This is a genomic window from Polyangiaceae bacterium, assembly GCA_015075635.1.
Lineage (GTDB): Bacteria > Myxococcota_A > Polyangia > Polyangiales > Polyangiaceae > JADJKB01.
In genome coordinates this window covers 3,193,971-3,250,869 of record JABTUA010000001.1, presented here as the reverse complement: position 1 = coordinate 3,250,869, position 56,899 = coordinate 3,193,971, and the positions used below count along the sequence as shown (strand labels likewise).

The following is a 56,899-nucleotide window of genomic DNA, read 5'->3' as shown; positions in this document are numbered from 1 at the left end:
CGATCTTCGTGACCCGAGTCATCACGTCGCGAATGGCCTGCGAGCGGCCGATGATGTTCTCGAAGTGGTAGCGCTCCTTGAACTCCTGCGCGAACAGCTGGACCTGTCCGTGTAGGCGCCGGCTCTCGAGCGCCTTCGAGACCTTTACGATCAGCTCCTGCTCGCCGAACGGCTTCTGGATGTAGTCGAAGGCGCCGAGGCGCATGGCTTCGACGGCGCTCTCGATGGTGCCGTACGCCGTCATCACGATGACCTCGGTCATCGGCTGGGCTTCCTTGATGGCCCGGAGCACCTCGATGCCGTCCAGCTCACCCATGCGCAGGTCGGTGATCACCACGTCGTACGCGCCCGTCGAGCCGAGCTCGCGCCCTTGCCCACCGTCACTGGCCTCGTCGACCTCGTACCCGCCACCGCGCAGCATCATCGCCAGCGTGGTGCGCATGTTGCGCTGGTCGTCGACGACCAAGATCTTGCCCGGGCGCTCTTCGAGCTGGCCGCCAGCGCGTTCGCGGCTGCTCTTTCCGGCACCGGTGCTGGTCGCCTCGCGTGATGTCCCTGTTGCCACTGCCTCAGACCCTGCCCCGCGCGGTTGCCCCCGACGCGGCGCTCGTCCCGAGCTCGCTCGGTCCGACCGACAGGCTAGCCGCCTCGCCGGGGGGTGGCCAGGAATTCAGGTCTTAGTGTTCGGCAGCGATTGGTGGCATAAAATGCCGGGTCGCGGATGAGCCAGGGCAAGAAGCAGATCGGGCGGATCCTGCTGCAGCAGCGGGCGCTGACGGCCGAGCAGCTGGAAAAGGCCCTGCACGAGGGCGGGGGACGGCTGGCGTCGCGTCTGATCGAGTCGGGCACCATCAGCGACGTCGCCGCGCTCAAGGCGCTGAGCGAGCAGCATGGCATCCCCGGGATCGACCTCGGGCAGATCTGCATGCGCCTCGAGGACCTGGAGCTCTTGCCCCGCGAGATCGCCGAGAAGCACCTGATCCTGCCCGTGCTCGTGCGCGAGGATCGGCTGTTCATCGCGATGGCCAACCCGCGGGAGCGGACCGTGCTCGACGAGCTCGAGTTCGTGACCGGCAAGAAGGCCTACCCCTACGTCGCGCTCGAGACTGCGCTCGGCAAGGCGATTCAGGAAGCCTACACGCGCAAGGCGCGCGGCGAGGCGTACTACATCGGCCCCCGCTGCCCGGCGGAGGTGCTGAAGAAGTACGGCATCGAGAGCGCCGAGCAGGCGGGGAGCATTCCGCCCGATGCTGCCAGCATACCGCCGCCCGACGAGACCTTCTCTCCGCTCACCGCGCCCGGCGTGGTGGTGGACGATCAGGTGGGCCGTATCTCGCGCGGCGACGAGATCGAGGACACGGACTTCGGTGAGACCAACCCGGATCTCAGCGTGATGGCCATGCTGCCACAGGAGGTTCCGGACTCTTCGCCGGCGCAGGCGTCGCCCGGGGCCAAGACGGTGCTGGTCATCGACGACGAGGCGGACATCCGCAAGATGCTCAAGCGCCTGCTCTCGAGCCACGGCTACCGCGTGCTCGAGGCCGACCGCGGCCTATTGGCGCTGCGTCTGGTCAAGGAGCAGTCGCCGGATCTGATCATCTTGGACGCGATGCTGCCCGAGGTGCACGGCTTCGACATCGCTCGCCGCATCAAGGGCAGCGCGCGCTACGGGCACATCCCCATCATCATGATCAGCGCCGTCTACCGGGGCTGGCGATATGCCGAAGACCTGAAGCAGAGCTGCGGCGTCGATTTCTACCTGGAGAAGCCCTTCCGCATCGCCGACGTGCTGCGCGGCGTGGAGGTCGCGCTGGCGCAGCACGCTCCGGCGCGGGAGGAGCGCCGGGAGGCAACCTCGGAGGACGCCGAGCGCTGCCTGGAGGCCGGGGTCCGCGCCTACCAGGCGGGCCAGGTCGAGGCCGCGATCGAGCACCTCCGCCAGGGGCTGGGCATCGACCCGCTGGCCTATCGCCTGCATTTCCACCTGGGCTTGCTCTACGGCAAGCAAGGCCAGGTCTACGAGGCGATTGGCGAGCTCGAGACGGCGGTGGACATCAACGCCCGGCATTTTCCCGCGGTGAAGAACCTGGCCATCCTCTACCAGAAGGCCGGGTTCCGGAACAAAGCCGCGGAAATGTGGGAGCGGGCCTTGAAGCTGGCGCCGGACGAGCCCACCCGGATGACCATCAAGCAACACCTGCTGAATCTCTTGTGAAAGAGCTTTCGCGCCCCAAGGAGGCCCGCGCTATCCTGTCCACCACCTGAGGCCGGTCGGCGGCCCCCCATGAAGTTCCTCTGTCCGTCCTGCAAGGCGAAGTACCAGATCGCCGATGACAAAGTCGCCGGCCGGTCGGTGCGGATGAAGTGCCGCAAGTGCGGGTACCTCATCAGCATCGGGAAGGCCGTCACCGACGGTTCGGTGTCACGCAAGCTGTCGAGCATGCCGCCGCCCCCCGACTCCGGACAGAGCGCCGAGCATGTGGCTCCCCGCGCTGGACCGGGCTGGCGCGAGCCCGGAGCACGCACCTCGCAGCCGGGGCCACCACCGCGGCCGCCACCCCGTGCACGACCCGGCGCCGCGCCGGTCACGCCGCCGGGTCGCTTCTCCGCGCAGGGCACGGCGGGCGTCGAGCCAGCGGTCCCTCGGCCGCCGCAGCCGCACTCTCCGAAGAACGGCAACGGCTCGTCGTCGCACCACCACGCCTTCAAGGTCGAGGCGCCGCCCGTGCATCGAGACGACGACGAGCGCACCGTGATCGCGGGGGTCGGGGCGCTCTCGTCGGCGTTCGCGGAGAGCGTGGCCGGGCCGGAGTCGAGCGCGCTCGCCGCGTCGCTGGCGGCCACCGACGAGTGGTACGTGGGCATCAACGGGGTGCCGGTGGGTCCAATCCGGCTGAGCGAGCTGCGCTCGAAGGCGGCTTCGGGTGCCATCTCCGGCGAATCGCTGGTCTGGCGCGAGGGCTTCGAGCAATGGCTACCGCTCGCCAATTTCCCGGAGCTGGTGGCGATCGTCGAGGAGGGCTTCTCGAGCGCGCGCGCCTCGCTGACCCCGCTCAGCTCTCCGCCGGCGGCTCAGGTGGTGCCACCCGCCGCACCGCGGCCCGAGGTCTACGACCCCTTCGCGCTGCCGGGCGGAACCCCGGTCGTCGCGCAGGATCCATTCCAGGAGATGCTGCGCCCGTCGCAGCCCGTGCCGGAGGCGTTCGGTTCGGCTGGCGCTCCGGCGATGAACCAGCTGCCGCTCGGGCTGGTTGGCGCACCGGTGAGCCAGCGGCCTCCGGTGGAGTCCGAGAGCGTCATCTTCGCGCCGCCGAAGCGTAGCTCGGCGGCGTTCGCGTGGGTCGCGGTGGGCGTGGCGCTGATGCTCGGGCTGACCATCGGCTTCGTGATGTTCAGCAAGAAGCCGCCGGAGCCGGTGGTGAAATACGTCGAGGTGCCCGCGAAGCCAGGGGAGACACCAGGAGCGAGCACCGGCGCCGCCGCGACGCCGGTCGGCGAGGTCGAAGTCGAGATCGACGCTGGCGGCGGCAAGACGGTGCGCACGGGCGGGACGGCGGCCGCGGGCACCGGCAAGACCGCGGGCGAGAAACCCGAGGAGAAGCCGCTCACCGGCCTGGCCGGCCTACAGGGGCTCCAAGGTGGCGGCCCCACCGGCGGCCCCGGCTCGACCGGCAGCACGGGCGGCGGCGGCGGGCAGCCCCTCGACTCGGGCGAGATCCAGAAGACCGTGAGCAAGTACACCAGCAGCGTGAAGCGTAGCTGCTGGCAGCCTGCGCTCGACGCGCGCTCCAAGGACGCCCCGACCTCGGCGCGCGTCAACGTCGCCATAGTGGTGAGCCCGAGCGGCAGCGTGCAGAGCGTGTCCACGAGCGGCGATCCCAAGGGCTACCCGGGCCTCGCGAGCTGCATCGCCGCGCGGGTGAAGGCCTGGCAGTTCCCGGCCTCGAGCGGCACGACGACGGTGAACGTGCCGTTCGTGTTCGCGGCTCAATGACTTCTCTGCCGATGATCTCCGCCGCGCCTGGCGTCAGTGCCCACGGGTGAAACGGCCGGCGCCGGTTCCGGGGCTTGTTCTCCTCGTCGATGACCACCGCACCGCCTCGCGACGCTTCCCACGGGCCGAACAGCCGGCGCCGGTCCCGGCCGGTGTTCTCACTCCGCTCATTTTGGCGGATCGTGATCTGATCTTGCCAAGCCCCGAGGCGTGGTGGCGGGGCTCGGCCTCCGGCCGAGGAGAGAATCTCGTTCTTCGTGGCGTCGTGGCGTCGTTGCGCAATTCCGCCGGTGAGCGGGTGCGAGCTACCGCTGGGGGCCGCGTGTGTTATGTTCCGCCCCGTCAGAGTGGAACAGACGATCGCTCGGGCTTCGGCTCGGGAGGAAAGTCCGGGCTCCGCAGGGCAGGATGCCGGGTAACGCCCGGTGAGGGTGACCTCGAGGAAAGTGCCACAGAGAAGCAAACCGCCCGGCATGGTCCGGGTAAGGGTGAAACGGTGGGGTAAGAGCCCACCGCGCGGCCGGTAACGGACGCGGCACGGCAAACCCCATCCGGAGCAAGGCCACGTACAGGGGCGTTCGAGGGCTGCCCGCCCGAGCCCCGGGGTAGGCCGCACGAGGCCCGCGGCGACGCGGGTCCCAGAGGAATGATCGTCGGGCTGCGCGAAGGCGACTTCGCCGGCACACAGAACCCGGCTTACGAGCCACTCGGACCACGCCGGCGGGAAACCGCCGGCGTGCGCTTTTTCACGCGGCGCTATCCAGGTCCAAGCGCGAGCCGGCCTCGCGCGAGATCTCGGCGATCCGGTGCCGCAGCTTCTTCTTCGCCCGCTCCTCGAGCTGGCGGGCGCGCTCGCGGGACACGCCCAGGCGCCGGCCGATCTCCGCCAGCGAGAGCTCGTCCTCGGCGTCCGCCATCATGCGCTTCTCGACGATGAAGCGCTCCCGAGCGTCGAGGTCCTGCACGGCTCGCCGCACCGCGACCTTGACTTCGTCGCGGCTCTCGTCCGCAGAGAGCGAGTCTTCCTGATCCGTGTCCACGGCGACCAGCGTGTCCATCAGCGTGGTGGCCGAGTCGTCGAAGACCTTGCCGTCCAGCGACACGTCGCGCGTCTCCAGCCGGCGCACCATGGCGCCGATCTGGGTGGGGGTCACGCCGAACTTCTCCGCCAGGATCACGTCGGCGCGCTCCTCGTCGCCGATCAGGTTCATGATGCGCGTGCGCTCGCGGCGCAGCTTGAAGAACAGCTTGCTGCGGAGCGCGCCGGAGCCGACGCCGACCAAGCTCCAGGAGCGGATGACGTAGCCGAGCACGTAGGCGCGGATCCAATAGGCCGCGTAGGTGACGAAGCGGTTTCCTCGCTTGGCCTCGAACTTCTTCAGCGCGTGGACCAGGCCGAAGTTGCCCTCCGCGATCAGCTCCGAGAGCGGTACGCCATAGCGGCGATACTTGAGGGCAATGGCGACCACGTAGCGCAGGTGGGCCCGGATCAGCGCGTCGGCCGCCTGGGGGTCCGCCCGCTTCGCCCAGCGCTCCGCCAGCACCAGCTCTTCTTCGCGGGTGAGCTTGGGGTAGTGGTGGACCAGGGTGATGTAGCGGGAGAGGGAAGAGTCGATTTCGCGGGCCATGAGTCCTCGATCGTTCAGGTCTTGCCTAGGGTCCGTCGAAAGTTCGTCCAGGGTGTGCATCCCCGGCGGCCCAAGACAACATCACGTAACGTAACTTTCTGTCAACACGCACCGGGGGCGAGAATTCCCAGTGCTCGCGAGGTACTACGGGCCGATTTCGGCGGGGGTTACCCGGCTGGATTCAGGAGCACAAAAGGCAGACGCCCGACCACGGGGGCCGGGCGTCGCTCGTTGGACGACGGGTGGACAGGCTAGGCGCTGAACGACGAGCCGCAGCCGCAAGACCCGGTCACGTTCGGATTTCCGAACTTGAAGCCTGCGCCGTGGACGCCATCGACGTAGTCGATCTCCGTACCGTCCAGGTACTGGTAGCTCAGAGGGTCGACGTAAAGGAGCACCCCGTTGGACTCGAATTGCTCATCCATGTCGGTGGGCTTGTCCTCGAAGTACAGGTCGTACTGGAAGCCGGCGCAGCCTCCGCCGATGACCCGGAGCCGGAGGCCCTGACCGTTCAGGCCCTCTGCCACCGCGATTTCTTTGACCTTTTCTGCAGCCAGGTTGGTGATCGAGATCATGTTGCTCCGCTACCTCGGGTGGGCGGGACTCGAGCCCGCGCTCAGCCAGTATAAGCGACCAAGCCCGCCATCGCTAGCCGGTCCGATGCCACCCGAGCCCCAAGTGCCGATGCTGCTCCGCGGCCCCCCCCGCTTCGCCGACCTGGTCTTCCACGTCCTGGCGCACGTGCGCCGCTCGGCGGGCGAGGCGGCTTCGGTTTACGACCCTGAGTGGGTGCGCTTCGCGGCCAGCCATCTCGGCCCCGCGGAGTCCCGGACGTTGGCGGAAGACGCCGACGCCCTCGGCCAGCTGGCTCCGGGCCACGAGGCGCTCAGCCGGCTCCAGCTCGTGGCCTGGCTGTTCGCGGACGTCGAGCGAGCGCGCGTCGTGGCGGCGCGGGAGCTCGCAGATCTTGGTCCTGACGAGGTCGATGCGCCCGAGCTCCTCGCGACCTTGCGCCAGCTGGGCCCGGCCCCTGAGCTCCTGCGAGTCGCGGCGGAGCTCGAGCGGCCGTTCTTCGAGCGGCTGCCTGCGCCCGAGCACGACTGGGCGCGGAGCGCTGCCTCGTTCGAGGCGATGCTCGGTGTTGCCCCTGAGCTCGGGCAGTGCACGGTCGAGCTGGTGCGCTCGCTCCGCCTGCGCGGGCGGGTGAGAGGCTCACGGATCTGGGTCGGAGTGCCGGACCCGGCACTCGGTCCAACGCTCGAGCACGTGAGCTGGCAGGCCGCTCACGAGGCGACCGTGCGGGAGGTCGGGAGGCACGCGCGAGCGGCGGAGCGCCGGGTCGAGCAAATGGCCGTGGTCCTGCTCGCCGCTCGCGCGAGGCGCCAGGGGAGGGACGCGGACCACGGGAGGTGGCTGGCCCACTTCGGCGCGAACGCTCCGGAGACCAACCCGAGCTCGCTCGACGAAGCAGAGCAGCGTCTGGTGAGCGAGCTACTCGGCTGAAGCCGCCAACGCGCCGCTCCGATCCGGCACGTAGCGCACCGGGCCGAGCTCCTGTCGGACGACGCCATCGCCCCGCCGCTCGAAGCGCATCAGCCGCTGATCGGAGCCGCTACCGACCGGCGCAACCAACACGCCCCCCTCGCCGAGAGCGTCGAGCCAAACGCTCGGCATCTCTCGCAGCGCAAAGCCGGCGTACACGCGGCGGGCTCCTCGCCAGGTGTTCAGGGCGTGGGCGTCCGCGGCGAGCACCCGGGCCTGCGGGTAGTCGGCGAGGTTCTCGCGCGCTTGCTCCGCCAGCGCCGGATCGAGCTCGAGGCTGAGCACGCTGCCGGTCCGGCCCACCACCTCCGCCGCGAGCGCGGCTCCGTAGCCGCTGCCTCCGCCGAGATCGACGAAGTCGTCGCCGCTGGCGAGCCCGAGCGCGCGGAACGCGATGGCGTAGGCGTGGAGCGCGGAGATGGTCGAGCCACCGTCCTCGCCGAGCGACAGCGCACGATCGTCGGCGGACTCCCCTACGTTCTCCGGGAGCACGAAGCGCTCCCGCGGCACGCGGAGCAGCGCGAGCGTGACGGCGTCGTCGCGGGCGATGCCCTTGTTGTCGAGCGTCTCGCGGCGCGCGCTCAGCGCGAGGTTCGCGAGCTCCGCGTCATTTGCGAGCTCGGTGCGTCGAGCCTCAGCCGGTACCTCACCGTTCAGTCCGCGCCACAGCTGGTAGAGACCGAGCGTGCGCAGGCGCGGGCGTGGGGCACAGAGATCGATTTGCTCGCGCACGGCACGTAGGTAGTAGTCACGGGCCGGGCCCGTGTAGGCGAAGCGCTTGCCGATGCTCTCCAGGATGGGAGAAAAAAGCTCGAAGCGCAGCCGGTTCGCCGTGCGGAAGTCGAGCTCGGCACTGGGATCGACCCACTCGGCCAGAAAGTCCTGATCGCCGTCCTGCCACCACGGGTAGCGATGGACGCGCATGCCGGTCTGGCGTTCCCAGACGTCGCGTTCTTCGTCGATGGGCGAGCCCGGATACAGGCGGAACGGGTCGACCGACAAGAAGCCGTGGGTGCCGCGCGGGTGGTCCGCGAACAGCTTCTTCATGTACTTTGCGCTGGTCCGCAGGCTGGCCTCGGTCTCGCCGGGATGGCCCACGATGATGTTGGCGCCGAACGCCACCTCGTGGTCTCGCGCCCACTCGGCCACGGTCAGCATCTTCTCCAGGTAGCCCTCGAGCTTACCCGCCTTGCGGATGCGTTTGAGCTGACCGGGGTCGCCAGACTCCAGGCCGAAGCCGGGCCCCACGTTGGCTCGGGCCATCAGCTGGATGTCCTCTTTCTCGATCAGGTCCAGGCGGATCAGGAGCCAGACCTTGCGCGCGCGCAGCGGGCGTCGCGCGAGCTCGCTCAGGAACTCACGGCGCCAGCCGCGCTTCATTCCGAACAGCGCGTCGGCCACGAACAACGTCCAGCGGGACAGATCGAGGAAGCGATCGAGGCGGTGCAGCTCTTCCACCGCCTGCAGGGGCTCGAGCGCGCGCCAGCTCACGTCGCGCTTGGCGCGCTCCATGCAAAAGGAGCAGTCGTACGGGCAGCCGCGAGACAGGTAGATCTCGGCTTGCGAGGCCATCTTTCGCGCGATGGGCCGGTAGCGCTCGAGCAGCGACCAGTCGTAGGGCACGAGCTCCTTTGGCTCCTGCACCGAGTCCGGTCCCAGGACCCGCGTCAGCGGGCGCTTGCCCTGCGCCAGCGCCTCGACCAGGCGCGCGATGGGGCGCTCGCCGTCGCCCACCACCACGAAGTCGAACGGCGAGTCAGCGCCCGTGAACTCTTCGGGGCGCGCGCTCGGGTGGTAGCCGCCGGTGACCAGCCACGCTCGCGGCAAGAGCTCCCTCAGCCGGGCCGCGATGGCCATCACCTTCAGGTAGTCGTAGGACGAGTAGCAGGAGACGCCGACCAGGTCGTAGCCGCCCGAGACGACGCGCGCGAGGTCCACCGCGCCGAACGCGCGCTCCATGTCCAGGTCGACGACGTCGACCACGGCGTCGGTCTTCTGGCGGATGGCGGCCGCGAGGAGCAGCATCTGCGGCACGCCGAAGTTGGCGCCGCCAGAGAACAAGCCCCCGGGCCAGAGCAAGAGCACGCGGGGTCGGTCGGGGCGTGCCATCCGGGGCGCCTCACAAGATGACTTCGAGGTGCGTCTTGCCGTCGCGGCGCTGGGTCTCCAGGCGTGAGGCCAGATCGTCGTCAACGTGCTGGAACACGAACGGATCGGGGTAGCGGCGCGCGTGCCCCATCACCCACTCCGCGGCGGCGCCGCAGCCGCCGGCGCAGCTCTTCTCGTGCAAGCAGCCGTGGCAGAACTCCGGCGTCTCGCGCTTGTACTCGGTGAGCTCCGGCGCGGAGAGCAGGCTCGCGACGTCCACGCCCTCCGCCAAGATGTCCTCGACCCCGCCCAGCGCGGTCTTGTGCAGCGTACAGTTCTTGAGCCGTCCGTCCGGGCCCAGGGCGATCTCCTGCATCGAGGTGCCGATGGCGCAGCTGCCGAACTGGATTGGCGCGAACTGCTCGACCTCGATCGCACACGGCGGCACGGGCATGGTGCAGATCAGGGTCATGCCGCGCTCCTTGGCCCAGGGCAGGGCCTGGCCGAAGGCCGTCAGGAAGTCGCTGCGGCTCGGCAAGAGCTGCGCGGCGTGTCGAGCGGCGTAGCCCGCCGGGCTGAAGCGCGAAAGCGAGATCTGGCGCACGCCGAGCGAGCTCCAGAGCTCGAGGATCTCGCCGAGCCGGCTGGCGTTCTTCTTGGTCACCACCGTGCAGCCGACCACGGGCACGCCGGCGGCCCGGAGCGCGCGGATGCCGCCGAGCGTGCGCTCGAAGTGTCCGGCCCCGACGTGTGCCGCGTGCAGCGCTTCGTCCGGGCCGTTCAGCGTGATCTGCACGTAGCGGACTCGGTACGGCGCCAGGCGCGCGGCGATGGTCTCGTTGACCATCCCGCCATTGGAGATGATCTGCACGGACACGCCGCGCTCGCGCAGCAGGTCGAATAGCTCGAAGATGCGCGGGTGAGAGAAGGGCTCACCGCCCGTCACCGTGGCGTGGTCGAGGTCCACGGCGTCGAGCAGCTTCTCGACGCGCGCGAAGAGCTTGTCGCGGTCGCCCTTGTCGAGCGAGGCACCGCCGTCGTCGCGCCACTCGTTGTAGCAGTAGTCGCACTTCTGGTTGCAGTACGCGGTCGTCTCGATGGCGACGCTGTAGAGCTTGGGTCGCGCTGCCCCGGCCGTGGTCATGTCGTCCGAGGTATATCACCGAGCCTGGTCCCCGGCGGTACGCCGTGATACGAACCGGCTCCCTTGCGCGCGCCCCAGGTCTCCTTCGTGCTCGCGTTGCTCGCCGCTGCGAGGGCAGCTCCGGCGCTCGGCGCGAGCTTCGACCCCGACGGCAGCCTGGTCTTCGACCCCGCGGCGCTCCACATCGAGAGCTTCGAGAGCGTGACGGACGCCGGGCCGGGCGGGGAGGAGGATCCCGGGGCGCTCGACGGGGCACGAGTCTTGAAGCTGACGCAGTACCAGGGCGTTGACGTCCCGGTCCCACTGCCGTCGAAGACGCAGGCGGTGCGCGTCCGGCTCTGGGCGAAGGGCGAGGTGGTGGCCTCGCTCGAGACGCGGTTCGGCGGCCGGGTCGAGGACTTCGGGGCCTTCTACCCGACCGGGCGCGTGACCAGCGACGGTTGGTACGAGCTCGAGCTCCACGCGATGAGCGTGGACGTGAGCCGAGTCGAGTCTCTCGCCGTCGGTCTGTTCTCGCCCAGCGGCGCGGACGTCGATGCCGTCGAGCTCGCGCCCGCCGGAGCGGCGGTGCCGAGCGCGGAGTGCGCCGGGGCGGGGGACAAGAGCGCGTGCGCGCCCGGCCAGATCTGCATGTGGAACCGTTGCCGCGACTTCGCGGCGCGGGTGCCGGCGCTGCCTCCGCCGGCGTACCGCGACGATCTGGTGGACTACCTGGACCAGCGCTTCGCCCTGCTCTACGGCCCGTTCGAGAACCGCAAGCTCGACCTGCCCAACGCGCGCCTGGAAATCTCGTCGATGCGCACCGCGCCCGACGCCTGGAGCTTCTGGCGCGCGTTCCGCGTGGCCATCCATCGCCTGCACGACTGGCACACCCGCGGCAGCGACAGCGCCGGCTTCAGCATCCAGAGCCCGCGCCCCATCGGCATCTGCTTCATCGAGGGCAAAGCGGACGTGCCGGGCGCCGTCGTCTCGACGCCGGGTTACCTCGACGTGCTGGTGTCCCACGTCGGTCAGACCAACAGCTTCGGCTTGAAGCCCGGCGATCGCCTGGTCTCCGTGGACGGGCAGCACCCCATCCTCTGGGCGCGCTCGCTGATCAGCGTGGACTTCGGCTACGAGACCGCGTCCAACCACACCACCCACGCGGAGGCGGTGCAGCGCATGAACCGCCTGATCTCCGCGTACGCGGATCGCATCGAGGTGCTGCGCTGCGACGCCGCGACCAAGACCTGCGCGAGCGCGCCGGAGGAGATCTCGATCTCGTCGCTGCCCTACTCCACGGGAGGCGGGGGCGGCGGTGCGAGCTGCGACAACCGCCCCGTCAATCACGTGCCGGGGGGCGAAGGCCATCCGCTGGGCGGCGTCTTCAGCGGCATCGTCAAGGAGAGCGACGCCACCGAGCGCATCTACGGCCTGCAGTGGAGCAGCCTGAACGTGGGTGGCGGCGGCAACCTGGGCCCGGTTCTGGAGCAGGCGATCGCGGACTTTCGCGCCAACGCTCGCGGTCTGATCCTGGACCACCGCACGGGCTTCGGCGGTACCACCTCCGGCCCCGAGCTGTTCTGGAACCTGATCCGCACGCCCACGCCGCTCGACGTGTTCGAGCTCCGCCAGCGCGCGGATCAGGAGCCCCCGAAGAGCTTGGCCGACGGTAAAGCGCTGTTCGAGCAGCTGGCCGCCGCTGGGGCCGTGGAGATGGCCGGCGGGATCGCGCCCGATCTCGCCTTGCCGGTGGCGCTCTTGATCCACCTGGACGGCTCGGCCAGCGACTGGTTGCCCCTGGGCTTCAAGGGGGCGCCCAAGGCCAAGGTGTTCGGCCCCTACCAGACCGCGGGCGCGTTCTCGACCCTGCTGACGTTCGGCTACTGGTTCGGGATGGGCTACTCCATCGCCGTCGGGGACACGCTGCATTCGAGCGGGCAGATGCTCAACGGGCACGGCGTGGAGCCGGACTTCGTCGTGCTGCCGCTGCAGTCGGATCTGATGGACGGCAAGGACACCGTGTACGACGCTGCCCTCGCCTGGGTACGTCAGGGGCTCAAGCCATGAAGCGCGTCTTCTTCATCGCGCTCGCTTGCGTCGTCCCGGCCGCCTGCGGGAGCGACGAGAGCTTCGAGCCCGTCGTGGCGGAGGCGCCGGACGCGAGCCCGACCGCTCCGCCGCCAGCGCCGGCGCCGGACGCCTCCCCGGTCACGCCGAAGCGAACGGTCACGACGAAGAACCCGTTCGGCAACGTGGCGGCGAGCGACAACCTGCTCTGGGACGGCGACTTCGAGTGGTCCACCGCGTTCGCGCAGCAAGCGGGCTGGGTCAACGCGGGGATCGTGGTGTCGTACAGCGCGTTCTCGCAGGTGCGCCCCGACCCCGCGTGCAAGAGCGGGCTCAAGTGCGGCTACCTCACGCAGAACCAGCGCGTGGCCGCCATCGGCGTCGCGCCAGCGGGCGGCAAGAAGGTCGAGGCCAGCGTCTGGGTGAAGGTCCCGGGCACGGCCTGCTCGGAGGTGGGCGCCGCGCTCATCGCCTGCGACTACCAGACCGATCCGGACGTGGAGCTCGCGGACGCAGACGGGGTCCCGGACGCGAGCGGTTGGTGCCAGCTCACGGTGGTGGCCGAGCCCCGGCAGCGGGCGACCTGCCTGCTCGTCGAGAGCCAATTCGACGAGGGCGAGGCGCTGATCGACGACGCGGTGCTGCGCGCCGCGCCGGAGGGCGCCGTGTCGAGCGCCGGCGCGGCGGCGCCGAGCGAGCGCTTCGACCAGGCCCGCAGCCGCATCCGCCAGGCCCTGCGTCCGGCGCCGCGCGAGCCGAGCCAGGCCGAGCGCGCCTTCGAGAGCTGGCAGCGGAGGGCGAGATGAAGCTCGGCGCTTGGCGTGCGGGCGCCCTCGCGGCCCTGAGCGCGCAGTCGGTGCTCGCCGGGAGCTTCGACGCCGAGGGGCGGCACCACTTCGACGCCGACGCGAGCGCCACCGAGTCGTTCGAGAGCGAGGTCCCGAAAGGTATCGGCTGCGAGGGCTCGTGCAGCTGGGAGTCGGTGGGCGACGGCAGCGAGCTGGCCCTCGAGGGCGCACGCTTCGTGCGCGTGAGCGCGCAGCAGGATCCGTTCGAGATCGACGTGAGCCTGCCGCCCGTGAACGCCGCCTACGTGTTCCGGCTCTGGGTGCGGCACTCGCGCGCCTGGGTGCGGGTGGTGCTCGAGCACGATGACGCCGCCCGCGGCACCGAGGCTGCCTGGCTCTTCCCGACTGGGAGGGTGACCAGCGACGGCTGGGTCGAGCTCGCGTCGAACTCGGCCAGCGTCACTGGCCGCGATCTGACCCGCGCCTTCCTGCGCGCGGAGGGCTCGGGGGTGGACCTCGACGGGTTCGAGGCCGTGCCCGCCGGCGAGTACCACGCGGGGGGCGCGTGCCTGGGCGCGTCCGATCCGGTGTGCGGCCCGGAGGCGCAGTGCATCGCCGAACGCTGCCGGCAAGGCGCGCGCTTCGTCCCGCCGCTGCCGCACGCAGGCCAGCGCGACCAGGTGGCTCGTTACCTGGCCTCGCGCGTCGAGCACTTCTACGGCGGACGCTTCAGCCGGCAGGCATATTTGCCCGCGGCCCTCGCCGAGATGGCCAAGATGCTGAAGGCCCAGACGGCTTGGCAGTACTGGGGTGCGTTCTCGCGGGGCGTGCGACTGCTCCACGACTGGCACACCTCCGCGAGCTCGGCCCTCTCCGGCCAGGGCAGCGCGCGCCGCCTGGGGTTGTGCTTCATCGAAGGGCAGGCCGATCTCACGCAGTCGGTCTGGCCGAGCCAGGCGGGACGCAGCGACATCCTGGTGTCCCACGTCGGGCCGGCGGGCGCGCTCGGGCTCGTGCCGGGAGACCGCCTGGTGGCGGTGGACGGCAAGCACCCGGTGGACTGGGCGGCCGCGCTGATCGGCTTCAACCCCGGCCACCACGTCGCGACGGATCCGGACGTGGACGCGGAGCTGGTCGAGGCGCTCCGCGATCTGCTCCCGCGCTTCGCCAAGAGCTTCAGCGTGATCCGCTGTAGCCCAACCGGACCGAGCTGCAACGACGTCGTCGAGACGCTGAGCGTGACCGCCATCGAGAGCGACGTGCAGCCGCCGGCCTGCGACAACCGCCCGGCGTACCACCTGGCGAACCCGCCAGAGCAATTCCCGGGGATGATCGGCACCTACCACTACGTGCCGTTCGTGCCTTGGCGCGACGTGGTGCTGGGCACCGACCCCGCCGACAAGATCTTCGGCATGACGTTCGACACTCTGTACGGCGGGCCCGGGGGGCTCACTCAGTCCTTCCTCGACGCCAACGAGTTCTTCAAGCAGAACGCGCGGGGCGTGATCCTGGATCACCGGGCGGGTAACGGCGGCACCATGGACGCGCCCGAGGCCATCACCGAGCTCGTGCGAAAGCCCGCCCAGCTGGGGGTGGGTCCGGTGTTTCCCCTCGCGGCGGGCGACGTCGGACCGGCAGGCGGCGCGGCGGCAGTGGCTTGGGTCCAGAAGCTCAAGGACATGGGCCAGCCGAGCTTCGAGGTCGGCAGCGAGCAGGCGGATCTAGCTCTGCCGGTGGCGCTGATCATCCACCGCGACGGCTCCGCCAGCGACTGGCTGCCGCACGGCATGAAAGGCGCGCCGAAGGTGAAGATCTTCGGCCCGCACGAGACCGCCGGGGCGTTCTCGTCATTCTACCAGTTCAGCTATTGGTCGCGCTTCGACTTCCAGCTCGCGAGCGGCGACATGTACCTGGACGACGGCAGCGCGCTGATCGGTCACGGCATCGCGCCCGACGTCGTCGTGCAGCACACGCAGACCTCGCTGCTCTCCGGCAAGGACGCGCCCTTCGAAGCCGCGCTCGCCTGGGTGAAGGGGAACCTGAAGCCATGAGCGCGCGTTTCGGCCTCGCGCTCTCGGCCTTCATCGCGGGCTGCGGCGCCGACGAGCGTGTCGGGGCCTCCGGTGGCCCGCTCGACGCCGGTGCGGACGCCCACGAGGACGCGCCGGTGGGCGAAGCCGGGCCGCCGATCCGCTCTGTCGAGCTCCGCAACCCGTTTGGCGGCGCCGATCCGGACAATCTCCTGGTGGACGGCGACTTCGAGCTCACCAGCGGCTCGGGGCAGTTCGGCTGGCGCGCCATCAGCTCTGGCGGCGAGGCGCTCTTGCGCCGGGAGACGGGGGGACTGTGCCGGTCTGGAGTGTCGTGTGGCGTGCTCACGCCGGAGACGGATCTGCTCGCGTTCGCCGCGCGGCCGGGTGACTCCGACCTGTTGGTCGTGCTCTGGGCGAAGCCGCCGTCGAGCGACTGCACGCTCACGGTGGTGTCGCTGATCCAGTGCACGAGTCCGTTCGTCGTGACGCTGGCCGACGTCTCGGCCACGAACCCCGCGCCGGACGCCTCCGGCTGGTGCGAGTTCCGCGGCGTCGCGCCGGCCACGGAGCAGCGGCCTTGCCTCCTGGTGAGCTCGTTCGAGGACGCCGAGCAGCGCACGCTGATCGACGCCGCGTCGCTCGGCGCGGCGCCGCCGTCCGCAGCTCGCTCCATCGGAGCCGGCGCCCCCCGGGCCGAGGTGGCGGCTCGAGCCCGGCGCGCACTCCGGGTGGTGCACGAGAGCACGCGCTTCGGTCGGCCCCCGCCGGCGGAGCCTTGACGCCGCGCCCCGAGGCGCGCTCTCGTCAGGGCATGCGGCGTCTTGGCGGCTGTCTGGTCTTGGCTTGGCCTCGCTCGCGCACGCGCAAGGCGCGCGCCGCCGGCGCCGGGCGCCGGGGTGGAGCCCGCACCGGCTCCAGCTCCGCCCCCACCTGCGCCCGCGCCGCCTGCGCCGAGCGCTGCGCCCGCGCCGAGCGCCGCGCTCGCGCCGAGCGCTGCGCCCGCGCGTCCGCCCGGCTACCCGCCGCCCGGCTACGTCGCGCCGGCTTACGGCTACCCGCCGCCGGGCGGGGTGTACGTCGCCGCGCCGCCGCCGCCCCCGCCGTCGAGGCGCGAGGAGGACGAGCCCGGCTACCACCTGCACGACGGCTTCTACTTGCGCATGTCACTGGGTGCCGGCTGGGCGGGGACGCGCATCGAGTCGTCGGAGGCGGGGACCTCGGACGTACGCGTGAAGGGCGCTGGCGCCGGGATCGACTTGATGATGGGCGGCACGCCCACGCCCGGGCTCGTGCTCGGGGGTGGCATCTTCGCCGTGAGCGCCAGCGATCCCCGTCTCGAGTCCGGCGGCACGTCGAACGACCTGGAGGAGACGCCTCGACTACGCTGATCGGTCCTTTCGTGGACGTGTTCTTCGACTCGCGTGGCGGGTTTCACCTGGGCGGTGCCGTCGGCTTCTCGACCTTCAGCATCAAGCCGAAGGACAGCGACAGCGACATCGACGAGAAACCCTACAACGGTGGCGGCGTCGCGCTCTTCACCGGCTACGACGCCTGGATTTCGCCCGACTGGTCGCTGGGCGGCTACGTGCGCTTCATCGCGACGAGCGGCAAGCGCGAGATCGAGGTGCTGGGTGACACCAGCGAGGAGAAGGCGACGAGCTTCGGCTTCTCGATCCTGTTCACCGCGCTGTATCACTAGAGTTTCCCCGCGACGCGGCGGAGCGCTCGGCCGGGCCGTCACTGACCGAGCATCAGGATCAACCCGGAGCGGCAGGCGACCACGAAGCGGTGCTTGCCGGCGGGCGCCAGCGAGCCTGGGTCGCCGCAGGCGGCGCCGGCCGCGAGCTTCTGCTCCCCGGTCTCGAGCACCACCCCGGCGTCGAGCCCAGGGCGCACGTAGGCAACCCGACCTCTGTCGTCCACGATCAACGGCGGCGGTAGGAAGAGGCCCGGCACGCTGGGCAACCCCGCTCCGCCGCTCGGCTCGAGGGCCGCCCGCGCCGTCTCGATGCCCGTGCGGTCGTGGCCGAGGAGCAGCCCGGAGAAGGAGGCGACGCGCGTCTCGCCATTCGCCAGGATGGCCGGTGGCCCTTGCAGGTGGTCGGTCGAGTCGAGCCGGATGTGGCGAGTCTTCGCCGAGAGCTTGAAGTCCACCAGGCGTTCGTGATCGACGATGGCGGTGACGTGGTTCGGGCTCGACAGCGCTGCTCCCTCGTCCACGCGTCCGCCAAAGCTCCCGAGCTTGGTCGGCTCTCCCGGCGGTCGCCATTCGAGCACGTCGCCCTTCTCAGTCACGATCAGCGTGCCCGAGCCGTGCTCGAGCAACGAGATCGGCGCGTCCGCTTGCTTGGCCCGCGCCAACACGTCGCCGCTCGCGTCCAGGCGCAAGAGCAGTCCGGTGACCGCCAGCACCAGGCCGCCATCGCGCGTGGCGAGGGGTGGCGCGGCGCCGCGGACGCTGCCGGTCGGCAGCGTGCGGCGCAAGCGCAGCGTGCCGCTCGGACCCACGCCCCACAGCTCGCCGCTCGAGGTCAGCACCACGCGCGTGCCGTTGGTAGTGATGATCGGTCCCTGGACGGGCACAGCATTGCCAGTCTTCGAGCTCCACACCAGCTTGCCCTGTGCGTCGAGCTCCACCAGGAGCGACATGGGGCTCGCGGCGACCACGTGGCCGCGGCCGTCCACCGCGAGAGGCAGATCGAGCCCACTGGTGACGCGCGCGCGCCAGAGCACGCGGGGAGCGGCGGGCAGGCTGTGCCGGGCTCTGCCGGTGCGTGCGGCGTCCACCCGGGCCATCGGCTGCGCGCCCGCCGGCGCCCCGACCACGCGGCGCACCGGGAAGGTCGGGTCGATGCGCTCGGCTCGCGCGCTCGCGAACCAGAACAGGGCCGCAGAGCAGAGCGACGCCAGGAGGGCGCTACGGGCTGACTTCGACACGGACCGTGTACTCCTCGTCACCCGACGGCGCGACCGCGGGGTGTGGCAAAGGGGCGTGGGGATTCGGCACGAGCTCGAGCTTCACGCACGCTTCGGCCAGGCCGCGCGGGATCGGCGCGCTCTGCCAGGCGCCGGCGACGTCGTGCTTGGTGTCGGCAGGGAGCTTGGTGCCACGGCGGTGCAGGCGCACCGGAATGCCATCGGAGGCGCCACCGTGGGGCGTGGCCTGGAGCACGGCGTGGCGCAGCCGAGGCAACGTCGGCGAGTCCTCGACCACGAAGCGCACGTTACCCGTCCCCGATTCGGTGCACACGTAGTCCACGTCTCGAAGCCAGTCGAGGCGTCCGCGAAACTCCGCGCCCGGGGCGATGCGGGCACCATCGCGCGGCGTGTCGTTCGGCTCGGTCTCCGCTCCGGGCGAGAGATCGGCGAGGCCGACCGTGAGCTCGTAGGCGTCCGAGACGTTCTCCTGAACCGGCAATTGGGTGCCGGGTTCCAGCTGGGAGTCGCGGTCCTGCATCACGGCGAACAAGTGCTCGCCCGGTTCGAGCTCGAGGCCGAGACCCGGAGCGGGCGCCCGGCGGCTCCGGTGCAGTAGCGCCCGAGCGGCGTCTCGAGCCCGACGCGGTACACGTAGGTGCAGAGGGCCATGTTGGGCAGCCCGGTCGTCTTCACGCTGACGTGGCCCGCGTCCTTGGGGATGCGCACGCGGTAGAAGTCTCGATCGCTGCGCTCGGGATCCAGGCGGCGGGCGATCTGGCCGCGGACCGTCTCGCCGAAGGGCACGGGATTGGCCTCGCTGGCGGCGTTGTTCGGCTCGCGCTCGCGTCCGTCGAAGCCCTCGCTTTGCGCGCTCTTCACCAGGAACGCCCACGCGCCGAGCGGCACGGCGACGAGCACCGCGGCCACCAGCGCCCAGTAGTACAGGCCGCGGCGTCGCAGCTTCCGCTCGTAGCGCTCGACCTCGTCGCGGGTGGCGGCGTCGTCGGCGCTGCGGGTGAGCGCGTGCATCTGGCCGGAGTCGAGCAAGATCTCCACGCTGTTGGTGGCGCCCTGCGTCCTGAGCTCGCTGATCAGGGAGAACTGCAGCTCGGTGACGCTCTGGAAGCGGCGGGCGGGGTCTTTCTCCAACGCCCGCATGATGACGCCGCTGATCCCTTTCGGAATGTTCAGCTGAGGGAACTTCGCGCTGGGTGAGACCGGCAGGTCCGTCAGGTGCTTGGTCAAGACGCCCATCGGCCTCGGTGCGTCGAACACCGGCTCACCGGTGATGACGGCGTACATCAGCGCGCCGAGCGAGTAGATGTCGCTCCGGGGGTCAGCGGCTTCGCCGCGGATCTGCTCCGGGGACATGTAGTAGGGCGTACCCACGATGGCGCCGCGGGAGGTCACCTCGCCGAGCTCCGGCGATTCCCTGAGCTTGGCCAGGCCGAAATCCAGCACCTTGACCACGTCGCTGTCGGAGTGGCCGCTCAAGATGAAGATGTTCTCCGGCTTGAGATCCCGGTGCACGATGCCGAGGCCGTGCGCTTCCCCGAGCGAGCTGCACACCTGGATGATGATCTTGGCGCAGCGCTCCGGGTCCAGCGGCCCGGAGTGGCGCACGATGTGGCCCAAGTCGTCGCCTCGGAGGTACTCCATCGCCAGGTAGGTCAGGCCCTCGGCGACGCCGAAGTCGAACACCTGGACGGTGTTCGGGTGGCTGAGCTTGCTGACCATCAGGGCCTCGCGCTTGAAGCGCGCGACGATCTCGGGGTCGCGGCCCAGCTCGCCGGTGAGCAGCTTGAGCGCCATCAGCTTGCCGATGCGCGCGTGCTCGACGCGGTAGACCACGCCCATGCCGCCGCGGCCGAGCGGCTCGATGATGCGATAGCGCCCCGCCACCGTGGTCCCGATCAGCGGGTCGGCGATCGGCTGATCGGGGTCCGCCGTCTCGCGCACCTCGCTCAGGGTGCCGAAGCCGGTGACGCGCTTGGAGGCCGGCCCTTCCAGATCCTCGAACGAGGCAGTCCCGAGGCGCACCCCGCACTGCGAGCAGTAGCGCGATCCGGCGCCGTTCGAGTGCTTGCAGGAGGGGCACGAGACCTCGCTCGGGACCAGGACCTCGCCGTCCTTCTGCGCCTGGCTCTCGCTCACGGCCTGCCTCGCAGGAACTCTACTCGGACTTCCGGCAGGCCGCGTCCACCGACCGACTCGGCTGACTTTCCAGCCAAATAGCCGTAGGCGGTGACGCCGGTGCCCGGCGCGAGGTTGGTCCGCTCGCCCAGCGCGAGCCGGACCAAGCAAGGAGGCTCGCGGCATCCCTTGTCGACGTCGAGCAAGAGCGAGCTCGCGTAGCCGTCGGACTTCACCTCGGTGAGCTTGCCCTCCAGCACCACCGCCCACCCGACCTTCTGCTCCGTTGCGTCGGCGATGGCGGCGTAGGAGCCCTGGGCCCGGCGCTCGAACAGCGCGGCTTCGGCCGCCAGGCTGGCCACGCGCTTCACCCGGATCGGGAAGAAGCGCGGGGCTCTGCCTGGTGCCGAAGCGCGGACGCTCACTGTGGTGTCGCCGATGGCCGACACGCTCATCAGCTGGGCGAAGCGACCACTCGGGTCCACCGTGATCGGTCGCCCCTCCACCGTGACCAGACCATCGCGCTCGGTCGCGCCTGCGAGCACGAAGCTCGAGCCCTCGATGACGATGCTCTCGCCGGGGCGTCCACGCTGAGGGGGACGACAGGGACCACCAGCTCGATTTCCCCCCTGATGCTCTCGCCGGTCGGGCGCTTGATCAGGTAGGGATCTTCTTCCGTAGCGTGGTCGGCTGCTTCGCCGGCCCGGTCAGCTCTGCCGCACGCCGAGCTCGTAGCGACGGATCCCGTTCGGGCTCGGCGCGACGACGCGTCCGTCCACGACGAACGACACCTCCGGCTTCGCATCGAAGACCAGCGCCAATTTCGGCTCGGGGTGCCCGAGGCCGCGCTGGTCGGCGCTGACGACGAAGTCCACCTCGTAGTCGAGCTCCTCGCGCCTGGCGCGGCTCTGCCCGGGCTCCTTCACCTCCAGCGTCGAACGCTGTCGGCCGAGGCTGAGCGGCGGAGGAAGCGCGAGGACCGCGTGTCCGTCGCGGGTCACGGCGCTGGCCTCGCCCAATGTGAGCGAGGTACCGTCCGGGCAGCTGGGGCAGCTCAGGTGAAGCTCAGGCCGCCCCGGGGTCGAAGCGCGCTTCGGCGGCGACGCTCCGTCGCCGGGAGAGGGTCGAGACCAGCACCAGGCCCCCGAGCACGAGCACCGGGACGCCGAGCCAGAGCGCCCACGGCAGGCGACGCGTCCTGGGCGGGGGCGGCGTCTCCGCCAGCCGGGCGGGCTCGGGCGGGCGCTCGACCCGCAGGCGCTGGCGCACCCGCAGGGGTTCGGCCGGGCTGGTGCCGGCGTGGCCGCGCGCTTTCTGGCTCGGGCACGGGCTTCGGGGGCGAAGCAGCGGGGAGCGGAGCGTCGATGGGGACGCCGCTGCCCAGGACCAGCGTGCCGCTGCCGAGCCGCGGCTCACCGTCGCTGCCGAGGGGGGCCGTGGCGCGCACGCCGTCCGCGGCTGCCCCGCAGCTCGGGCAGACCGTCGCCCCGGGCTCGGGCACGGCTCCGCAGCGCGCACACGCGGCCATCGGGCGGCACTATAGCCGAATCGGGGGCTGGCTCCGGCGGAGGACCACCCCGCGTCCGCAAGGTCTTTGTCCAGATTTCGGCCGGTCCGGTATGGGGCTTCAGATCGCCCATGCTCGCCAAGCGCATCATCCCCGCCTGGACGTCCGCGACGGACGGGTGGTCAAGGGCGTGAACTTCGTCGGCATTCGGGACGCCGGCGACCCGGTGGAGTGCGCGCGCCGATACGACGCGGCGGGGCCGACGAGATCACCTTCCTGGACATCACGGCGTCCCATGAAGGGCGCCGCGCGCTCTTGTCCGTGGTCGAGCACACGGCCGACGTGGTGTTCTCCCCGCTCACCGTCGGCGGGGGCGTGAGCGCGGCGGAAGACGTGCGCGACTTGCTCCACGCCGGGGCCGACAAAGTCAGCGTCAACACGCGTGCGGTGGAGCGACCGGAGCTGGTCGGTGAAATCGCCGACGCCTGGGGCTCGCAGGCGCTGGTCGTCGCCATCGACGCCAAGCGGCGCGCCGACGGGGCTTCGAGGTGTTCACGCACGGTGGCCGGACCCCGACCGGGCTCGACGCCGTAGCGTGGGCCACGCGCTCGGTGGAGCTCGGAGCGGGCGAGATCCTACTCACCAGCATGGACCGCGACGGGACGCGGCGGGGCTACGACCTCGAGCTGCTGCGCGCCGTGGTGGACGCCGTGACCGTGCCGGTGATCGCCTCCGGCGGTGTGGGTACGCTCGAACACATGCTCGAGGGTCTGTCTCTCGGCGGCGCCGACGCCGCGCTGGCTGCTTCGATCTTTCACGACGGCGTTCACATCGATCGACGAGGCGAAGGAGTTCCTTCGCGCTCACGGCGTGCTGGTACGCGGAGGTAACGCATGAGCGTCAAACTGCACGAGATCATGAGCGCGGCACACGCGCGGAGCGCGTCCCTGGCCGCGGAGGTTGCCGGCTATCTGGTGCTGGCGACGGCCGATCAGATCGCGGGCGCCCCGCGCTGCCTCGGCTTCTCGGACGTCTCGCTCTCCGAGGAAGGGCAGGTGCGCATCGCCGGTGGGACCCCGGTCGAGGACGTCGCAGCGGAGCGGACGCTGCGCGAGATGCTCGGCCTGCTACTGCTCGAGTCGAGCAGCGTGACGCCGGGTTTGTTCCGCGCCGCGCACAAGTCGCCTGCCGCTGGCGTGGACGCGCTGATCCGCGAGATCGAGATCGCGCTGGTGCCCGTGAACCGCGCCGCGGCGCGCCGCGCGCTCACACGCCTGCACCGGGACGTCGAGCGCGCGCGCCAGGCCGGGCGCCTCGCGCCCTGGCAGCCCCCGCGACGGAGCCCCGAGCCGGCAGCACGGCAGTCGGTGCCGCCCCCTGCCGCTCCGGAGCCGGCTCCGGCACCGCGAGCCGAGAGCGCGCCCGCGCCGAAAGAGCCGACCGAGAGCATCGAGCTGCCTTCGGTCTTGACCCGCGACAGCAGCCCGCCGCCGATCGGCGCCGGGGAGCGGAGCTGGCTCACTCCGGACTCGGTCGCAGTGGTCGATGTCGAGTGGCCGGCTCAGGCGCCGGCCTCCGACGACGAGCTCTACACGGCCATTCCGGTCTACGTGGAGGAGCTCGAGCCAGAGGCGCCGGCGAGGACAGTTCCCGTCGTGCCCGATCTCGAAGTCCCGCCGAGTGAGGAGGCGCCTCCCGCCCGGGTGGCCGCTTTACCCGAGCCGGTCACCGTGCCCCAGCCGCTGGTCACACCTCGGCCGCTCGGGCCGAGCGAGCCCGTCGCCCGCAGCGATGCCCACACGCCTGTTCTCGGGTCGCGCCTGGCGGTGCAGGCCGCGGCGCCGCTCCCACCCCTCGAGGTGTCGGAGCCGACGCCCGGCGTGCTGGTGCTGGTGGGAGACGATGCGACCGAGCGCATGCCGCGGGTGATCGACGAAGAGGACGAGGCCGCCGAAATCGCCCGCGCGCTCGCGGAGGTCACACGCGCGTTCGTGGAGTCGCCGGATCCCGTCGATGGGCTCGAGACGCTCGACCCGCCGCTCGCGGCTGAGGCAGCCCAGGCGGAGGCGGCGCCGGTCGCCGCTGCGGCAGCGCAGGCGCAGGTGGAGCCGAGCGAAGCGCAGGCGGCGGCAGCGCAGGGGCGCCGGAGGCGGTCGAGCCGTCGGCTGCGCCTGAGCCGGAGCTGCCCGAGCCCGAGGCGTCGCCGGTGCGGTCCCTGGCCGAGCTGTCGCCGCTGCCGGCGTCGCCCGCGCTGGAGCTGGCCGAGCTGTCGCCGCTGCCGGCGTCGCCCGTGCCGTCGCTGGCCGAGCTGTCGCCGCTGCCGGCGTCGCCCGTGCCGTCGCTGGCCGAGCTGTCGCCGCTGCCGGTGGTCGTGTCGCCGCAGGCGGCGCTGGAGAAGTTGGCGACCCTGCCGGCTCGCCCCGCCCGCCACGACTACGCGCCACCGCGCTACGCCCCGCGCAAGAGCGACGTGGAGGAGCTGCTCTCGGGGTTCGGCGTGGCTCAGCTCAAGACCGAGCGCGAGCTGTGCTCCGATCTGAAGGCATTGGCCGGCGTGGACCAGACGGCGCCTCCGCCTGCGGTGGAGCTCAGCGAGACGCCGCCGCCGGTCGCGGTCTCCGAGGTGGGTGAGGGCTGGCTGCGGCAGCGCGGCCGAGCGACGCCTCGAGCGCGCGGGTCGTCGCGGGTGCGGTGAGCGCCGCGCTGATCATCGCCGGCGTCGGGCTGGGCAGCATTCCCACTCGTACTCCGGGCGCAGACGGCGCTGCGGCCGCGCCCCGCATCGAGAGCGCGATCGACAGCGAAAGCGTCCCGCCCTGCAGCGCCGAGCTCACGGTACGGCAGGTCCCCCTGAGCAGCCGCACGCGCCTGCGCACGGGCACCGACGAGCGTGTGCTCGCGCCGAGCCGCGTCGTCGGCAGCGATGCGGTGTTCGAGGGGCTCGAGTGCCGGCAAGGCGCGGAGCTCACCGTCGAGCTTCCGGGCCGCGCTCGCTGGGTGCGAATCCCCGTCGCTGCGGAGGCGCTGTCACCCAGCGCAGAGGCGCCCGGCCTGGTCCGTTACACGGTCGCGCTGAGGTAGCGCTTGGGCGTTGCAGCGCCCCGGGGCGGCGTGCCATTCTCCGCCCCATGCACGACCAGAACATGGCCATCCTCAAGGGCTTGGTGAGCGTGGCGTGGGCCGACGGCCGTGTCGCCGACGAGGAGCTCGAGGTGATCGAGGCCTTGCTCGACGCGTTCGAAGCCTCGACCAGCGAGGCGCACGAGCTTCGCACCTACGCCAAGACGCCGAAGACCATCGACGACATCCCGCTCACCGACATGAGCTTCGACGATCGCCGGGTCTTGCTCCAGCACGGTCCTGCTCACCTACATCGACGGTGAGCAGCACGAGAAAGAGAAGAAGCTCCTGGAGGATCTCTGCGAGAAGCTCCGCATTCCCTCCCACGAGGCCAAGGGCATCATCGACGCCGCGTCGCAGCGCGCGAAGGGTTTCCTGAATTTGCTCTGACTCGCCCTTCGAGCGAAACCCGAGCTCGAGCCTCAACCGCTGGCTTGCGTCTTCAAGCGCTCGATCTCTTTGAGCAACGCGATCGGGCTGAACGGCTTGGTGTAGTAGGCCGAGGCGCCGGCGTCCGCGGCCTTCTTGCGCGACTCCGGGTCGTCTAGGGCGCTGATGATCACCACGGGCACGGTGCGGGTCGCCGGATCCGACTTGAGTCGCTGGCAGACCTCGAAGCCGTCGTATTGACCCGGCAACATGAGGTCGAGCAGGACCAGATCGAAGCTCTGGGTCATCACGGCGTCGATGGCCTTCGCGCCGTTGGCGACCGCGGTGACTTCGTAGCCCCGGGCCTGAATCAAGGCCTCGATCATCCGGCGAATCGAGTCCTGATCTTCGACGACCAGTATGCGCATGCTGAGGGCAGCATAGCCCAGGGGCCGCGCCCTTTGGGAAGCGCGATCTCCCACCGCCCTCGACTAGCCCGTCGTCAGCTCGACGACCGAACGACCGGAGGGCGTTTCGCCCAGGGAAAGCTTGGCGCCCAGGAGCGGCGCCGCCACGTCGGCGATCAAGAGCGAGAGGCCCTCGGGTCGACCCAGAGCCGTCGGATCCGAGCGGCGGCGAAGCACGTCCGGGCGCGCCGCTGCGGGGACTACGGGGCCCCCGTCCTCGACCGTGAGCTGAAAGCCCAGCGTAGTCCGCCCGAGGCGCACCGTCACGCGCCCGCCGCGAGGTGTGGCGGCGATGGCGTGGTCGATGAGCCCCGGGCGATGAGCGAGAAGGTGGCCACCCGGGTCGACGTCTCCAGGCTCGCCGGCAGGTCGGTCTCGATCTGGACGGCGTGCCGGGCCGCGCGGGCTTCCGCTTGGCCCAAGAGCTCGCGCAGCTCAGGACCAGGTCTGCGCTCCGCGCGCTCTCCCCAGCGGGCTGTTCGAGAGCCGCTCGAGCTCGACGAACAGCTCCTGAGCGCCGGAGATGCGCCGGGTGAGCCGCTCCCCCAGCTCGGACTCGGCGCCCAGCGCGTGAGCGACTTCACCCACGTCGACGCGGGCTTGGTCGAGCCAAGCGCGCATCATGCGCGTCAGCGCGTTGGCCGTGCTGACCAGGAGCTCCAAGCGATCGGCGCCGGGCGGCGGTGGGGACGGACGCGGCCTTCGGCTCGCTCGGCAGGTTGGAGGACTCCGCGAACGCCGCTGCCAGCTCCGCGCGTAGGCCTCGCCGAGCTGCTGGGCTTGCTCCAGCTCGCGACGTAGCTCGGCCATCTCGTCGGTGGCACGGTCGGCGGGCAGGAACAAGGTCTCGGTCCCTCCCTCGAGCTCGAGCCTGCCGCCGTGGCGTGTCGCCATTCGGCTCAGCCAACGACGCTCGAGCTCGGCTGTCGCGGAGCTGTCGGGTCCGAGCTCGACGCTGATCTTCACCCACTCCCCATCGCGCTTGATGTCGACGTCGGGTCGCGCCGACTCGCTGTCCATCGGGCTCGAGTTGGTCTGGCTCACCAGCAGGTGGATCATCCGCCGGAGCTCTTGCTCCTCGCCGAACACCTCCGTGCCCGAGCCAGTGTCCATGGCGATGCGCGCGTTCGGGACGACCTCGCAGACCAGCGCTCCGATGTCGATGCGGCCGCGTCGGGCCGCGGCGCGCGAGCCCATCTGCAGCTCGCCGAGCCGGGCGATGGCCTCGTCGAGCGTGTCGAGGTTGGTCTCGACGGCGGGGGCGGTCTTGATCTCGATGGCCGGGCCGGGCACGGGCCCGGTCAGCTGCTGGACTCCTTCGCGCAGGGCGCGGGCAGCGCCGCGCGCTTCTTGAGCCAGAAGCCAGCTCAGCTCCTGGCGGGTGAGGCGTTCCTGCGACACGGCGGGTCCGCATCATGCCACGCTCCGCCTGGCGTTACCAACGCTGCTTCGGCCCGACGGCCGAAACACAACGCTCCCCGAGTCCGCGCTACCATGCCCGGGCGATGCTGCGTCTCGTCCTCCGCCGCTGCCTGGTCGCCGCCTGGCTCGGGCCCTCGGCGCAGTCGCTTGCGGCAGCTCGGACGTGCCGAGCCCGTTCAAGGAGGACGCGGGCGCGGACGCCGGCGCCGACGCGGCGGGCGACGCGAGCGACGGCGGCGACCCCACCCTGGGCCCTCCCTGCAAGGACGACCCGCAGTGCGACGACGGCATCGAGTGCACCTTCGACGAGTGCGACGAGGCCATTGGGCGTTGCCGCTTCACTCCCGACGACACCCTGTGCCAGGACGAGGTGTTCTGCGACGGCCTCGAGGTGTGCGAGCCCAAGCTCGGATGTCGCGAGGGCACGGCCGTCGCCTGCGACGACAACTCCACGCGCACCATCGACACCTGCGTCGAGGCCACCAAGAGCTGCATCAACGAGCCGCGGGACGTGGACGGCGACGGAGATCCGGACTGGAGCTGCGGCGGCGGAGACTGCAACGACACCGACCCCGCCGTCTCGAGCAAGCAGCTGGAGATCTGCGGCAACGGCCGGGATGACGACTGCGACAACGCAGTGGACGAGGCGGGCTGCAGCGCGCCCAAGCACGACAAGTGCGCCGACGCGCTGAAGATCGAGAAGTCGGGCCAATACGTGATGTCGCTCGGAGCCGCCGCCAGCGACTACGGCGCGAGCTGTGCCCCGGCGGGGCTCCACCAAGACGTGGTCGCCGCCATCGTCGTGCCTGCCGGAGCGCCTCAGGACGTGGACGTGATCGCGACGGTGAGCGGTGGGGAGGTCGCGCTGGCCGCCCTCGGTCAGTGCGGCGTGGCGGGCAGCGAGACGGCGTGCGCCAAGGGCTACTCGCTCGACAAAGGCGGAATGCTGGCGCGCGTCCGCCTGCGCTCCCTCGGGCCCGGGGCCTACCCGCTCTACGTGATGGGCTCCGGGGTCTCAGACGTGACGCTGAAGGTGAGCTACATGCCGCCCAGCGAGAAGCCCGTGAACGAGACCTGCGGAACCGCGGAGCCAGTGGTGCCGGGGGTCTCGGTCAAGACCTCGGTGATCGACGCCAAGGAGGACCTGTCGAGCGTTTGCAGCGGGACCCTCGGCGAGCTGGTCTACGAGGTCACGCTGGCTGCCGAGCAAGACGTCCACGTCTGGGCGACCTCGCTGGATGGGGCCGGCAGGCCAGCGCTCGCGATCTGGAAGGCGGACTGCAGCGATCCGAAGCAGGAGCTCGGCTGCAACGTGGCGACGGCCGGGCACGTCTTCGCGCGCGCGTTGCCGGCGGGCAAGTACTACGTCGCGGTCTCGGCCACCGTGCCCACGGACCTCGACGTCTTGGTGGAGGTCTTGCCGCCGACAGCGGAGCCGGCGGACGAGACCTGTGCGTCCGGCGCCGTGCCTCGAAGCCAACAAGAGCATCGCCGTGCCGCTCGCCGGCCACACCGACGACGTGAGCCTCGGTTGCATCGCGGGCGCCGCCGATGCGGTGTACACCCTGAACCTCCCGGTCTCGAGCGACCTCTTGCTCGTGGGTCGCATCTCCGACGAGGACAACGGCGCAGTGTCGCTGCTGAAGCCGGCCTGTGCTGCGCCGTCGGACCAGATCGCGTGCGGAGTTTCGGCGCAGACGCCGGTGCGCGCGCGCGCACACAAGGTCGCCGCCGGCAGCTACCGGGTGGTGATGGAAACCGCCAATGCGGCTCCGACCATCCTCACCGCCTTCACGCGCCCGGCCACGCCGCCGATCCTGGTGCCGTTCTCCGACACCTGCGCGACGGCGGTGAAGATCCCGCCGGCGGGCGGGTTTTTCCAGGGCAACACCGCCAACGCCAACGCCGACTACGACGGGGGTTGCGATCTCGGTAGCCAGGGGCCCGGCGGCGCCCCGGAGCAGATGCTGAAGCTCACGCTGGCGGCGAAGAAGCGCGTGGTGCTCGACATGAAGGGCAGCGCGTACAACACGCTCCTGGTCGCGCGCGCGCCACGGCTTGTCCCGGGCCGGAGGTCGCCAAGGCCTGCGCGGCGGGCTACTACCAGGACCGGAGCTTTCTGGATCTGACGCTGGACGCCGGGAGCTACTGGGTCCAAGTCGACGGTTACGCAGGCTATTCCGGGCAGTGGTTCTGGATGCCTTCATAGTCGATCCCTGAGCGGGTAATGCCGTATGCTCCGGGGCGCATGACCGCGATGCGCTGGCTCGCCGCGCTCGGGCTCGCCGGGCTCGTCTGCTTCCAGAGCGAAGCGGTGCGCGCCCAAGACCGCGCCCGGACCCGGCTCGCACCACCAGCATCGCGCGCCGCGGCGTCCGCGCGGAGAGCTTCGGCGAGGCGGAACGCGCGGCGCTCCTCTCCGGGGAGACTGTGTCGCGTCCCATGGTGCTGTCGCGGGCCGGGGGCCGCTACGTCGGCGGCGTGTCCTACCAGGTCGTGCGGGCGTCGCCCGCGGAGGTGCTGGCGGCGCTCGGGGACATGCGCGAGCTGCCGCAGATGCTGCCGCGCACCAAGTCCGCCCGGCTGGTGGACGTCACCCGGCGTGGGGCCAGGGTGGAGCTGACCCAGGGCACGCGACTCGTGGAGACCACCTACACCGTGACGCTCAGGCGGGTAGGCGCGAGCGAGCTCAGGTTCCGGCTGGACCCGAGCCGTCCTCACGGGATCCGAGACGTTTGGGGGTACGTCCGGGCCCGACCCATCGGGTCGGGGGCGACGCTGGTCACGGTCGCGGTCGCCCTGGACGTCGGTCCGGGGCTGACCCGGGCGCTCTTCGAGGACCGGATCCAGGCGGTCATCCTGAGCACGCCGCGCCACATCCGGGACTATCTCGAGCCCCGCGCGCTCGCCCGGACGGAGGCCTCCGGCTCGCCGCGCGGCATGTGATCCTCAGCGATCTTTCCATGTGGGCCCGGCTGCGGTTATAGAAGAGCCGGCAGACATGCTGGCGCGCATCGCAGTCATCTCGCTCAACACCTACCGCGAAGCGGTGCGTGCCCGGGTGTTGCACGGGCTGTTCGGGCTCGCCATCGCCACCGGGGCCTACGCGCTGATCGTGGGACAGTTCGCGCTGCGTGACACCTTGCGCGTGGTGAGCGATCTGGGCTCGGCGTCGATCTCGCTCTACGCCATCGTGGTCGCGATCGTGCTGGGCGCGACCAGCCTGTATCGCGAGCTCGAGCTGAAGACGATCTTCCCGATCCTCGCCCGACCCATCCGTCGCTCCGAGTACCTGATCGGCAAGTACCTGGGCACGCTGCTCACGCTGGCCGTGTTCGTCGCGGCCAACGCCGGAGCGCTGCTCTGCGCGCTCGGTGCCCTGGCGGGGGGCAGCCTGGCCGCGGCGCTGGGCCTGGGCGTCGGCAGCGCGGCGCTGGCTGGGCTAGTCGCCTGGAAGCGACCGCGGCTCGGCACCTACGTGCCCATCCTCTGGGCCCTGGTGATGTTGATCGGCGGCTGGTTGCTGGCGGCCGGAGCGGTGGACGACCGCCGCGTGATCCTCGGCGCCGCGGCGTTGACCGTATGCGAGGTCGCCATCGTCGCGGCCATCGCGACGCTGTTCGCCTCGTTCTCCTCTCCGTTCCTCACGGCGGTCTTCACCTTCGGCGTGTTCATCGTGGGACGCTCGGCGGATACGCTGGCCAGGCTCCCGCACCGGGTCTTCGGCCGCACCATTCAGGCGGCTGGCGAGGCGTTGAGCAAGGTCGTGCCGAACCTGATGGTGTACGTGCCACCTCGCCCGCTCTTGACCGGAGAAGCGGCGGGCGTGCCGCTCGGCGAGTACGTCGCCTGGGCGGCGCTGTCCGCGCTGGCCTGGGCGGCGGGGCTGCTCGCCTTCGCCAGCCTGGTGTTCCGGCGGCGCGACTTCCTGTGAGCAGCATGGCGAGCCACGTCCCTCGGATCCTGCGCAGCGTGGCGGTCGGGCTGATGCTCACCGTGTTCGCCGTCGCCGCGGTGACGGCGCGCGCGGTGAACGAGGGCGAGCGCCGCATGCGCGAGAGCGACGCCGCCTTCAACCAAGCCGACCTCCCACCGCGCTGCTCCACGCGCGCGCCGCCGCCGTGATGTACGCGCCGGGGCCCCGCACGTGCGCCGGGGCTACGCCCGCATGATCGCCATCGCCATCGGGTCCGAGGCCGCCGGCCAACGGCGCATGGCCGAGTCGGCTTGGCGCTCGGTCCGGGCGGCGGCGCTCGAGACCCGACACCTCTGGGTGGTTCACCGGGCGGAGCTCGGCCGGGCCGACGAGAACCTGGCGCGGCTCTCTAGAGCGCCGGAAGAAGCGAGCGCGGCGAGCGACGACAAGCTCGCGCTGGCGCGCGCCAAGGCCGAGCTCGTGCGCGACGACGCGCCGACCACTTCGTTCATCCTGGTGCTCATGCTCGGCTTCGCGCTGGCGCTCGGCGGGCTCGGCACCGTCGGCTTCTCCGGCGTCACGCCGGCCGGGCGCATCGTGCTCGCGCGGGCCAAGCTCGGCCTGCTGCTCTCGCTGGCGGGGCGCTGATGTGGACCTATGCGGTGTGGAAGGCGTGATGGAATCGCCTCTGCCCATCGATCGCCTGGAGCGCTCCATCGAGCGGTTCAGCGAGCACCTGTCGGGGCAGCGGCGGGCGTCCCCGCACACCGTGGCCGCGTACGCCAGCGACCTCCGGCAGCTCGCCCAGTTCGTGCGCGACAGGTCCCGAGCCGAGGTGGCCCCGGCGGACGTGAACAAGCTGGTGCTGCGCGCCTGGCTGGGTGAGCTCAGCCGCTCGCGCTCGGCCGGGAGCATCGCGCGCAAGCTGGCCAGCGTGCGGGCCTTCTTCCGCTACCTGTGCCGCGAGGGCGAGCTCAGCGATAACCCTGCGGAGCTGGTCGCCACGCCGAAGATCCGGCGCAAGCTGCCGGCGTTCCTGTCGGTGGACGCCGCCTCGCAGGTGATGGACGCGCCGGTGGACGGCACCGCGCGCAGTGACGCCGAGAGCGCGCGCGACCGCCTGATGCTCGAGCTCTTGTACGGCTCGGGCCTGCGCGTGAGCGAGCTCGCGGGCCTGGACCTCGATCAGATCTCGCTGGAGCAGAACGAGCTCCGCGTGTTGGGCAAGGGACGAAAGGAGCGCGTCGTTCCGCTGGGGCGCGCGGCCCGCGCGGCGCTCGAGGTCTATCTGACGCTGCGCCCCGAGCTCCGGCACGCCAAGAACGGCGCCCAGGATCCGCGCGGGTTGCTCCTGACCCGACGGGGTACTCGGCTCGGCGTGCGGCGCATCCAGGTGCTGGTCCAGCGCTACGGGACGCTGGGGGCGGGCAGACCGGACTTGCATCCGCACGCGCTCCGCCACACATGCGCCACGCACATGCTGGAAGGAGGCGCGGACCTGCGCGCAATTCAGGAAATGCTGGGCCACTCGAGCCTCTCGACGACGCAGCGCTACACCCATGTCTCGCTCGAGCAACTGCTCGGGGTCTACGACCGCGCGCACCCGCTCGCCAAGAAAGGGCGCCGTGGCTGAAGCCCAGGCTGCAGCCGTCGCCGGCGGCGCCGCGGGCTTCGTCCAGCGCGTCGCCGGTGGCGCTCTCGGTGGCGTGGTCGCGAGCCTCGGTGCAGCGGCGCTCGAGGCGCGCTGGGCGCGCCTGGCGCAGGCGGAGCCGCCCGGCTTCAGCTCGGTGTTCCTGGCCGACGCGGGCCTGCTCTGGCCAGTCGCTCTCGCTGTCGGGTTGGGCGTCGGGGTCGCGTCGTGCTTCCTGCACCCGGCCGCTCCGCCCTCGCCGCGGCGGCTCTGGGCCGCGCTCGAGCGCGAAGAGGGGCGGACCGAGCGCGCCTTCGTGTGCCTGCTCGCTCCGCTCGCGGCCCTCGTTTGGGTGGTGATCGCCGCGCGCCTGGGCCTCGGGTTCCTGGTGTCGGAGCTGCCGCCGAAGCCATCGGCCGCGGCAGGGGTCCTGGGCAGCGCGCTCGCCGCGCTCGGCCTGCACGCGCTCTGCCTGGGCGTCGCGCGGCTGCTGGCGCGGAGCCTGGGCCGCGCGCCGAGGCCGAGCGCCGCGCTCGTGCTCGGGCTCGCCTTGGGGGGGCTCGGCTTCGGCTACGCCGTCGCCACGGGCACCACCAGCGGCGCCGGCGGCACGCTGGCGATCTTCGGCGTGCTCAAGCGCGAGGAGCTCGATCTGCGGGCTCCGGGGCTGCTCTCGATGATGGCTGCCGTGGCCTACTTGGCGCCGGCCCTGGTGCGGCGCGTGCCCAGCGTCGTGCTCGCAGCGGCGGCGCTGCTGCCCGCGCTCTTGCTCTGGCGCGCCGCGGGCGTGGGCTTGGCGGAGCGGCGCGTGGCGCTGGCGGCGGAGCGCAGCGCACCGCTCGGCAAGCTGGTGCTCGGTCGTCTGCGCAAGCTGAGCGATCGCGACAAGGACGGCTTCTCGGCGCGCTTCGGCGGCGGCGACTGCGACGACGCAAGCGCCCAGATCTCCCCGGCGCCGAGGACGTGCCGGGCAACGGGTTGGACGAGGACTGCTCGGGCAAGGACGCCGAGCAGGTGGTGCTGGAACAAGCCGAGCCCGCTCTGCCCAAGGACGCTCGGGAAGCGGCGCTGGCCAAGATCCCCGAGGGCCTCAGCGTGGTGCTGATCAGCATCGATACGCTGCGCTACGACATCGGCTACATGGGCAACCCGCGGCCCGTGTCGCCGAACATCGACGCGCTGGCGAAACGCAGCGTCGTGTTCGAGAAGAGCTACGCCCTGGCGTCGTACACCAGCAAGAGCCTGGCGCCGGCGCTGATCGGCAAGTACCCGAACGAGACGCACCGCGGTTGGGCGCACTTCAATCGCTTCGCCAAGGCGGACATCTTCTTGCCGGAGCGGCTCCAGAAGGCGGGCATCCGCACCGTCAGCGTGCAAGGTTACTGGTACTTCTTCCAGGAGGGAGTGGGTTTCGAGCGCGGGTTCGACGTCATCGACACCTCCGCGGCGCCCAAGAGCATCCAGGTCGAAGGGGATCGCAGCTACAACTCGGAGAAGCTGTCCGACGCGGCCATCGCCCAGCTCGGGAAGCCCGAGAACGCGGGCAAGCCGCTGTTCATGTGGGTGCACTACGTGGATCCCCACGCCGAATACGTGAAGCACGAGGGCTTCGACTTCGGTGGTACCGGCCGCGACCTCTACGACAGCGAGGTGGCCTACGTCGATCACCACGTCGGACGGCTGCTCGAGGCCATCGAGAAGAGCCCGGCCAAGGACCGCACCGCGATCGTGCTCACCAGCGACCATGGCGAGGCCTTCGGCGAGCACGGCATGCTGCGCCACGGCTTCGAGCTCTGGGAGGAGCTGATCCGAGTCCCGCTCATCGTCTACGTGCCTGGCCTGACGCCGCGGAAGGTGAGCGTGCGACGCGGCGCCATCGATCTGGTGCCGACCCTGCTCGAGCTCTACCGCCAGCCGATGCCCAGCGGCGAAGGCACGGACTTCGTCAGTGGAACCTCGCTCTTGCTCGATCTCGTGCACCCCGAGGGTCACGAACCGAAGGAGCGCATCGTCTTTTCCCACATGACCGCCGGGCCCAACAACGCCGACCGGCAGGCCTTCATCGACGGTGGGCTCAAGCTCATCACCAGCGACGGCCGGCCCATCGGGCTCTACGATCTGGAGAAGGACCCTGCGGAGAAGAAGGACCTGCTCGACGACGCGGCCCTCAAGGAGAAGGTGATGGGTCGGTACCGCGCGTTCCTGAAGGAGCTCCGAGAGGTGAAGGTCAGGCCTCAGTGAGGTGACGCCCCGGGCTCGGTACGGGAGTTGCTTTTCCACGCGTCGTACGCGGCGTCCGTACGCGCCGGGGGGGCCTCGGGCGCCGCGTACGGGGTTAGTTCGGAGCAGGTGCGCGCCGATGCGCTTGCCGAGATGCGAAAAGCGGCCGGAGAGGGGGGGCGCGACGTGCCGGGTCGCCGATGCGCGGGCGGGGAGCTCCGGCGCTGCGTGGTTTCGCGACAGCTGTCGTCATTTGCGACCCGCGCGGATGTCCGCGAGCACGCCGCGGAGGAAGGGCAGCCCTCGGGCGATCAGCGCCAGCGCGCTCACCGCCTGCCACACCACGCTGAAGGCCAGGATGCGCTCTGCGGGTGCCCAGGGGCTGAGCAAGAGCCACGCGCCCTGCACGGCGCCGAAACCGGCGACGTTGATCGGCAGCGACGCCACCACCAGGATCACCGGCATGTACGAGAGCATGACGGTGAGCGGGATGTCCAAGCCGAACCAGCGCGCCGCGAGCCAGGTCGCCGAAGTAGTCGTGGCGTGCTGGCAGAGGCGAATGCCGAGCTGCGCGAGCCGCGCGCGCGCCCGACCTTGACCCAGATCTGCAAGAACCCGAAGCGTTCGACCCGGGTCGCCGGCACGAGCACCACGGCAGCGATGATCGACAGCGCGACGCCCAGCACCACCGGCAGGACGGCGCCCGGGACCGCGGGTCGCCCGATCACGATCACCAGCGTGGCGTACAGACACACCGAGCCGAGCTCCGCCAGGATGATGTAGAAGATGAGCCCGCCGGCTTGCCCCAGGTTGAGCCCGGTGCGGCGGGCGACCCAGGTGGCGTAGATGCCCTGGCCCAGCGCGTAGTGGACGATGTGCAGCACGACGGCGGCGGCCTTGCCCTTGGCCACGCCGAAGTAGCTGGGCGTCTTGTCCGGGGGCAGGAGGCCGGCGAGCACCGTGCGGTCTGCGGCGGCGACCCAGACCAGGGACGCGACGTAGGTGACCAGGGCCAGGGGGATCAGCGGCAGCGTCTGGCCCTTGCCATCTCCGCGCGGATGGCGCTGATGGAGTAGCGCTGGCTGATGAACGCGATCACCAGCGCTGCCACGACGTAGGGCGCGAGCCACGAGAGCCAGGTGGTGAGGCGCCGGCGCGGGCGCGGCGGGGCAGCTCGGCCTCGGGAATCAGAGCTCTCCCGCGAAGGCGTCGGCCTGCGCCAAGAGCCCCGGCAACCCGCCGGTGTGGATGAAGAGGACCCGGCTCGGCTTCGGCTCGAGCTGGGAGAGCGCGTACAGGGCCTTGCCGGTGTAGACCGGGTCGCAGAGGAGTCCGGTGCGTCGCGCGACCTCGACGATGAAGCGGCGCTGCTCCGGGCTCGACACGGCGTAGCCGGGTCCCTTCCAGCGATCGTGGACCTCGAGCCGCGCCGTGCGGTCCAGCTCCGAGCGAGACGCTGCGCCTCGAGCGCGATGCGGCCGACGACGGCTTCGAAGTAGGCGGAGTCGTCGCACACGGCATGGCGTGGACGTCGCGAGCGACGTCCCATTCGGCCGCCCCCAGCACCAGCCCGGCCGCGGTGCCGCCGGAGCCACAGGCGACCACCACCGCGTCGAACGGCGCGGGGCCTCCGCCCAGGCCGAGCTCGAGCTGCTCCCGCACCTCGCGCATCGCGTCGACGTAGCCGAGGGAGCCGAGGGCGTTCGAGCCTCCCTCGGGGGATCACGTAGGGCCGCTCGCCCAGCGCGCGGAGCTCGTCGGCGGCGCGTGACATGAGCGGCATGCGGCTCCGGTAGTCGTCGGGCGAGATCAGGCGGATTTCGGCGCCCACCAGCCGATCGAGCAGCAGGTTGCCTGTCGCAGCCGGTGTCGCGCTGGGCGCGCCGGTACGCAGGAAGAGGCACGATCGAAGCCCGAGTCTGGCGGCGACGATGGCGGTGGCGCGCGCGTGGTTGGACTGCAAGCCGCCGCAGGTGAGCACCACGCTGGCGCGCGCTGCGAGCGCATCGGCCATCAGGTACTCGAGCTTGCGGATCTTGTTGCCTGCCTCCGGGCCGCCGCTCATGTCGTCACGCTTCACCCACACGCGGGTGCCGACCAGCGCGTCGAGCGCGTCGGAGCGCCAGAGCGGGGTGGGCAGATGACAGAGCGCGATCTTGTCGCGCATCAGGCCACCGTGACCAGGCGAGCGCCGCCCTCGACGGCGTCGCCGGGTTGGACGTGGACCTTCTGCACCACGCCCGCGCGGGGCGAGCCGAGCTCGTTCTCCATCTTCATGGCCTCGACGACCACGACCGGCGCGCCGTCGGCGACCTCGTCGCCCTCGGCGACCAGCACCTTGATCACCTTGCCGGGCATCGGTGAGGTCACGGTCCCGTCGTGGCCGGCGCTGGGGCGGACCTTGAGCTCCGCTGCCGCGCGCATGCGGGCGCTCTCGACCTCGAGATCCGCGCGGCGGCCGCTGATCCAGGCGCCCAGCTTGGGCAGCTCCCCTCGAGCACGACGTCGAACACCCGCTCCCCGAGCTGCAGCGTGAGCGCGCTGCCGGTGTGCGAGAAGCGCGCGGGCAGGACGCGGGCAGTCGAAGAATCGGCGCCGGCGGAGGCGAGGAGCCGGACCTCGTGGCGGCCACCCGGCAGCTCGGCGACCTCGACCACGTGCTCCTCCCCGTCGATGTTGACGAAGTAGCGCATGGGGCGCGGAAGCTAGCAGAATCTGCGCGAGGCTGGCGAGGCATTGTCGTTCCTCCCCGAGCGGGTGCATCCTTTCGGCCAGCGTTGGCCGCATGAAAGTCCGCCTCGATCTCACCGAAGCCCCTGGTGGTGCCGAGCTGGTTGAGCGCAAAGGGCTCGGTCACCCCGACACGATCTGCGACGCGCTGGCCGAGGAGCTCTCGCACGCGCTGTGCCGATTCTACCTGGATCGCTTCGGCGAGATCCTGCACCACAACGTCGACAAGGCGCTCCTGGTGGGCGGCGCCTCCCGCCCGCGTTTCGGCGGCGGCGAGCTGCTCGAGCCCATCGAGATCCACCTGGCGGGGCGCGCCGTGACTCAGGTCGGCAACGACAGCGTGCCGCTCGCGGACATCGTGCGCGAGAGCGCGACCACCTGGCTCTCGGAGAACCTGCGCTCGCTAGACGTCGAGCGCCAGGTCCGCATCTTCACCCACGTCCGCGCCGGCTCGATGGATCTGTCGGAGCTGTTTCGCCGGCGGCAGCACGCGGGTGGCGTGCTCGCCAACGACACCTCCATCGGCGTGGGCTTCGCGCCGCTCTCCAGGCTCGAGCGCCTGGTCCTCGAGGTCGAGCGCGAGCTGAACGGGCCGGCGTTCCGCGCCACCCACCCAGCGGGAGGCGAGGACGTCAAGGTGATGGGCCGCCGGGACGGTGACCGGGTCGCGTTCACCGTCGCGCGAGCGTTCGTCGATCGTCACCTGCCGGACCTGGACGCGTATCTCTCGGCCAAGGCCGCGGTGGCGAGCCGAGTGCGCGAGCTCGCGGCGCGCGAGCTCGGTGAGGTCGCGCTGGTCGTCAACGGCAGCGACGACCCCGAGAACGGCAGCGTGTACCCTGACCGTGACCGGCCTGTCCGCGGAGGCGGGGACGACGGGCAGGTCGGGCGCGGCAACCGCGTGAACGGCCTGATCACGCCACACCGGCCCATGAGCCTCGAGGCCGCGGCCGGCAAGAACCCGGTCAGCCACGTGGGCAAGCTCTACAACCTGGTGGCGAACGTCGCAGCCGCGTCGCTGGCGAACGAGCTCGACGGCGTGGAGCACGCCGAGGTCTACCTGGTGAGCTGCATCGGCCGGCCCGTGAGCGAGCCCGAGCTGGCGCAGGTTCGGCTGTGCCTGCAAGACCCCGCCGGGCTGGAGTCGCTTCGTCCCCGGGTCACCCAGATCGTGACCTCGGCGCTCGGCGAGCTGCCGACGCTCTTGCCGCGGCTGCTCCAGGGTGACATTCAGGTTTACTGAGATGACCGAGCCCAAACCTCTGGCACCGACCGAGCTCCGGCGCGCCTGTGACCCCGCAGAGCTGCCCTTCGAGTCCACCGCGGAGCTCGAGCCGCTCGAGCGCCCGCTGGGCCAGGAGCGCGCGGTGGAGGCGACGCACTTTGCCGTCGCCCTGCGCCGCCCCGGCTACAACCTGTTCGTGCTGGGCCCGAGCGGATTCGGCAAGCACGCGTTCGTGCGCCAGATCCTCGACCGCGCCGCGGAGAGCCGCGATGTGCCGCCGGACGTCTGCTACGTCTACGACTTCTCGGCCGCACCGAAGCCGCGCGCGCTGCTCGTGCCGGCAGGCCGAGGGCGCGAGCTCTCGAGCGACATGGACAAGCTGGTCGAGGACCTTCGCGCAGCCATCCCCGCGGCGTTCGAGACCGACGATTTCCGGGCCAAGCTCTCGCGCATCGAGGATGAGCTCCGGGCGCGGCCGGAGAAGGTGTTCCGCGAGATCGAGGAGCAGGCGAAGAAGTCCGGCATCGCCATGATCCGGCTGCCCAGCGGCGTCGGCTTCGCTCCGCTCAAGAACGGCGAGGTGCTCGCGCCGGACGAGTTCGAGAAGCTGCCCGAAGACGAGCGCGCGGTGCTAGAGAAGACGGTGGCCGAGCTGCAGCAGAAGCTCCAAGCCGGGCTCCGGGAGCTGCCGCGCTGGGGCAAGCAGGCGCGCGAGAAGGTGCGCGAGCTGAACCGCGAGGTCACGAGCTTCGCCGTGGACCAGCTCGTGGACGACGTGAAGCAGAAGTACGAGGACCTGCCCAAGGTCGTCAACTACCTCGAGGCGGTTCGCGCCGACGTGATCGAGAACGCCGATGCCTTCCGCCACGACGAGGAGAAGGGCCCGCTGGTCGAGCTCACCGGCGGCAAGCGACCGTTCCAACGCTACGGGGTCAACCTGATCGTGGACAACTCCGCCGCCACCGGTGCGCCCGTGATCTACGACGACCGCCCGGCCATCGACAGCCTGCTCGGTCGCGTGGAGCACCGCGCGGAGCTCGGCGCGCTGGTCAGCGACTTCACGCTGATCAAGGGCGGTAGCCTGCACCGCGCCAACGGCGGCTACCTGATGCTCGACCTCAGGCAGCTCTTGATCCACCCCCACGCCTGGGAGGCGCTGAAGCGCGCGCTGTTCTCCCGGGAGATCCGCATCGAGTCCCTGGGGCAGATGCTGGGCTTCTCCGCCGGCGCGAGCCTCGAGCCGGAGCCGGTCCCGCTCGATCTGAAGGTGGTCGTGATCGGAGATCGCTACCTGTTCCACCTGCTGGCGGAGGTGGACGCGGACGTCGGCGAGCTGTTCAAGGTCGTGGCAGACTTCGACGACCGCATCGACCGGACGCTCGAGAACGATCTGGCCTTCGCTCGCCTGATCGCCACGCTCGCGCTGCGCGACGGGCTGCGCCCGCTGGGGCGCGACGCCGTAGCGGCGGTCCTGGAGCAGAGCGCGCGCGCGACCGGTGACTCGCGGAAGCTCTCCACGCGCGTGCGCGATCTGGCCAACTTGCTCCACGAGTCCGAGCACTACGCCGGCGAGCGCAGCGCCGAGCTGGTTTCCGGAGCAGACGTGCAGCGAGCGTTGGACGCGAGGACGCGGCGCCAGGATCGCCTGCGCGAGCGCCTGCACGAGCAGATCCTCAAAGACACGCTGCTCATCGACACTGGCGGAGAGAAGGTGGGCCAGGTCAACGGGCTGTCGGTGCTCGAGTTCGGCGGCTTCGCCTTCGGCATGCCCACCCGCATCACCGCCACCGCGCGCGTCGGCGACAGGAAGGTCGTGGACATCGAGCGCGAGGTCGAGCTCGGCGGTGCGCTGCACTCCAAAGGCGTGCTGATCCTGTCGAGCTATTTCGCGGCGCGCTACACCCGGCACATCCCGCTGTCGCTCTCGGCCAGCTTGGTCTTCGAGCAGTCGTACGCCGGGGTCGAAGGCGACAGCGCGTCGCTGGCGGAGCTGTGCGCGCTGATCTCCGCGCTCTCCGGCGCGCCGGTGAAGCAGAACATCGCCATGACCGGGTCGGTGAACCAGCACGGCGTGGTTCAGGCCATCGGCGGCGTGAACGAGAAAATCGAGGGATTCTTCGACATTTGCCGCGCGCGGGGCCTGGCCGGAGACCAAGGCGTGATCATCCCGGTGAGCAACGTCCCGCACCTGATGCTGCGCCCCGACGTCGTGGCCGCCTGCGCCCAAGGCAAGTTCGCGGTCTACCCGGTGCAGAGCGTGGACGACGCCGTTCAGGTGCTCACGGGGCTGCCTGCGGGCGAGTCCGACGAAGAAGGAGACTTCCCCGAGGGCACGGTCAACGCGCGGGTGCTCGAGCAGCTGGTGCAGTTCGCGGTGATCGGTGAGAGCTTCGGCAAGCTGGTCAAGGTGAGCGCGGACGACGACGACGATCCGAACGGTGGCCAGGGTCCCCACGAGAGCAACTGATGGCCAAGATCGTGGTGGGCTTCGATTCGTCGGCGAGTGAACGGCTCGCAGACGCTGCGGCGCGTCTCGCCCAGGCCCTCGAGGGCGAGCTGCTCGGGATCTTCGTGGAAGAGCCGGCGGCACTCCGGCTGGCGGAGCTGCCTTTCACCCTTCTGATCGAACACTCTGGACGAGCTCAAGCCCTGGACCTCGCGCACCTCGAGGCGCTGTTCGCGGCGGCGGCGGCGCGGGCTTCTGCCGAGCTCGCCCGGGCGGCGCGGCGTGAGCGAGTGCCGGTATCGTTTCGCGTGGCGCGCGGCCGGCTCCTGAGAGAGCTCGCGTCGGCGGCGAACGAGCGTGACCTGATCGTCATGGACAGCTCGCGCCCCGAGCCCCGACCGGGCGCGTCGCGCGGTCCGGTGACCCTCGCGGCGACGCGGGCCGAGCATGTGCGGACGCTGCTCGAGCTGGGGGCGGCCGTCGCGGGCCGCGAGCTCCTGGTGTTGATCGCGCCCGAAGACGCGCGCCCGGGCGCCGAGCGCTGGGCTGCCGAGACCGGGCATCCGGTGCTGTTCCGACGCTTCGCCAGCTTCGCGCCTCGCGGGCTCGGCCGGGCAGTGGCTCAGCTCTCGGGCCGCATGCTGCTGGTCGTCGGCGACGAGTGGGGGAGCGCGAGCTCGGGGAGCTGCGCCGGGAGCTGGGCTGTCCGCTGGTTCTCTGCCGCTGAAAACCCGAGCTTTCGCGGACCGGCCAGCGGCCCGAAGTTGACGAAAATCAATTTCCTGGAAATGCTTGGGCTTTGGGAGGTTCGAAAACCGAATGAAACTTCGCTCTCTTGTTTTCCTTGGGCTGATGGGCGCCGCGCTGGCGGCTTGTGGCGATGACGACGACGGCGGCGGCTCCGGCGGCTCCGGCGGCGGCGCCACCGGCGGCAGCGGAGGCGGCGGCACGGGCGGCAGCGCCACCGGCGGCAGCGCGGGCACCAGCACTGGTGGCACCGCGGCACCAGCACCGGCGGCACCGCGGGCACCAGCACCGGCGGCACCGCGGGCACCAGCACCGGCGGCACGGCGGGGATGGATGGCGGCGCCGGCACGGACGGCGGTGGCAATGCCGCGGACACGTTCTGCGCGAGCTACGAGACGAAGTGCACGTTCACCGGCACCGACCACTACACCTCGAGCGCGGACTGCAAGACCAAGTACAACGGATTCAACACGGCCACCAAGGCCTGCGTGGAGCAGCACCTGGGCATGGCGGACTCGGCGACGTCGGTGCACTGCACCCACGCGACGGGCATCGCGCCCTGCAACCTGTGAGCTGAACTGATCGCGACGCGGCGCAGGGCACTGGTGGCCCTGCGCCGTGTTTCATTTCGTGGCCGCGCACTTCACCGAGTGACCCGCCGGAAGCCAGTCGTGCTGGCCGAGCCCGTTCAGCGCCGTGGCCAGCTCCCGATCGGTGTCGGGGCAGCGCCGCGCGAGCAGCTCGCCGAAGCGAGTGCGCTCGGTCGCGGTGACGACGCGGAGCCGGAGCCGAGGCTCGGCCCTGGCGGCCGGGCGTACACTGTCGAGCACCCGCCCGAGGTGCTCGTCACGGCTGCTGCCGGAGACCGCCACGACGTGCACGAAGGGCGCGTCGTCCAGTACCGCCACCAGGCTCTCGCGGTCGTCACCCAGGCTGCCGATGAAGGCGCGGTGGCCGGCGATCCGCCGGCTCAGGAAAGGGCCGGAGCGCACGCTCGAGAGCAGCGCCTCGCGGAAGAAGCGGCCGTGCAAGCGCACGATCAGGAGCTCGGCGCCGAGGGCCTTGGCCGAGAGCACGTGGCCCGACAGGGAAGGCGTGAACCCGGGCGGCACGGCGAAGGAGAGCCCGCCGGGGAACGAAAGCGGCGGTCCGCGAGCGCGGCGTCGTGGCCCCCGAGTGGCAGCCCATCGAGCGCGCGGAGGTAGCGCTCGCGTCCGACTTCGCCGCCGGCTGCTCCGGCGGCGAGCGCCACGCGCGCCTGGCGCGCTGCCCGGGCGGGTGTGGATCGTCGTCGTCGTGGGCCGAGGCGCAATCGACGCGGCCGAGCTCGCGCTGGCAATCCAGCGCCACGGCTCGCGCCAGGGCGGCGAGGGCGCGGCCCACCGCCTTCGGATCGTAGCCCGCGCGGGCCACGTAGCGCACCGCGAGGGCATCGGCCTGCCGCTCTTCGTCGGCGTCGAGAGCGCTCTGCCGAGCGGCGCCCAGCGTGGCGTGGGCGGGCAGCGCGCTCTTGCCGAGCTCGGTGTGCCCATGCGCGGCGTGGGCGAGCTCGTGCGCCAGGATCGCGGCGAGCTCCGCCTCGGAGCTCAGGTACGCCAGGGCTCCGCGGGAGACCAGCAGCGTCCCGCCCGGGAGCGCGTGCCCGAGCGGCTTCGGATCGTCGCTGAGCTCGACGCGCCAGGTCTCGTCCCGTCGCCCGACGGCGCGGGCGACTCTGGCGCCGACGCGGCGCACGTAGGCGGTGAGCTCGGGGTCCTCGAGCGGACCGTGGCTGCCCAGGAGGAGCTCGGACAGGATCTGACCGCTGACGCGCTCCGCGCTCGGCGCCGGCACCGCGGGCGGAGGGGCCGCAGGGCGCGAGCAAGCGACCACCAGGGCGAAGACGGGCAGGAGCCTCACGGCGCACGCTCCTCGATCGACACGCGCAGGCCCACGCTCCCTTCGCGCGGATCGAGCTCGATCTCGGGGACCGCCTGCGCCGAGTGACCGAGCGTCTCGTGGTGCTCGCGGATGCGCCCGAGCCCCTCTGCGATCCGCGCGCGCGAAAACACCTGCCCCGGCGCGACACCGAGCAGCTCGCGATAGCGCTGCTCCGGCCCGCGCAGCTTGCCGGAGAAGGTCACGCGCGCGAGCCGGTAGACCGTTCCTTCCTGGATGGGCCACTCGACGCGTAGCGTCCTCGAGCCCTCGTCGCGCACGACGCGCGGCTCACCGAGCGCGACGTCCAAGAAGCCGCGGTCGAAGTACAGCGCCTGGATGCGCAGACGAGCGGGGCCGAGGAGATCCGGGCGGAACGGCGCGCCGGGGCGGTTGACCTCGCCGTCGTGATCGTCCACCAGCGCGGAGAGCTCGGAGCTCGGCACGCTGTGGTTGCCCACCGGCACGAGCTCGGCGAGGGTGTAGCGAGGTCCGGCCTCGACGGCGAAGCACACGTCCACTGTCTCGGTGTCACGGCGCTGGTGGCTCCGCACGCGCGCGTCGAGGTGCCCGCTCTCGACCAAGTGGTCCTCGAGCCCCTGCGCGGCGCGGTGAATCCGCGCCGGATCGAAGAGCTCACCCTCGCGGAGGGGCACGTGACGCCCGAGGGGCAGCGCCCCGATGCCGCGGTAGTCCACGCGCCCGACCAGGCGACGCTCCTCGACGACGAAGCGCAGGCGCACTCCACCGGGCGTCGCGTCCGTCTCGGCGACCACTTGCGAGAACGCCTCCAGCGCGTACAGGCGGCGCACGTCCGCCGCGACGCGCTCTTCGTCGAGGGTCTCGCCCGCGCGAATCTCGATGGCAGCGCGGAGCAAGGCCTCCGGCACCCGGCGCGTACCGCGGAGCTCTACGGCGCTGACGCGGGCGCCCCACTCAGGCTCGGACGGCAGCTCGATCGTGGAGTGTCGGCCCGGGTCGGAGCGTCGCACGCGCTCGGCCGAGCGGCGCTCGGCGCCGCCGCGGGCCGCGCGCAGCCGGGCGCGGCCAAGAGCGCGATCAGAAGCGACCGAAGCGCTCGACGCATGCGCGCCCCGGAGCTCGCTCAGGAGCTCGTCACGTCTCCGCTCGAGCCATGCGCTCCGAGCGGCACCGCTCGGCGGGCTGCCTGCGCGGCCGTACGGCTCGGTGAAGAGCAGCCGCTGCTCCAGCAGCTGGCGTCGGAGCTCGGCGCGGTAGGCGGGAGCGGGGAAGCCCGCGGCGCGCGCCACGGCCAGGAGCTCGTCCACGCCGAGCTTCTGGTCTCCTGCGATGTGGGCGAGGGCGGCCGCGACCTCGGCGTCCGCGATGACCAGACCGCGCTGTCGCGCGCGCGCGCTCAAGAGCGCGCCGGCGATGGCAGCTTCGCGCGCTTCGTCCAGGGCGAGGCGGAGCACCCGCGCGCGCTGCCAGGCGGGCTGGCCGGCGAGCTGGGCCAGGCGAGGGCGCGCGGCAAGGCGGAGCTCCGAGAGCAGGATGGGCGCGCCGTCCACCCGCGCGACCACGCGATCGACGGGGCGCGGGTCGGCGCGGGCCGTAGCCCCGACGAGCAGGCACGCGAGGGTGAGCGACGACCAGCGCATCGGCCAAGTGCAGAGCAAGCCTCGTACCGCGCCGGGGGCTCGAAAATCCCCGCGCGCCCCGCGCGCCCCATGAAGCGTCGTTCACGCGCTGTGGCGCGCTTGCGTCACTTGGCCGGCACTTGCACGAAGGAGCACGACCCGTTGCCGGTGGGCTTGGCCAAGCACTGGTGGCTCGACGGGTGCGATAGGTAGTAGGTCGCGCTGCCGCTCGAGGCGAAGAAGCGACCGATCAGGTTGATCATGTACTGGCCCGAGTCCCAGTTCTGGCAGGGGTTCGCCGGCTCGAAGCCGTGCACGCCCTTGGGCTCGATGTAGGCCTGGAGCTGCGCCACCAGGCGCTGCCCGCCCTGCCAGGCGCTGGCGTCCGGTCCGTAGGGCTTGCCCTTCAGGCGCGGCTCCCACACCGCGTCCACCGAGGCGGGCGTCGCGGGCATCGAGATGCGGCCGGTGCGCAGCGGCACGCTCGCCTCGCGCTCGCCGTAGAGGCTCATGCCCTCGTCGAGCACGTCGATGTCGTAGAGCGACTGGGCGCAGTCGTCGCTGCTGATGGGGTTGGCCACGCAGCGACCGTTCACGCAAGACTGCCCGCTCAGGCACGCGGTCATGTCCGTGTCGGTGCAGTTCGGGTGGCAGACCACGTCGGCCGTCACGGGCACCTCGTTCGGCTGGCACGAATTGAGGTCCGCCGGCTCGGCCCGCGCCAGGCGGTTCACGCCCTCGACCACGTGGGCGTCGATCAGCGCACGGTTCGGCGTGACCCCGCCCAGCGCCGCGTACAGGGCGCTCGGCGTGACGTAGTCGGCGTACGCCGGGTAGCGCTCGGCGGCGTCCGGCAACAGGAACGGCAAGGCCCCGGCGACGCGCCCGAGGGCGATGCCCGAGTTCAGCGGCACGTTCATGTCGCCGACGGTGACCACGTTGAGCATGCCCTTGGGCGGCATCACCTCGCCGTTCGGGTCCGTCATGGGCCGGAGCGCGTAATACGGCGAGAAGTTCACCGGATCACCCGGATCGATGATGTTCGACGCCAGGTTCATGAAGCGGCGCAGCGACGGCGTCTGGCGGATGTGGCCGAAGCCCTCCGCCGGTGCCGTGAGCGGCGAGTCTTTCGGGTAGTACTGGTTCTGGAACTTGGAGCAGCCGCCCGCGCTCTGGCACACCACCTCGCCCGTCACCGGATCCTTGCCGCCGTCGGGGATCACGCCTTCGCCCCACTTGTTGATCAGCTCGACCCGGTGGCTGTCGTCGACCGTGATGTTGCAACCTTTCTCCGGATCGTAGCTGTCCACCACGTCCGGCTGGTCGTAGAGCTGCACCTCCAGCTTGTCGCCGATGCTGGAGGGGATGCCGATGCGGAAACGACCTTCGGTGTCGACTCGGGCGCAGCGCACCTCGCCGTTTTGCCGTTCGACACCATCACGGTGCCCCGGCCTTCGTGTACGCGGTCTTGTCCACGCAACCGAACTCGACCTCGCGGTCGTCGTTCACGTCGATCAGCACGAAGCGCAGCGAGACCTGCGCCTCGCCGCACTTGGTCTCCTTCTGCTTGTTCGCGTCGTAGAACTCCTTGGCGGGGATGCCCACGACCAGGGGCCCGAAGTTCCGGAGGTAGATGCCCTCGAAGGCGCCGCCCTGGAAGGTGCGCGCGCCCACGTCGAGCAGGCCGCCGGCGCCAGCGGTGGGCGCGGAGGCGACCACGTTCGGATCCAGCGCCGCCACGAAGGGCGCCAGGATGCCGCCCAGGGACTGCCCCCAGGCGTAGAACTCGGAGTTGGGCCCGCCGATGTCCGGGGTGCCGTCGCCGTCGAAGTCGCCGGCCAAGTCGTCGGGCTCGCCGTTGCCGTTGTAGTCCTGCATCAGCCGGCCGCTGACCGGGTCCTTGGTGTGAACGGCCAGGCGCTCGCCGTCGAAGCCCTTGAAGACGCGGAACATCTGCAACAGATCGACGGCGCTCTGCCGCACCACGTCCCGGGTGTGGAAGAGGTAGCTCGTCCAGTAGTCGCCGCCGGAGTCGGCGGTGCCGTCGCCGTCCAGGTCGCGGGCCCGGCCGGTGAGCAGGGCGCTGGCGAACGGGCCCTCGCAGGCGGTCTTGAACAGGTTGCGCGCGAGCTGCAGCTCCGTCTCGCCCATCTCCAGGCCGTGGAAGGTGGCGTTCATGCCCACCGACGCGATGCCCTGAGTGGCCAGGTGCCCGGCGAAGCCCAGCACCTCGAGCGAGCTCGAGGTGTAGCCGTGGCCGTAGTAGGCCACTGGGAAGGGCTGGTGGTGCTTCGTCGTGTTCTTGGGCACGACGATCAAGTACTGCACCTTGTCGCGGAAGAGCTGTCCCTTGCCGGTGCGGAAGTCCATGTCGAACGAGGCGTTCGGGTCCTTCCCCTTGGGGCCGCCGGTGATGAAGAACGGGCTGTCGAACTCGCCGATGGCGATGTGGCTGATGGAGTCGAAGGACGCGATCAGGGTCTCGAGCGTCGGCCCGTCGAAGCCGAAGCCCTGCTTGGCCAGCTCGTGCAGCGTCTCTTTGACCACGTCGAACTTCACGATGTGGAAGTTCTTCACCGTGTCCTTGCACTTGCCCTGGGTCTCCCAGCCGGCGGGCTCCTCGGTGCCGTCGGCGAGCGCTTCGAGATCGACCTTGCCGGCCGCGCGGGCCAGCTGGGTGTTCGCGGGGAACTCCTTGCCGATGCGCGCCAGCGGGCCCTTGCCGTAAAGGCCGTCGCGGATCAGCCGCAGGTCCTCCTGCACCGGCTGCGTGGTGAAGGTCCAGGCGAACGCCACGTGCTCGAAGCCGGTGCCGCCGATGTCGCCGTAGTAGCTGGACAGCTCCTTGTTCGACAGGTGCGCCTTCAGGCGCGCCATCGCTTCTTCCTGAGCCGGGTGGTAGACGAAGTCGAAGGGCGAGCGCACCGGATCGCCCGCGGCGCACTTGCTCGGATCCTTGCCGCAGTCGAGCATGCGGTCGGTGATCACCACCGCGTACTGCGTCTTCTCCATGAGCGGCACGAGCGGCCGCATGATCAGCGTGTCCGTCTCGCGCTCGTAGAAGGTCAGCAGGTTGTCGGTCACGCAGCGATCGCGGTCGCGCTCGCTGACCTTGCCGAGCTCCACGTCCACCTGGGTGGGGCAGCCGTCGGGGTTCTTCAGGTTCGGCAGGTCGAGCACGCCGTCGAAGTCGGTGTCCCACTCCGGCTTGTAGCTCGGCACGCCGCCCACCAGCGCCGTGGGCCGGCGCTTGCCCGTGGTCGGGTCGATGGTCTCGTCCGCGGTGTCCCACATCAGGTTCTGCTCGAGCCGCCGCGTGTCGTTGCGCCAGTACTTGTGCTTCTCGCGCACCACGTACTGGAACGAGCCCTCGCCCAGGTCCAGGATGGCCGGGACGCCGGTGTCCAGGTTGACAACGTAGATGGTGTCGTTCGCGAGCTCGTAGTCGTCGCCCTGATGGCGCTTCATCAGGTTCGCGAGGTCGACCGCGGGCTGCGCCGGGTTGTCCTTGCGCTTGGCGAACCCGACGGTGATCGGCGCGTATGTGCCGAAGCCCTCGAGCTGGTCGAACTTCTTGCGCGCCGTCTCCTCGATGCTCGTCGGCGCGACGGTGCTGGCGTTGACGCGCATGCCGGTGCGGCTGGTGGGATCCGGCCACATCGCCTGGTCGTTGGGGAAGGGATCTCCGGCAGGGGCTTGTGGTAGAGGTCCCACTTCACGGTGGAGCCGGAGCCGTCGGGAGTCCTGCCGAGGCCGTCGGGGATCCCGTCGACGCTGCAGCCGAGCGCGCCGAAGCAGAGTGCGAGACTAATCGTGGAGCCGAGCTTCTTCATGGTCCGCCCTTCCCTCAATATTGAAGCCCGAGGCGGAAAACGCCCAGGTACTGGTTGTCGAGCTTGTTTCCTGCCCTGATCCGCGAAGGCGTTGCCGGGAAGAGGACGCCGCCCTGGGCGCCCAGCGCGAGCGTCATGTCGTAGTCGAGCGCGAGCCGGTACTCGGCGCCCACGTCGAGCTCGACGCCCAGATCGTGGCTCTTCGGGTCGCCGCCGTCGTAGTTGCGGAAGCGACCGGTCGTCGCGACCTGGACCGGATCGACGAAGTCCGCCGTGGTCTGGGCGATCACCGCGCCCAGCTTGAGGTCGAGCGGGCGGGTGGGCCGCCAAACCACGGTCGGGTTCAGGTAGGTGGCGCCGAACACTCCGCCGTTCGACGGCAGGAGCTCGGAGCCGGCGGGGGACGCCCGGTCAACCCCGGATCGGCCGCGATGCTCGCGGCGCGCGCGGTTTTCCAGGCCAGCACCTCGTCGAACAGGATGAGCCCGACGTTGTGGTTCGGATCGAAACGGAAGCGGTGCGTGACTCCGTCGTTGGGGTTCGCGTCGCCTTGCGCCCAGCCCCACCCAGCGTCGCCACGAAGTCGCCCCAGCGCTGGTCACCGCTGCCCGCCGTGGTGGCGGCGCCGAGGCGCGCCGCGCGCCGAGCGCGCGGATGTCCTCGCGCTCGTTGTTGCGCGTCTGGTTGACGGTCCGGTAGTAGCTGGTGTCGCCGAGCAGGTACGCCACCTCGTACTCGCCGAACACGTGCCCGCTGGAGCCGGGGATCTTGGCGTTGAACTTGCCGGACGAGTCGAACACCCAGACGCCGATGGTCTCGTCGAACTCGCGGCCGGGCAGCGTCTCGCGGGTGCGCCGCTGGTGGCGGTACACGCCGTAGAAGCCGATCATGTTCTCGTGCTTGTCGGCGTAGAACGCCGCCAAAACCCCTGGAAGGCCCGGTCGTCGTCGGTCAGATCCGCCGTCGCGTCCTTGAACACCAGGTCGCCGGCGATGGCGACGGTGAAGGGCGAGTCCTTGCCGGCGGGCTTGGTGGCGAACGCGATGCGCTCGGCGATGGACCCGCCGTAGTAGTCGCCGAACAGGGTGGGGTGGTCACCGTCGTTGGCCAGGATGCCCATGCCCCAGTGCGACGGCTGCTGTCCGACGCGGAACAAGCCGATGGGCGACAGGTACTCCAGGTACAGCCAGCGCGGCTCGATGCCGAGGGGCTGTCGATCGTCGTAGGGCCGCTCCGCCGCTTCGACGTGGCGGGTCTCCTGCCCGCCGAAGAACCCGCGCGGGACGTCGAGCTGACCGATCAGGGTGAGGTTGTCGCGATAAGACACCCGCGGCGTGAGGCGGAGCCAGTGGTAGGGCGCGCGGTCTGGCCCAGCGCGTTCGTGCTCGCGTCGGTGCCGAACTGGCGCAGCGGCAGATCCGACAGCAGCGAGGCGCGCACCTGGTACTCGCCGTGGAGCTGCACGCGCAGCTGCTCGATCCGGCGGCTTCACCTCGGTGCGCCCGGTCTCCAGCACGAAGCGCGGCTTGAACTCCGTGCCCGCGGCTTCGTCCGACGGCGGCGGCGGCGGCGGCACGGTGGCTTCCGCGGCGGCTGGCGCCTCCGGCGCAACGGCGCCGGGTGGCGCCGGTGGCGCCTCCGGCTGCGCCAGCGCGTGGCAGGTGAACAAAAGCGCGGACGCGGCCGCGCCGCCCCCGCACAGCCCAGAGAATCCCAATCGAGTTCCGGCGGCCCACTGGCCGGCGAGGATAGGGGCCAGCGGGAGGGCGGGACAAGGGGTTTCCGCGCGATTATACAGGCCGCGTGAAGACCGACGCCGAACCGGTTCGCTTGGGGACCTGGCTTTGTCCCGCCGACCTCGAAGACGTGGCGCGGCGGCGTCGGCGGGTCGTGCTCGAGGCGGGGCCCGGGAGAAGGTCCAGCGCGCGCGCCATGCCATCGAGCAGGTGGCGGGGCCGGAGACTCGGCGCCGCGCGCGTACGGCGTGAACACCGGCTTCGGCGCGCTCGCCGAGACGCGCATCAGCGCCTCCGAGGTCCGGCGCCTGCAGAAGAACCTGGTGCGCAGCCACTCGACCGGCGTCGGGCCCGACATGCCAGAGGCGGCGGTGCGGGGCATGATGCTCTTGCGCGCCCAGACCTTGGCCCTCGGTCACTCCGGCGTCCGCGTCGAGGTGATCGAGCTGTTGTGCCAGATGCTCGAACGGAACGTCGTGCCGCGCGTGCCTGCCCAAGGCTCCGTCGGTGCCTCAGGGGATCTGGCGCCGCTGGCACACCTGGCGCTGGCGATGATCGGCGAAGGCGAGGCGCGCGTGGACGGGGAGCTGTGCGATGGAGGTGAGGCGCTCCGGCGGGCCGGGCTCGTCCCGCTCGAGCTCGAGGCGAAGGAGGGCCTCGCGCTGATCAACGGCACTCAGTACATGACCGCGTACGGCGTGCTCGCCCTCTGCGACGCCACCGAGTTGCTCCGAGTGGCTGACATCGCCGGCGCCATGAGCTTGGACGCGCTGAAGGGCTCGGCGCGGCCGTTCCAAGATCGGCTGATGAAGTTGCGCCCCCACCCGGGCCAGGCGAAAGTCGCGGAGAACCTGCGCAAGCTGCTCTCCGAGAGCGCCATCATGGAGAGCCATCACGACTGCAACAAGGTGCAGGACCCGTATTCGCTGCGTTGCATGCCGCAGGTCCACGGCGCCTCTCGCGACGCGCTCGGTTGGGCCAGAGAGGTGCTGGAGCGCGAGATCAACAGCGCGACCGACAACCCCAGCGTGTTCGTGGAGCCAGACGGCAGCGCCGAGGTCGTGAGCGGCGGCAATTTCCACGGTCAGCCCGTGGCCTACGCGCTCGATCTGGCGGCCATCGCCCTGGCGGAGCTCGGCAACATCAGCGAGCGCCGCGTCGAGCAGCTGGTGAACCCGGCGCTCTCCAGCGGGCTCACGCCTTTCCTCGCCAAGAACAGCGGCCTGGAGAGCGGCTTCATGATCGCGCAGGTCGCCAGCGCTTCCCTGGTCAGCGAGAACAAGGTGCTCTGCCACCCCGCCAGCGTGGACTCGATCCCGTCGAGCGCGGGCAAGGAGGACCACGTGAGCATGGGCAGCATCAGCGCGCGCAAGCTCGAGCAGGTGGTGGAGAACGTGCGGCGCTGTCTGGCCATCGAGCTCTTGACCGCGGCGCAGGGCCTGGAGCAGCGCAAGCCGCTCTCGGGCGGCCAGGGGGTGGAGGCCGCGCACGCCGCGGTGCGCGCGCGGGTGCCGGCGCTCGACGACGACCGGCCGCTCTACCGCGACATCGAGGCGGTGGCGGAGCTGATCCGAGACGGGTCCCTCTCCCGGCAGGTCAGCGGCGCGGTGAACGGGCTGGCCTGAGCGCAGCTCGTGCGCGCGGCCGAGCGCAAGACGTACGTCTTGCGTGATCCGAACCACGCCTTTGCGAGAATTGCGCGTGGCGCGCCGGTTGCAGGCCTGGTTTCGGGGAACTACGTGGTGGCGGAGCGCGCTCGGCAAGCGGAGGCAGGGGACGCCGACGCCCTGGCTCGCATTCCGGAGCCCGATGATCGAGTGAAGCGGCTGGAGGCGCGGGTCGACGAGCTCGGCGAGAGTCTGGCCCGCATGCAGGCCCGGCTCGAGGCGCTGGAGGCGCCCCACGGAGCGCGGGTCGCCGAGCCCCCGGCGGCGGAGGAGCTGCGCCACGAGCCGCCGCTCGAGCCCGGGCCGACCCTGGGCGAAGTGTTGCCCCAGGTGGCTGGCATCGGTGGTCGCACGCTCTTGATCCTGGGCGGCGGCTACCTGCTGCGCGACCTGACCGAGCGCGGCACGCTGCTGCCGGCCACGGGGGCGCTCTTCGGCCTGGTCTATGCCGGCATCTGGCTCTTCCTGGCCCATCGCCAGGCACGTCAGGAGCCGTCGGTGTCCGCTGCCTTCTACGGCGTGAGCTTCGCGCTGACCGCGTTCCCTCTGCTCGGCGAGGTCACCGTGCGTTTCGAGGTCCTGTCGCCCGTCACCTCCGCGCTGGCGTTCGCGGCCGCGGCCGCCGCTGCGCTCTTCGTCGCGTGGCGGCGCAAGCTGGCGCTCGTCGCGTGGTCGGTGCTGGTGCTGATGGTGTTCACGATCGGGGGCACCGTGCTTCAGACCGGCCGGCCCGTGCCGTTCGTGCTTTTGGTCGTGGGCCTGGGCGTCGCTCTCGACGCGGTGACGGAGTCCCGGGGCTGGTCGGTGCTGCGTGTGCTCGGAGCCGCGGTGGCCGATCTGGCGCTGCTGATCTTCACGTTTTCGCAGATGGTCAGCGGCTCGTACCGCTTCGAGGCGACGCTGGTCCAGCTCTCGCTGTTCGGCGCCTACATGCTGTTCTTCAGCCTGCGCGCTCAACTGAAGAAGCGCCGGCTCTCGACCTTCGAGCGCCTTCAGGCCGGCGCGGTCCTCGTCGTGGGCTACCTCGGCGCCGTGCTCCTGGCGCGGCTCGCCCCCGGGGCGCCGGTGATCACGCTCGGGGTGGCGAGCCTCGCGGTCGGCGCCGTCGCTTATGCAGTCGCGTATTTCCTCTTCGTCGTGCCGGGGCGCGACGCCGTCGAGGCATGGTTCAACACCAGCTACGCCCTGGTCGGCGTGCTCGTGGGCAGCTGGCTCTTGCTGGCCGAGCCCGGCTTCGCCTGGGCCGGCATCGGGGTGCTCCTCGCGGTGCTGGGCGCCCGGGACAGGCACGCTGCGCTGCCGCTGCACGCCGCGGTGTGCGCGTTCGCCGCGGCGCTGGGATCGGGTCTGCTCGCGACGGTGTGGGCCGCGTTCTGGTCGAGCCCGCGGGAGGGCATCGGCGCCCTCGATCTGTCCTGCCTGGCGGCGCTCGGCGTAGCGCTGTTCGCGTTCCTCGCTCCCATCGAGGCAGGTCGCGCGCGCTCTCTCTGGGCGAGCAAGGCGGCCAGGACCCTGGCGCTCGCCGTCTCGGTGGCGGGCCTCGGCTGCGTGGCGATGGTGGTCCTGGTGGGCCCCCTCGGGGGCGGCGTCGGTGCGAACGCCGACGTCGGCCGCGTCGCCGCGCTGCGCACGGCGATCTTGGCAGCGTCGGCCCTGGGCCTCGCCGCCGCCTCGCGCCTGCCGCGCCTTCGGGAGGCCCAGTACCTGGTCTACCCGGTGCTGGGCGTGGGTGCGGTGAAGCTCCTCTTGCAGGACTTTCCGAACGGACGCGCGCTGACCCTGTTCGCAGCCCTCGGGCTGTTCGGGGCGGCGTCGATCTTCGCGCCGCGCCTGCGCTTTCGGCCGGGCGCCGGCTGATATTACATGGCTAGACATGTTGCGTCGTAACGTGTAATGTTCTCCGGGTGGCGCCCCGAGCTCAGAGCCTGATCTTGGACCTGCTCTCGGCGGTGGGCGGACGTCCGGTGCCGGTGCGCGCGCTGGTGCGCGCGGCGGCGGTGTTCGGCATCGAGGAGAACGCGCTGCGGGTCGCGCTCGCGCGCCTGCTCTCGGCCGGCAAGCTCGAGCAAGCCGAGCGCGGCGCGTACGGGCTCTCGTCACGGAGCCGCGCGGTGCAGGACCACGTCACCTCCTGGTCCACCTTGCACGAGCGCGTCGTCGCCTGGCGGGGCGGGTGGGTCGCCGTACACGTCGGCGCGCTCGGGCGCGCGCAGCGGAGCGCCGTGCGCCGCCGGGAGCGTGCCCTCGAGTTCCTGGGCTGCGCCGAGCTCGACCCTGGGCTCTGGCTCAGGCCGGACAACCTGGCCGGTGGGGTGGGAGCAACGCGGCGCGCGCTCCGCGAGCTCGGCCTCGACGGCGCCGCGCTGGTCGCGCGGCTCGAGGAGCTCGAGCCGGCCAGCGAGCGCCGTGCGCGTTCGCTCTGGGACGGCCGCGCGCTCGAGCGCGCGTACCACGAGACCCGGCGCGAGCTCGAGCAGAGCGGCGCGCGCCTCGACGCCCTGCCGCTCGAGCAGGCGGTGGCCGAGTGCTTCGTGTTCGGGGGCAAGGCGATTCGACAGCTGGCGTTCGATCCGTTGTTGCCCGAGCCCATCGTGTCGGCGGACGCGCGCCAGGCGCTGGTGAGCGAGATGCGCGCCTACGATCGGGCGGGGCGGCGGGTGTGGCGACGCTTCATGCGCGCCGAAGGTGCCCCGGCCCTGGAGTCCGTCCTCGACTTTCGCAGCGTGGAGGCAACATGAACAAATCGCTCCCGGTCTACCGTGCGCGCGGCCCGCGCGATCGCCTGAAGGTCGAGCCCCCCGAGCGCTTCCCCGGCGCGATGCTCAACGTCACCAATCGCTGCAACCTGACCTGCTCGCACTGCTTCGTCTACACCGACGGCAACCCGAACGATCCGGCCGACGACATCCCCGACGATCAGCTGCTGGCCGAGCTCGAGCGGGTGCGCGATCGCCACGGCATCTTCGGTCTGCTCTGGATGGGCGGCGAGCCGATGATCCGCTGGCGCCTGCTGGAGCGGGGCGTGAAGCTCTTCCAGCGCAACGTGATCACCACCAACGGCACCATCCCGCTCAAGGACTTCGGCCCCAGCGTCACCTACGTCGTGTCCCTGGACGGGCCCGAGGACCTGAACGACCCGGTGCGTGGGCAAGGGGTGTACGCGCGCGTGAAGAAGACCCTCGCCGCAGTGCCCGACGACTTCGCGCCGACCGTGCAGATCCAGTGCGTGGTGACCAAGCAGAACCAGCACCGGCTCGAGGAGCTGGTGCTCGACTTCATCGACTCCCAGGCCGACGGGATGACGTTCACCTTCCACGTGCCGAACGAGGGCGAAGTCTCGGAGCTCGCCTGGCGCGACGTCGAGGAGCGGAGAGCGCGGTGGACGCGGTGATGGCGCTGAAGCGCCGCTACCCGAGCTTCGTGTGGAACTCGTCGCGGGCGCTCGAGCTGATGCGGCCGGCCACGGCGCGTCTGGTCACCGACCGCTGTCCGGCGCTCTCGACGGTGCTGCCGCTCTACGTGGAGCGCGGCGCCTTCTCGAACCCCAAGTGCTGCTACGGCAACAACGCCGACTGCGACCGCTGCGGCGGCTGGGTGGTGTTCGCGCACGCCGCGAAGCTGCCGGGACCCTGGGACGACCTGGTGCCCCCCGACCGGGAGCCGGGGCCGCTGGCGATGTATTTCATGTCGGGCTGAGGCGCGGGGACGCTATCTTGGTCGGGTGAAGAGGCTCGGGCCGATCGCTGCTGCGCTCTGTCTCGGCGCTTGTGGCCAGGACGAGCGCGCGAGCCGAGGCGCGGAGGTGAGCTTCGAGCTGCCCCCGAGCGGGCCTCCGGCCTTCGGCCAGGTGCCCTGGCCGAGCGACCTGTACCTCGACGACGCGGGCTCGGTGGGAGAGGTGCCGGGCCTCGAGCGCGTCGCCGCGCACTTCGAGTCGATCCAGGAGGGGCTGTCCGCGCTGGACGGCTTCGGGCGCTCGACGGGCGCGCTGTTCTTCGTCGCCGCCGAGGTCGATCCCGAGAGCTTGC

At 71.0% G+C, this 56,899-nt stretch carries 52 protein-coding genes, 1 other RNA gene and 3 pseudogenes (2 of these 56 only partly in view); 32 read left to right on the top strand and 24 right to left on the bottom strand.

What is annotated here, in order from left to right:
* Nucleotides 1-442 carry the 5' portion of a sigma-54-dependent Fis family transcriptional regulator gene (locus HS104_14835; protein ID MBE7481241.1) on the bottom strand. 872 nt of this gene lie to the left of the window's left edge, so only the first 442 of its 1,314 coding nucleotides appear in the window; its start codon is at nt 440-442; the stop codon falls past the left edge of the window.
* A 279-nt stretch (nt 443-721) separates the two neighbouring features.
* Between HS104_14835 and HS104_14830 the strand changes: the two genes are divergently transcribed.
* The 3 genes from HS104_14830 (at nt 722) to rnpB (ending at nt 4,708) form a co-directional block, all read left to right on the top strand.
* A complete protein-coding gene (locus HS104_14830; GenBank protein ID MBE7481240.1) occupies nt 722-2,215 on the top strand; it encodes a response regulator in 1,494 nt (497 codons plus the stop codon).
* Nucleotides 2,216-2,284: 69 nt separating this feature from the next.
* Nucleotides 2,285-3,994 (top strand): zinc-ribbon domain-containing protein, encoded by a 1,710-nt coding sequence (locus HS104_14825; GenBank protein ID MBE7481239.1) that lies wholly within the window; start codon nt 2,285-2,287, stop codon nt 3,992-3,994.
* 344 nt (nt 3,995-4,338) lie between these two features.
* An RNA gene (gene rnpB / locus HS104_14820) (RNase P RNA component class A) lies at nt 4,339-4,708 on the top strand.
* Nucleotides 4,709-4,740: 32 nt separating this feature from the next.
* On the opposite strand, the gene HS104_14815 is transcribed toward rnpB, so the two are convergent.
* Together HS104_14815 and erpA are read right to left on the bottom strand one after the other, a co-directional pair.
* The gene (locus HS104_14815; protein ID MBE7481238.1) at nt 4,741-5,622 is read right to left on the bottom strand and encodes an RNA polymerase factor sigma-32; all 882 of its coding nucleotides are present in this window, start codon (nt 5,620-5,622) and stop codon (nt 4,741-4,743) included.
* A gap of 251 nt (nt 5,623-5,873) precedes the next feature.
* Nucleotides 5,874-6,197, bottom strand: a complete 324-nt coding sequence (gene erpA / locus HS104_14810; protein ID MBE7481237.1) for an iron-sulfur cluster insertion protein ErpA — start codon at nt 6,195-6,197, stop codon at nt 5,874-5,876.
* A 109-nt stretch (nt 6,198-6,306) separates the two neighbouring features.
* Between erpA and HS104_14805 the strand changes: the two genes are divergently transcribed.
* On the top strand, nt 6,307-7,125 hold the full coding sequence (locus HS104_14805; protein MBE7481236.1) for a hypothetical protein: 819 nt from the start codon (nt 6,307-6,309) through the stop codon (nt 7,123-7,125).
* On the opposite strand, the gene HS104_14800 is transcribed toward HS104_14805, so the two are convergent.
* Both HS104_14800 and HS104_14795 read right to left on the bottom strand, forming a co-directional pair.
* Complete coding sequence (locus tag HS104_14800) at nt 7,114-9,273, bottom strand: cobalamin B12-binding domain-containing protein (protein MBE7481235.1); 2,160 nt, start codon at nt 9,271-9,273, stop codon at nt 7,114-7,116. The two genes, HS104_14805 and HS104_14800, sit on opposite strands and share 12 nt — an antisense overlap.
* A gap of 10 nt (nt 9,274-9,283) precedes the next feature.
* Nucleotides 9,284-10,396, bottom strand: a complete 1,113-nt coding sequence (locus HS104_14795; protein MBE7481234.1) for a radical SAM protein — start codon at nt 10,394-10,396, stop codon at nt 9,284-9,286.
* 63 nt (nt 10,397-10,459) lie between these two features.
* Here HS104_14795 and HS104_14790 point away from each other — a divergent pair, with 63 nt between their 5' ends.
* From HS104_14790 to HS104_14765, 6 genes are all read left to right on the top strand, one after another.
* Nucleotides 10,460-12,445 carry a hypothetical protein gene (locus HS104_14790; protein ID MBE7481233.1) on the top strand — a complete coding sequence of 662 codons (1,986 nt, stop codon included), beginning with the start codon at nt 10,460-10,462 and terminating at the stop codon, nt 12,443-12,445.
* The gene (locus HS104_14785) at nt 12,442-13,251 is read left to right on the top strand and encodes a hypothetical protein (GenBank protein ID MBE7481232.1); all 810 of its coding nucleotides are present in this window, start codon (nt 12,442-12,444) and stop codon (nt 13,249-13,251) included. The genes HS104_14790 and HS104_14785 overlap by 4 nt, the downstream gene beginning before the upstream one ends.
* Entirely contained in the window at nt 13,248-15,284 is a 2,037-nt protein-coding gene (locus HS104_14780; GenBank protein MBE7481231.1) for a hypothetical protein, read from the top strand. The genes HS104_14785 and HS104_14780 overlap by 4 nt, the downstream gene beginning before the upstream one ends.
* A complete protein-coding gene (locus HS104_14775) occupies nt 15,281-16,045 on the top strand; it encodes a hypothetical protein (GenBank protein ID MBE7481230.1) in 765 nt (254 codons plus the stop codon). Before HS104_14780 ends, HS104_14775 begins: the two co-directional genes overlap by 4 nt.
* A gap of 117 nt (nt 16,046-16,162) precedes the next feature.
* Nucleotides 16,163-16,654: a hypothetical protein gene (locus HS104_14770; protein MBE7481229.1), complete on the top strand. Its 492-nt coding sequence runs from the start codon at nt 16,163-16,165 to the stop codon at nt 16,652-16,654.
* Between the two features lie 11 nt (nt 16,655-16,665).
* A complete protein-coding gene (locus tag HS104_14765) occupies nt 16,666-16,965 on the top strand; it encodes a hypothetical protein (protein ID MBE7481228.1) in 300 nt (99 codons plus the stop codon).
* A 38-nt stretch (nt 16,966-17,003) separates the two neighbouring features.
* On the opposite strand, the gene HS104_14760 is transcribed toward HS104_14765, so the two are convergent.
* The 6 genes from HS104_14760 to HS104_14735 form a co-directional block, all read right to left on the bottom strand.
* Nucleotides 17,004-18,203: a PQQ-like beta-propeller repeat protein gene (locus tag HS104_14760; protein MBE7481227.1), complete on the bottom strand. Its 1,200-nt coding sequence runs from the start codon at nt 18,201-18,203 to the stop codon at nt 17,004-17,006.
* Nucleotides 18,184-18,726 (bottom strand): hypothetical protein, encoded by a 543-nt coding sequence (locus HS104_14755; protein MBE7481226.1) that lies wholly within the window; start codon nt 18,724-18,726, stop codon nt 18,184-18,186. Before HS104_14755 ends, HS104_14760 begins: the two co-directional genes overlap by 20 nt.
* Entirely contained in the window at nt 18,723-20,339 is a 1,617-nt protein-coding gene (locus HS104_14750) for a protein kinase (GenBank protein ID MBE7481225.1), read from the bottom strand. Before HS104_14750 ends, HS104_14755 begins: the two co-directional genes overlap by 4 nt.
* Nucleotides 20,336-20,863 carry a hypothetical protein gene (locus tag HS104_14745; protein ID MBE7481224.1) on the bottom strand — a complete coding sequence of 176 codons (528 nt, stop codon included), beginning with the start codon at nt 20,861-20,863 and terminating at the stop codon, nt 20,336-20,338. Before HS104_14745 ends, HS104_14750 begins: the two co-directional genes overlap by 4 nt.
* A gap of 162 nt (nt 20,864-21,025) precedes the next feature.
* On the bottom strand, nt 21,026-21,319 hold the full coding sequence (locus tag HS104_14740; protein MBE7481223.1) for a hypothetical protein: 294 nt from the start codon (nt 21,317-21,319) through the stop codon (nt 21,026-21,028).
* Nucleotides 21,320-21,383: 64 nt separating this feature from the next.
* Nucleotides 21,384-21,587 carry a hypothetical protein gene (locus HS104_14735; protein ID MBE7481222.1) on the bottom strand — a complete coding sequence of 68 codons (204 nt, stop codon included), beginning with the start codon at nt 21,585-21,587 and terminating at the stop codon, nt 21,384-21,386.
* A 369-nt stretch (nt 21,588-21,956) separates the two neighbouring features.
* Here HS104_14735 and hisF point away from each other — a divergent pair.
* From hisF to HS104_14710, 5 genes and pseudogenes are all read left to right on the top strand, one after another.
* Nucleotides 21,957-22,715, top strand: a pseudogene (gene hisF / locus HS104_14730) (imidazole glycerol phosphate synthase subunit HisF).
* A gap of 3 nt (nt 22,716-22,718) precedes the next feature.
* Nucleotides 22,719-24,365 (top strand): hypothetical protein, encoded by a 1,647-nt coding sequence (locus tag HS104_14725; GenBank protein MBE7481221.1) that lies wholly within the window; start codon nt 22,719-22,721, stop codon nt 24,363-24,365.
* Complete coding sequence (locus HS104_14720; GenBank protein MBE7481220.1) at nt 24,323-24,520, top strand: hypothetical protein; 198 nt, start codon at nt 24,323-24,325, stop codon at nt 24,518-24,520. Before HS104_14725 ends, HS104_14720 begins: the two co-directional genes overlap by 43 nt.
* Complete coding sequence (locus tag HS104_14715; protein MBE7481219.1) at nt 24,517-24,906, top strand: hypothetical protein; 390 nt, start codon at nt 24,517-24,519, stop codon at nt 24,904-24,906. Before HS104_14720 ends, HS104_14715 begins: the two co-directional genes overlap by 4 nt.
* 47 nt (nt 24,907-24,953) lie before the next feature.
* A pseudogene (locus HS104_14710) lies at nt 24,954-25,335 on the top strand (TerB family tellurite resistance protein).
* 32 nt (nt 25,336-25,367) lie between these two features.
* Here HS104_14710 and HS104_14705 read toward each other — a convergent pair.
* The 3 genes from HS104_14705 to HS104_14695 form a co-directional block, all read right to left on the bottom strand.
* The gene (locus tag HS104_14705) at nt 25,368-25,742 is read right to left on the bottom strand and encodes a response regulator (GenBank protein ID MBE7481218.1); all 375 of its coding nucleotides are present in this window, start codon (nt 25,740-25,742) and stop codon (nt 25,368-25,370) included.
* Between the two features lie 63 nt (nt 25,743-25,805).
* Nucleotides 25,806-26,048: a sensor histidine kinase gene (locus HS104_14700; protein ID MBE7481217.1), complete on the bottom strand. Its 243-nt coding sequence runs from the start codon at nt 26,046-26,048 to the stop codon at nt 25,806-25,808.
* A 168-nt stretch (nt 26,049-26,216) separates the two neighbouring features.
* Nucleotides 26,217-27,182 (bottom strand): hypothetical protein, encoded by a 966-nt coding sequence (locus tag HS104_14695; protein ID MBE7481216.1) that lies wholly within the window; start codon nt 27,180-27,182, stop codon nt 26,217-26,219.
* A gap of 184 nt (nt 27,183-27,366) precedes the next feature.
* On the opposite strand from HS104_14695, the gene HS104_14690 reads away from it, so the two are divergent.
* From HS104_14690 to HS104_14660, 7 genes are all read left to right on the top strand, one after another.
* Nucleotides 27,367-29,139 carry a hypothetical protein gene (locus HS104_14690; GenBank protein ID MBE7481215.1) on the top strand — a complete coding sequence of 591 codons (1,773 nt, stop codon included), beginning with the start codon at nt 27,367-27,369 and terminating at the stop codon, nt 29,137-29,139.
* A gap of 506 nt (nt 29,140-29,645) precedes the next feature.
* Nucleotides 29,646-30,149, top strand: coding sequence for an SRPBCC family protein (locus HS104_14685; protein MBE7481214.1), 504 nt, complete (start codon nt 29,646-29,648; stop codon nt 30,147-30,149).
* Between the two features lie 55 nt (nt 30,150-30,204).
* Complete coding sequence (locus HS104_14680; GenBank protein ID MBE7481213.1) at nt 30,205-31,137, top strand: ABC transporter permease subunit; 933 nt, start codon at nt 30,205-30,207, stop codon at nt 31,135-31,137.
* A gap of 5 nt (nt 31,138-31,142) precedes the next feature.
* Nucleotides 31,143-31,328, top strand: coding sequence for a hypothetical protein (locus tag HS104_14675; protein ID MBE7481212.1), 186 nt, complete (start codon nt 31,143-31,145; stop codon nt 31,326-31,328).
* A 22-nt stretch (nt 31,329-31,350) separates the two neighbouring features.
* Nucleotides 31,351-31,767 carry a hypothetical protein gene (locus HS104_14670; GenBank protein MBE7481211.1) on the top strand — a complete coding sequence of 139 codons (417 nt, stop codon included), beginning with the start codon at nt 31,351-31,353 and terminating at the stop codon, nt 31,765-31,767.
* 28 nt (nt 31,768-31,795) lie between these two features.
* Nucleotides 31,796-32,752, top strand: a complete 957-nt coding sequence (locus HS104_14665) for a tyrosine recombinase XerC (GenBank protein MBE7481210.1) — start codon at nt 31,796-31,798, stop codon at nt 32,750-32,752.
* Between the two features lie 960 nt (nt 32,753-33,712).
* Nucleotides 33,713-34,990 (top strand): sulfatase, encoded by a 1,278-nt coding sequence (locus tag HS104_14660; GenBank protein ID MBE7481209.1) that lies wholly within the window; start codon nt 33,713-33,715, stop codon nt 34,988-34,990.
* Between the two features lie 228 nt (nt 34,991-35,218).
* Here HS104_14660 and HS104_14655 read toward each other — a convergent pair whose 3' ends face one another.
* The 3 genes and pseudogenes from HS104_14655 to HS104_14645 form a co-directional block, all read right to left on the bottom strand.
* Complete coding sequence (locus HS104_14655) at nt 35,219-35,722, bottom strand: flippase-like domain-containing protein (protein ID MBE7481208.1); 504 nt, start codon at nt 35,720-35,722, stop codon at nt 35,219-35,221.
* 434 nt (nt 35,723-36,156) lie between these two features.
* Nucleotides 36,157-37,136, bottom strand: a pseudogene (locus tag HS104_14650) (D-cysteine desulfhydrase family protein).
* On the bottom strand, nt 37,136-37,756 hold the full coding sequence (locus tag HS104_14645) for an acetyl-CoA carboxylase biotin carboxyl carrier protein subunit (protein ID MBE7481207.1): 621 nt from the start codon (nt 37,754-37,756) through the stop codon (nt 37,136-37,138). The pseudogene HS104_14650 and the gene HS104_14645 overlap by 1 nt, the downstream one beginning before the upstream one ends.
* Here HS104_14645 and HS104_14640 point away from each other — a divergent pair.
* The 4 genes from HS104_14640 (at nt 37,755) to HS104_14625 (ending at nt 42,689) form a co-directional block, all read left to right on the top strand.
* Nucleotides 37,755-38,942 (top strand): methionine adenosyltransferase, encoded by a 1,188-nt coding sequence (locus HS104_14640; GenBank protein ID MBE7481206.1) that lies wholly within the window; start codon nt 37,755-37,757, stop codon nt 38,940-38,942. The two genes, HS104_14645 and HS104_14640, sit on opposite strands and share 2 nt — an antisense overlap.
* 1 nt (nt 38,943) lies before the next feature.
* Nucleotides 38,944-41,391 (top strand): AAA family ATPase, encoded by a 2,448-nt coding sequence (locus tag HS104_14635; protein ID MBE7481205.1) that lies wholly within the window; start codon nt 38,944-38,946, stop codon nt 41,389-41,391.
* On the top strand, nt 41,391-42,254 hold the full coding sequence (locus HS104_14630) for a universal stress protein (GenBank protein ID MBE7481204.1): 864 nt from the start codon (nt 41,391-41,393) through the stop codon (nt 42,252-42,254). Before HS104_14635 ends, HS104_14630 begins: the two co-directional genes overlap by 1 nt.
* Before the next feature lie 192 nt (nt 42,255-42,446).
* Nucleotides 42,447-42,689 (top strand): hypothetical protein, encoded by a 243-nt coding sequence (locus HS104_14625; protein ID MBE7481203.1) that lies wholly within the window; start codon nt 42,447-42,449, stop codon nt 42,687-42,689.
* Nucleotides 42,690-42,740: 51 nt separating this feature from the next.
* On the opposite strand, the gene HS104_14620 is transcribed toward HS104_14625, so the two are convergent.
* From HS104_14620 to HS104_14590, 7 genes are all read right to left on the bottom strand, one after another.
* Entirely contained in the window at nt 42,741-43,109 is a 369-nt protein-coding gene (locus tag HS104_14620) for a hypothetical protein (protein ID MBE7481202.1), read from the bottom strand.
* Nucleotides 43,042-44,016 (bottom strand): M48 family metalloprotease, encoded by a 975-nt coding sequence (locus HS104_14615; GenBank protein ID MBE7481201.1) that lies wholly within the window; start codon nt 44,014-44,016, stop codon nt 43,042-43,044. The genes HS104_14620 and HS104_14615 overlap by 68 nt, the downstream gene beginning before the upstream one ends.
* Nucleotides 44,013-45,656 carry a SurA N-terminal domain-containing protein gene (locus HS104_14610; protein MBE7481200.1) on the bottom strand — a complete coding sequence of 548 codons (1,644 nt, stop codon included), beginning with the start codon at nt 45,654-45,656 and terminating at the stop codon, nt 44,013-44,015. Before HS104_14610 ends, HS104_14615 begins: the two co-directional genes overlap by 4 nt.
* Nucleotides 45,657-45,760: 104 nt before the next feature.
* Entirely contained in the window at nt 45,761-47,047 is a 1,287-nt protein-coding gene (locus HS104_14605; GenBank protein MBE7481199.1) for a hypothetical protein, read from the bottom strand.
* 25 nt (nt 47,048-47,072) lie between these two features.
* Nucleotides 47,073-49,349, bottom strand: coding sequence for a hypothetical protein (locus tag HS104_14600; protein ID MBE7481198.1), 2,277 nt, complete (start codon nt 49,347-49,349; stop codon nt 47,073-47,075).
* A gap of 133 nt (nt 49,350-49,482) precedes the next feature.
* Complete coding sequence (locus tag HS104_14595) at nt 49,483-50,391, bottom strand: hypothetical protein (protein ID MBE7481197.1); 909 nt, start codon at nt 50,389-50,391, stop codon at nt 49,483-49,485.
* Nucleotides 50,355-51,185, bottom strand: coding sequence for a hypothetical protein (locus tag HS104_14590; GenBank protein ID MBE7481196.1), 831 nt, complete (start codon nt 51,183-51,185; stop codon nt 50,355-50,357). The genes HS104_14595 and HS104_14590 overlap by 37 nt, the downstream gene beginning before the upstream one ends.
* 267 nt (nt 51,186-51,452) lie before the next feature.
* On the opposite strand from HS104_14590, the gene hutH reads away from it, so the two are divergent.
* The 6 genes in view from hutH to HS104_14560 are tightly spaced (at most 47 nt apart) and all read left to right on the top strand, a layout consistent with a single transcriptional unit that may run on beyond the window.
* Nucleotides 51,453-52,829, top strand: coding sequence for a histidine ammonia-lyase (gene hutH / locus HS104_14585; protein ID MBE7481195.1), 1,377 nt, complete (start codon nt 51,453-51,455; stop codon nt 52,827-52,829).
* A 9-nt stretch (nt 52,830-52,838) separates the two neighbouring features.
* Nucleotides 52,839-54,728: a hypothetical protein gene (locus tag HS104_14580; protein ID MBE7481194.1), complete on the top strand. Its 1,890-nt coding sequence runs from the start codon at nt 52,839-52,841 to the stop codon at nt 54,726-54,728.
* Nucleotides 54,729-54,775: 47 nt separating this feature from the next.
* Entirely contained in the window at nt 54,776-55,609 is an 834-nt protein-coding gene (locus HS104_14575; protein ID MBE7481193.1) for a PaaX family transcriptional regulator, read from the top strand.
* Complete coding sequence (locus tag HS104_14570) at nt 55,606-56,262, top strand: radical SAM protein (protein MBE7481192.1); 657 nt, start codon at nt 55,606-55,608, stop codon at nt 56,260-56,262. The genes HS104_14575 and HS104_14570 overlap by 4 nt, the downstream gene beginning before the upstream one ends.
* A complete protein-coding gene (locus tag HS104_14565; protein MBE7481191.1) occupies nt 56,250-56,567 on the top strand; it encodes a hypothetical protein in 318 nt (105 codons plus the stop codon). Before HS104_14570 ends, HS104_14565 begins: the two co-directional genes overlap by 13 nt.
* Nucleotides 56,568-56,592: 25 nt before the next feature.
* Nucleotides 56,593-56,899, top strand: partial view of a hypothetical protein gene (locus HS104_14560; GenBank protein ID MBE7481190.1) — the 5' end (the start) only. 1,898 nt of this gene lie beyond the right edge of the window; only the first 307 of its 2,205 coding nucleotides appear in the window; the start codon lies at nt 56,593-56,595; the stop codon falls past the right edge of the window.

What these genes read in the sequence shown, in the direction of transcription:
- HS104_14830 (MBE7481240.1), top strand. Translation starts at nt 722, where the DNA reads ATGAGCCAGGGCAAGAAGCAGATCGGGCGGATCCTGCTGCAGCAGCGG.
- HS104_14825 (MBE7481239.1), top strand. Translation starts at nt 2,285, where the DNA reads ATGAAGTTCCTCTGTCCGTCCTGCAAGGCGAAGTACCAGATCGCCGAT.
- HS104_14815 (MBE7481238.1), bottom strand. Translation starts at nt 5,622, where the DNA reads ATGGCCCGCGAAATCGACTCTTCCCTCTCCCGCTACATCACCCTGGTC.
- erpA (MBE7481237.1), bottom strand. Translation starts at nt 6,197, where the DNA reads ATGATCTCGATCACCAACCTGGCTGCAGAAAAGGTCAAAGAAATCGCG.
- HS104_14805 (MBE7481236.1), top strand. Translation starts at nt 6,307, where the DNA reads ATGCTGCTCCGCGGCCCCCCCCGCTTCGCCGACCTGGTCTTCCACGTC.
- HS104_14800 (MBE7481235.1), bottom strand. Translation starts at nt 9,273, where the DNA reads ATGGCACGCCCCGACCGACCCCGCGTGCTCTTGCTCTGGCCCGGGGGC.
- HS104_14795 (MBE7481234.1), bottom strand. Translation starts at nt 10,396, where the DNA reads ATGACCACGGCCGGGGCAGCGCGACCCAAGCTCTACAGCGTCGCCATC.
- HS104_14785 (MBE7481232.1), top strand. Translation starts at nt 12,442, where the DNA reads ATGAAGCGCGTCTTCTTCATCGCGCTCGCTTGCGTCGTCCCGGCCGCC.
- HS104_14780 (MBE7481231.1), top strand. Translation starts at nt 13,248, where the DNA reads ATGAAGCTCGGCGCTTGGCGTGCGGGCGCCCTCGCGGCCCTGAGCGCG.
- HS104_14775 (MBE7481230.1), top strand. Translation starts at nt 15,281, where the DNA reads ATGAGCGCGCGTTTCGGCCTCGCGCTCTCGGCCTTCATCGCGGGCTGC.
- HS104_14725 (MBE7481221.1), top strand. Translation starts at nt 22,719, where the DNA reads ATGAGCGTCAAACTGCACGAGATCATGAGCGCGGCACACGCGCGGAGC.
- HS104_14705 (MBE7481218.1), bottom strand. Translation starts at nt 25,742, where the DNA reads ATGCGCATACTGGTCGTCGAAGATCAGGACTCGATTCGCCGGATGATC.
- HS104_14685 (MBE7481214.1), top strand. Translation starts at nt 29,646, where the DNA reads ATGGTGCTGTCGCGGGCCGGGGGCCGCTACGTCGGCGGCGTGTCCTAC.
- HS104_14680 (MBE7481213.1), top strand. Translation starts at nt 30,205, where the DNA reads ATGCTGGCGCGCATCGCAGTCATCTCGCTCAACACCTACCGCGAAGCG.
- HS104_14675 (MBE7481212.1), top strand. Translation starts at nt 31,143, where the DNA reads ATGGCGAGCCACGTCCCTCGGATCCTGCGCAGCGTGGCGGTCGGGCTG.
- HS104_14665 (MBE7481210.1), top strand. Translation starts at nt 31,796, where the DNA reads ATGGAATCGCCTCTGCCCATCGATCGCCTGGAGCGCTCCATCGAGCGG.
- HS104_14640 (MBE7481206.1), top strand. Translation starts at nt 37,755, where the DNA reads ATGAAAGTCCGCCTCGATCTCACCGAAGCCCCTGGTGGTGCCGAGCTG.
- HS104_14645 (MBE7481207.1), bottom strand. Translation starts at nt 37,756, where the DNA reads ATGCGGCCAACGCTGGCCGAAAGGATGCACCCGCTCGGGGAGGAACGA.
- HS104_14635 (MBE7481205.1), top strand. Translation starts at nt 38,944, where the DNA reads ATGACCGAGCCCAAACCTCTGGCACCGACCGAGCTCCGGCGCGCCTGT.
- HS104_14630 (MBE7481204.1), top strand. Translation starts at nt 41,391, where the DNA reads ATGGCCAAGATCGTGGTGGGCTTCGATTCGTCGGCGAGTGAACGGCTC.
- HS104_14625 (MBE7481203.1), top strand. Translation starts at nt 42,447, where the DNA reads ATGGATGGCGGCGCCGGCACGGACGGCGGTGGCAATGCCGCGGACACG.
- HS104_14610 (MBE7481200.1), bottom strand. Translation starts at nt 45,656, where the DNA reads ATGCGCTGGTCGTCGCTCACCCTCGCGTGCCTGCTCGTCGGGGCTACG.
- HS104_14570 (MBE7481192.1), top strand. Translation starts at nt 55,606, where the DNA reads ATGAACAAATCGCTCCCGGTCTACCGTGCGCGCGGCCCGCGCGATCGC.